The sequence below is a fragment of the Mycobacterium sp. NGS69 genome, assembly GCF_059812165.1.
The window spans coordinates 278,897-334,922 of sequence record NZ_JCALCD010000003.1; the positions used below are offsets into that span (position 1 = coordinate 278,897).

The following is a 56,026-nucleotide window of genomic DNA, read 5'->3' on the forward strand; positions in this document are numbered from 1 at the left end:
CGATCAGGTCGTCGCTGCCGACGATGTCCGCGCCGGCGGCCTGCGCCTGCTCGGCCTTGTCGCCGACGGCGAAGACCGCGACCCGGGCCGTCTTACCGGTGCCGTGCGGCAGGTTGACGGTGCCGCGGACCATCTGGTCGGCCTTGCGCGGGTCGACGCCGAGCCGGATCGCCACCTCGACGGTCGCGTCCTGCTTGGCCGACGACGTTTCCTTGGCGAGCTTGGCCGCCTCGAGCGGGGTGTAGAGGTTGTCGCGGTCGATCTTCTCGGACGCGGCGCGGTATGCCTTGCTGTTCTTGCTCATTGATTCATCCAATCTGGTGTTGGGTCGTGGTTACGCGGGCCGAAGCTGGCCCTCCCACGGCTTGCGTTGCTACTCGACGGTGATCCCCATCGACCGGGCGGTACCGGCGATGATCTTGGCGGCGGCGTCGATGTCGTTGGCGTTGAGGTCCGCCTTCTTGGTCTCGGCGATCTCTTTGACCTGATCCCAGCTGACCTTGGCGACCTTGGTCTTGTGCGGCTCCGCGGAGCCCTTGCCCACACCGGCGGCCTTGAGCAGCAGCTTGGCGGCCGGCGGCGTCTTGAGCGCGAAGGTGAAGCTGCGGTCCTCGTAGACCGTGATCTCCACCGGGATGACGTTGCCGCGCTGGTTTTCCGTCGCGGCGTTGTACGCCTTGCAGAACTCCATGATGTTGACGCCGTGCTGGCCGAGCGCGGGCCCGACGGGCGGGGCGGGGTTGGCCTGCCCGGCCTGGATCTGCAGCTTGATCAGCCCAACGACTTTCTTCTTCGGGGCCATGAGTTGTTGTTCGTTCCTTCCTTGCTAAATCTTCGAGACTTGGCTGAACGTCAGCTCGACGGGGGTTTCGCGGCCAAAGATCGACACCAGCACCTTGAGCTTCTGCTGTTCGCCGTTGACCTCGCTGATGGTGGCCGGCAGCGTCGCGAACGGTCCGTCCATGACCGTCACCGATTCGCCGACCTCGTAGTCGACCTCGACGGTCGGGCGCTCCAGGCCGCCGGCCTCCGCGACGGTGGCGGTGCTGGCGGCGCCCTTGGCGGCCTTCTTCGCCGCCCCGCGCGGCAGCAGGAACTTCACCACGTCGTCGAGCGCCAGGGCCGACGGGCGCGAAGTCGCGCCGACGAACCCGGTGACGCCCGGGGTGTTGCGCACCGCGGCCCACGAGTCGTCGGTCAAGTCCATGCGCACCAGGATGTAGCCCGGCAGCACCTTGCGGTTGACCTGCTTGCGCTGGCCGTTCTTGATCTCGGTGACCTCTTCGGTGGGCACCTCGACCTGGAAGATGTAGTCGCCGACGTCCAGGTTCTGCACGCGGGTTTCCAGGTTGGCTTTCACCTTGTTCTCATATCCCGCGTACGAGTGGATGACGTACCAGTCGCCGGGCTTGCTGCGCAGATCCGCCTTGAGCGCGGCGGCGGGGTCCTCCTCGACCTCCTCGGTCGGCTCGGCCTGAGCCTCGTCGCTTGGGGTCTCGGTGGCCTCGCTGGTCTCGGCGGCCTCGGTGGTCTCGGCGACGTCTTGCACGTCGACCGCTTCGCCCGCGGACGTGTCACCGTCGAAGGTAGTCACGGTTCTCAGTCCTTCCTGTAACTCTCAAAGCTCAGCCGAACACCAGCAGCACCAGCTTGGCCAGGCCGAAATCGGCCAGGCCGACCAGCGCGACCATGAAGGCGAGGAACGCCAGCACCACGGAGGTGTAGGTGAGCATCTGCCGGCGGTTGGGCCAGATCACCTTCCGCATCTCCGCAACGACCTGCTTGAGGTAGTTGTAGACGAACGCGAACGGATTGACCGAACGACCGGCGGGCTTCTTCTTGGGGGCCTTGGCCGTCCGGCCCTTCTTGGCCTTGCCCCCCTTGGCGACCTCGACCTCGTCGGCCGACTCCGCGTCGACCGACGAACTCGCGTCGTCGGCCACGCGCTGCCGCGTCCGCTTGCCGGTGGGCCGCGCGGGCTTGGTCACCACGGCCGTCCGACCGCCGCTGTCGCGGCTTTCCTCAGTCTCGCCGCCGTCGCGTGCGGCGTCGTTGGCTGCGTCGCCCTCGTCGCTCACCGCATGCTCCTTTGTTTGCTAGTTTCCCGCGAGCCGTCCCGATCGTGGGGCACTTCTTCCAGTGTCCACCATCGCACGGCGGTCGCCGTCAGCAGGGGCGACAGGACTTGAACCTGCAACCTGCGGTTTTGGAGACCGCTGCTCTGCCAGTTGAGCTACGCCCCTTCGCGGTTGGCAGGCCAACCTGCGCTTACCTGCCGGGGCTTACATGACACGCGCGCTCCCCGATTACTCGAATCCCGGAAAGCGCGCTGATGCTGGGAAAACCCCGACGATCGAGTGTACTCGATACCCCTTAAGCGCAGGAAATCCGGCGCAAACTACGACGTTCTGACGACCTGGCCGGATTCCTTGTCCCATCTGAGCTGGATGGAGTCGTCACCCTCGTGTCCCATCAGAGTGGTGTAGGCGACCAGGACCACCTCGCCGTCCTGATTGGTGCAGGTGTTCTCGGTGACGACGATGTCGGCACCGAAGCGCTCATTCACCGATCGGATGTCCATCCGGCCGTAGAGCCGGTCGCCGACAAATATCGGTTTGTGGTAAACGAACCTCTGATCGACCTGGACGATCTGCATGGTCTCCATGCCGACGTCGACATTCCGGAAAAAGTCATCCTGGATGATCTTCGCGAAGATCGACACAAAAGTCAGCGGCGCCATGATGGCGTCGTAGCCCAGTTCGGCGGCCGCTTTCTCGTCGAAGCATGCCGGATCGTCGCACTTGATCGCCCGTGCGAATCCGCGAACTTGCTCACGGCCAACTTCGAAATAGTCCGGGTACTTCCAACTCATTCCGCGTACGTCGGTTTTGAGCGCCATGTCTTATGCCAGGTTCGCCGACGCGACGGCCCGGCCGAAGATCTTCTTGCCGCCGGTGGTGGCGGTGAGGGCGATCGTCACCGACTTGGTCTCCGGGTCGACCGACTTCACTCGGCCGTTGAAGACCAGCTCGGCGCCCTTGCCATCGTTGGGGACCGGCACCACAGCGGTGAACCGCACGTTGTACTCGGTGACCGCACCCGGGTCACCGACCCACGAGGTGACGTAGCCGCCGCCCAGCCCCATGGTCAGCATGCCGTGGGCGATCGCGGTGTCCAGCCCGACGACCTTGGCGATCTCGTCGTCCCAGTGGATCGGGTTGAGATCGCCGGAGACACCCGCGTAGTTCACCAGGTCCTGACGGGTCAGCGGGTAGGTCTTCTCCGGCAGCTTGTCGCCCACCTTGACCGAACCGAACTCACGCAGTGGCATCAGAAAATCCCTTTTCTCCATCCTCACCGGCACGGCCCGCCAGGGTCGTGTAGGTCTCCTGCACAATGTCACCGGCTTCGTCGGTGATGATGTTCTTGGTCACGATGATCTGGGTGCCGTGCGCCTCGCGCATCGAGTCCAGCCACACGTCGCAGTACAGCTTGTCGCCGGCGACGATCGGCTTGGCGAACTTGAGCACCTGGTCGACCTGGACGATCTGCGCATCCTCGACCGCGATGTTGGCGTACTGAAAGAACGCCGACTGGGCCTGGTAACCGAACACGCAGATGAACGTCAGCGGGGCCACCAGGGCCTTGTAGCCGAGTTCGGCCGCCGCGTCCTCCTCGCGAAACATCGAATCGTCGTTTTGCACCGCCACCGCGTATTCGCGGATCTTCTCCCGCTCCACCACATAGTGGTCGGGATAGCGGAAGTGCATCCCGACGAGATTTGGACTCAAAGACACAGGTCTAGAACCTACCTAGTCAATCTCGATAGATGTTGCGGCCCTACCGTGTCTCGCGGTGGGGCTGGTGCTTTCCGCAATTGGGGCAGAACTTCTTCAGCTCCATGCGGTCGGGGTCGTTGCGGCGGTTCTTCTTGGTGATGTAGTTGCGGTGCTTGCACACCTCGCATGCCAAGGTGATCTTGGGCCGCACATCGGTACTGGAAGCCATGTCCGTTCTCTCTCAAATCTCTCTCAAGTCGCGCTTTTGCCTTGTAGCGATGGCCGGACTCGAACCGGCGACCTAACGATTATGAGTCGTTCGCTCTAACCGACTGAGCTACATCGCCTCGGGGCCACCCCGGTTGGGGTGTGGGCCGCCTGCCTGCTCGGCGTCCGCCGAGCCCCCTAACGGAATCGAACCGTTGACCTTTTCCTTACCATGGAAACGCTCTACCGACTGAGCTAAGGGGGCCGTTCACCCAAGCGACAGTCCTGCCGCGGGGCCTAAAAGAGGGTACAGCCTGGCGCGCAACGTCACCAAACCACCGACGTGGCCGTGGGCGGCTCCTCAACTGGTCGCGTCGCGATGGGGTTGCCACGCGCTGAGATCGCTGAACTCGTCGTACTCCTGGTCGCCCTGGTCCGCCGCGTCCGACTCGCTGAGCAGGGTCCGCAACGCGAGATGGACGGCCTCGCGCGTGTCGGCCAGATGGAACCGACGTATCGCCTCTTGGACCAGATCGTCGTCGACTTCGATCTCGACCGTCTTCTTCATGGGCCAACAATACCCACTCGGCGTGGGCTGAACCGAGCGGCGAGCCGCGGCCAGGCCCTAGTCTGGTCGGGTGCCAGAGGACCGGCTGTACTTCCGCCAACTGCTCTCGGGTCGCGATTTCGCCGCCGGTGACATGTTCGCGACGCAGATGCGCAACTTCGCCTACCTGATCGGGGACCGTCAGACCGGGGACTGCCTGGTGGTCGACCCCGCGTATGCGGCCGGCGACCTGCTCGACACGCTCGAGGCCGACGGCATGCACCTGTCCGGCGTGCTGGTGACCCACCATCACCCCGACCACGTGGGCGGCTCAATGATGGGCTTCCAAATGGAGGGCCTGGCCGAGCTGCTGGAGCGGGCGGCCGTTCCGGTGCACGTGAATACCCATGAAGCCCTTTGGGTTTCGCGGGTGACCGGGATCGGCCTCGACGACCTCACCACCCACGAGGGCCACGACAAGGTCAGCATCGGCGATATCGAAATCGAGCTGCTGCACACCCCGGGGCACACTCCCGGCAGCCAGTGCTTCCTGCTCGGGGACCGCCTGGTCGCCGGCGACACGCTGTTCCTGGACGGCTGCGGGCGCACCGACTTCCCCGGCGGCGACTCCGACGAGATGTATCGCAGTCTGCAGCGGCTCGCCACGCTGCCGGGCGACCCGACAGTGTTTCCGGGACACTGGTATTCGGCCGAGCCGAGCGCATCGCTGTCGGAGGTCAGGCGCTCCAACTATGTGTACCGCGCCGCCGATCTTGATCAGTGGCGAATGTTGATGGGTGGCTAATTGAGTGGGCCATATTTCGATGCACTGATTGCCGGTCGGCAATATCGGCCGAATACCTCTACGATCGGTCCAGCGAAATTTCCCGCCGAAGATCACTGTGATATAAGCGGAGGGTGGATTCAATGGGGTGGATCCAGGGCGGCTGGCACGGGGTGACAAATATGGGGTCCAGCACCTGGTTGGCGTGGGCGGCGTGGGCTGCCATCTTGCTGGGTGTCGTCGCGCTGATCTTCACAAATCGCCAGCTCAGACTGAACCGGCGGGTGGCCGCGGAACGGACCCGGCCCCACGTCGCGATGTTCATGGAGCCGCATCCCGCCGACTGGCACGTGATCGAACTCGTCGTCCGGAATTTCGGCCAGACGGCGGCCTATGACATCCGTTTTTCATTTCCGAATCCGCCGACGGTGGCCGAATACGAAAATGCCGCCGACGGCTATGCCGACGTCGTACAACTGCAGCTTCCACGCGAGTTGCCGGTGCTGGCCCCCGGCCAGGAATGGCGGATGGTGTGGGACTCGGCGCTCGACCGCGCCGAAATCGGGACCGGCATCGAATCTCGCTTCACCGGGACCGTGACCTATTACGACCGCCTCGACAAGCCGCGTGGTTGGCGATTCTGGCAGGGCGAGCGGCCCGTCCTGCAGACGAACGTGGTGCTGGACTGGGATGCGCTGCCGCCGGTTCAGCGCATCGAGTTGATGACGACCCACGACCTGGCGAAACGGGAAAAGCAGAAGCTGGAGCTGCTGCGCGGCCTGCTCACCTACTTCCACTACGCGAGCAAGGAAACCCGCCCGGAGGTGTTCCGCAGCGAGATCGAGCGGATCAACGGCGCCGTGCAGGAGACCCAGGAGCGGTGGCGCACCCGGCTGCTCGACGAGCCCACCGACGTCAGCCTGCGCTGGGGGAACGCCGAAGCCGACCTGGCCAAACACCGCAGCCAGCACGTCTGACGAGGATCGAAGGAGCAACCATGAGCGGCCCGGTCCTCTACAGCCTGAAGGACTCCATCGCGGTCATCAGGATGGACGACGGCAAGGTCAACGCGCTGGGCCCGACCATGCAGCAGGCGCTGGGCGAGGCGATCGACCGGGCCGAGAGCGACAACGCCGGGGCGCTGGTGATCACCGGCAACGAGCGGGTGTTCAGCGGCGGCTTCGACCTGAAGATCCTGACCTCGGGCCAGGCGCAGCCCGCGATCGACATGCTGCGGGGCGGCTTCGAGCTGGCGTATCGGCTGTTGTCCTACCCCAAGCCGGTGGTGATGGCCTGCACCGGCCATGCGATCGCGATGGGCGCGTTCCTGTTGTCCTCCGGCGACCACCGGGTGGCCGCGCACGCCTACAACATCCAGGCCAACGAGGTGGCGATCGGCATGGTCATCCCGCACGCGGCGCTGGAGATCATGAAGCTGCGGCTGACGCAGTCCGCCTACCAACAGGCCGCGGGGCTGGCCAAGACGTTCTTCGGCGAAACCGCCCTCGCGGCGGGCTTTGTCGACGAAATCGTGCTGCCCGAGATGGTGGTCAGCCGCGCCGAGGAGGCCGCGCGCGAATTCGCCGGCCTACACCAGCACGCCCACGCCGCAACCAAATTGCGCGCCCGCGCCGACGCACTGGCGGCGATCCGCGCCGGAATCGACGGGATAGAGGCCGAGTTCGGGCTCTGAGACGCCGCATGCGCTTGAACTGACAATGCGAACGCGGTGGCAGGTAAAGACCTGGCCACCGCGTTGCTCGCCTCCTCGCGGCCAGTGTGGCACGGATGCCACCGGCCGTCACTTCACCCTTCCGCCGACGTCCATTGGTAGGGCAGAAACTTTCCGTCGAACGTCACCACCACCCGATCGCCGGAGGGGTGCGGCCGCTTCTGCAGGTCGACGCTGAAGTTGATCGCGCTCATGATGCCGTCGCCGAACTGCTCGTGGATCACCTCCTTGATGGCGCCGCCGTACACCTGCAGGGCTTCGTAGAAGCGGTAGATGGTCGGATCGGTCGGCACGGCGGAGGGCAGGCCGCCGCGCATGGGCGGGGCCGCCAGCACCGGCACCGCCGACTCGTCGAGGCCGAGCATCTCGACGAGGACCTTGCCGAGCTCGGGGGGTATCGGGTGCTGGCCGAGCAACGCCGACGTGGTCCACAGCACCGGCCGGCCGATCGCGTCGGCCAGCTCCTGCCAGGTCAGCCCCTTCGTCAACCGCGCGACGACGACCTGTTCGGTGAGTTCGTTTCTCGTCATGCGTATCAGCATTGCACCGGTTTGGTGGCGGTGACGAGGCGCGTCGAAAACCAGGGCCCGCCGTACCACATGCGCCATCCGAGGTTGCGCCGCTTGACGTTTCGCCAGCCCAGCTCGCGGAGCCGGGCCGCGTGGTTGCGGGTCTCCCACAGGTCGGCGATGGCGAGCCGACCGCCCGGGCGCAGCACGCGAACCGCTTCGTCCAGGGCCTTCCACCGGCCGGCGCGACTCGGGATGTTGTGGATCGCCAGGTTGCTGACGATGACGTCCACGCTTTCGTCGGGCAGCGGCAGGGCGATCATGTCGCCGGTGCGCACCTCGACCCGGTCGGCGACCCCTTCGATGGCCGCATTGGCCAGCGCGGCCTGCTGTGAGTTGTCCGTCTGGTCGGCGCGCCACAGGTCCACGCCGATCGCCCGGCCCCGCGGCAGCCGCTTGGCCGCGGCCATCAACACCGCGCCGCGCCCGCATCCCAGGTCGAGCACGGTCTCGTCGCCGCGCAGCCGCAGCTCGTCGAGCACCCGGTCCCAGACGACGAACTTGCCCGAGCGGGTCGCGTAGATGTACCAGAACATCGCCGTGAGCAGGGCCGCGCCCGATCCCCCGGCCAGCGCCGCCCTGGCCCGCCTGCCGCGCGCCCAGCTGACCGCGGCCCACACCCCCAGGGCGGCCGCCTGGGCGCCGACACCTATGCCCTGGGCGCGCGCCGAGATGGTCTTGAATGAGCCGTCGATTCCGTAGTCGCCGCGGTGATCATGCACGGTCCCGACCTTACGACTCGACAAGGCGGCGAAGGTTTTTCAGGCTTTCGTCCAGTGAACGGCCGACCCAGAAAGCCGCGACACGGTCGGCGATCAGGCCGAGCAGGCCACCCTCCGAGCTGTAGGCCAGGCGAAACGTCACGAGAGTTCGGCCCGGCCCGGCGTCGCGCAACCGGAACCGGCCGCGCTGCGTGACGCCGGTGATGTTGATCCAGGCCAGATCACGCGCGGTGTCGAATTCCACGACTTCGGCCACACCGCCCACGGGGATCGAGCCGATCTTCCATAGCACGGTGTAGCGGGCGCCCAACCGGGCCGGACCTTCCGTCAGTGTCTCCCAGCGCTCCAGGTGCGGCAGGAACGACGGGTAGCGATCCGGGTCGCTGAGCACCTTCCACACGCTGTCGCGTTCGGCGCTGATGACGATCGTGCGTTCGACGCGCATCAGCCGATCACCGGGAAGTGGCGTTCGGCGGCAAGGCGATCGACGCCCGCCTGCAGGCTGGCGACCACTTCGTCGTACACGGCCTGGTCGTCGTCGTGCACCTCGACAGGCTCCTGCACCTCGATGACGATCTTGGCGGGCAGCGGGATGTGCCCCAGCAGGTCACTGACATTCAGCCCCCACGGCAACGCCAGCGAAATGGGCACGCTCTTGAGCCGGAACAGCTTATCGAGCAGTAGCAGCCTGGCCAGCCACTGGGCGCGGCCGAGGAACAGGGCCGTCTCCTGACCACCGACGCTGGCCACCGGCACGATCGGCACGCCGGTGTCGCGGGCGAGCCGCACGAAGCCTTTGCGGCCGCCGAAGTCGACGACGTGTCGCTGCCACGAAGGGCGGAAGACCTCGTAGTCACCGCCGGGGTACACCAGCACGGCGGCACCGGATTTCAGTGCCAGACAGGCGTTTTCGGGACTGGCCGCTACGGTGCCGAATTTGCGAAGCCAGCGCAGCGGCGGATACAGGGTGACAAGGTTGTGCGCGAGCTGATAAAACGGGCGCTCCACGCCGAAATAGGAGCAGAACGCGAGGGTGAAGACGAAGGTGTCCGGCGGGACGTTGCCGCCGCTATGGTTGCCGACCAGCAGCACTGGGCCTTCCCGCGGTATGCGGTCGAGTCGGCGGACGTCGGCCCGGAAATACAACGACGCCAGAAGCCACGTGCCGGGCAACTGGTCGCGAATGAAGTCCGGGTCGCGCTGGTCCAGGTCTGCCTTAGGTACCCGGTCGACGATCTGCTTGCTGAGCCAACCGATGGCATCCGCGACGCCGACCATGGTCTTAGCCTGGCACAGCAAGGTGAAAGCAAGGAGAGTCTTTCGTCGCTACCGCGACCGGCGGTGACTCACCATCGCCCGTGATGAACGACCTCGGCGAACGGGCGCCGATTTGGCTTCCGGATCGGGGTGAGCGGACGGTCGGCGGGATGGCCGACGCCGAGCAGGAAGGCGACCTGGTGGTCGTCGGGCACGCCCAGGATGGCCCGCGCCTTGTCGTGATCGCCCACCGACGAGTGGCCCGTCCCGATGCCCAGGTCGGTGGCCGCGATCATCATCGCCATCGTGGCCTGGCCGATGTCGTAGGTGTCGGTGACCAGCCTGCGCTGGTCCGGGGGCTCGGGCACGACGATCGCGATCGCGGCCGGGGCCGTGGCGATGTGACCGGCGCCCTGCCAGACCGTGGACAGCTCCCGCAGCTGATCGCGGTCCGTGACGATGACGAAGTCCCACGGCTGCCGGTTTTTCGCGGACGGCGCCCGCCAGCCGGCCTCGGCGATGCGGTTCAGGTCGTCTTCCGACACCGGTTGTGGCGTGTATTGCCGGACATTGCGTCGCGCGCTGATCGCGTCCCAAGCTTCCATGCCATGTCGAACGGCATGTCGGCGCGGAATCATCCCCGCCCGTCGGTGCGGCGTTCTATGGTGGCAGCGCAATGGCCCTCCATCTCCACCGCGCCGAACGCACCGACTCACTCGCCGACGCTCTCGGCGCCCTGCTGGCCAACCCCCAGGCCGACCCGTTCGCCGAGGAGCTGGTGCTGGTGCCCGCGCGTGGCGTGGAACGCTGGCTTTCTCAGCGGCTGTCGCACGTGCTCGGCTCCGGGCCCGCCGGCGGCGACGGGGTGTGCGCGGGGGTGGCGTTTCGCAGCCCGGCGTCGTTGATCGCCGAAATCACCCGCACGGTCGACGACGACCCCTGGTCGCCGGAGGCGATGACGTGGCCGCTGCTGGAGGTCATCGACTGCAGCCTCGACGAGGCGTGGTGTGCAACGCTGGCAACACATTTGGGCCACTTCCACACCGGCGAGGAGTCGGAGCTGCGCCGCGCCCGGCGGTATGCGACGGCGCGCCGGCTGGCGGGGTTGTTCGCCTCGTACGCCCGGCAGCGCCCGCAACTGCTCACCGACTGGCTGGACGGCAACACCGGAAACCTCGACGAGGACCTGCTCTGGCAGCCGGAACTGTGGCGGGCGCTGGTCGGGCGCGTGCAGGCCGACCCCCCGCACGTGCGCCACCGCAAGGCCGTCGACCGGCTGCGGGACGGGCCGAGCGACCTGCCGGCGCGGCTGTCGCTGTTCGGGCACACCCGCCTGGCGTGCACCGACGTGCAGTTACTCGACGCGCTGGCGACCCACCACGACCTGCACCTGTGGCTGCCACACCCCAGCGACGGACTCTGGACGGCGCTGGCCGGCGCCCGCGGTGCGATTCCCCGCCGCGCGGACGTCAGCCACCGTGACGTGAGGCATCCGCTGCTGGCCACGCTCGGGCGAGACCTGCGCGAACTCCAGCGCGGCCTGCCGGCGGATCCGCCGACCGACGAATACCTGCCCGGCCGGGAGCCCACCGACACGCTGCTCGGCTGGCTGCAGTCCGACATCGCGGCCAATGCCGTTCGGCCCCAAGGGCGCACACTCGCGGCGGGCGATCGCTCCGTTCAGATACACAGCTGCCACGGTGCGGCCCGTCAGGTCGACGTGCTGCGCGAGGTGCTGCTCGGCCTGCTGCAGGACGACCCGACGCTTCAGCCGCGCGACATCCTGGTGATGTGTCCGGACATCGAGACCTACGCGCCGCTGATCGTCGCCGACTTCGGGCTCGGCGACGTGGTGCGCGGCGCGCACCCCGCCCACCGCTTGAGGGTGCGGCTCGCGGACCGCTCGCCGATCCAGACCAATCCGCTGCTCGGCGTGGCCGCGCAGCTGCTGGCGCTGGCGGGCAGCCGGGTGACCGCCAGCGAGGTGCTCGACTTCGCCGAGGCCGCGCCCGTGCGCGCCTGCTTCGGTTTCACCGACGACGACCTCGAGGCCATCACCCGTTGGGTCCGGCAGGCGAACATCCGGTGGGGCTTCGACCAGGAGCACCGGCGGCCGTATCACGTCGACTTCGTGCACAACACTTGGCGTTTCGGAATCGACCGGGTGCTGACCGGCGTCGCGATGTCCGACGACTCGCACGCCTGGATCGACGCGACCCTCCCCCTGGACGATGTCAGCAGCAACCGCGTCCAATTGGCCGGGCAGTTGGCCGAATTCGTCTGTCGGCTGCAACACGTCGTCGACTCGCTCACCGGCGCGCGGCCGTTGCGCGACTGGCTGGCCGCCCTGACCGAGGGCACCACCCTACTGGCGCGCGTCGACGATTCGGACCTGTGGCAGACCAGCCAGCTGCAGCGCGAGTTCGCCCAGGTGCTGGCCGACGCCGGCTCGCGCGCGGAGACCGAGTTGCGGCTGCCCGACGTCCGCGCGCTGCTCGACCGGCACCTCGCCGGGCGCCCGACCCGGGCCAACTTCCGCACCGGCACGCTGACGGTGTGCACGATGGTGCCGATGCGTTCGGTGCCGCACCGGGTGGTGTGCCTGGTCGGACTCGACGACGGCGTGTTCCCGCGCCTCGGCGTCGTCGACGGCGATGACGTGCTGGCCCGCAACCCGATGACCGGTGAACGCGACATCCGTTCGGAAGACCGGCAATTGCTGCTCGACGCCATCGGCGCGGCCACCGAGAAACTGGTGATCACCTACACCGGCGCCAACGAGTACTCCGGCCAGCCGCGCCCGCCGGCGGTGCCGCTGGCCGAACTGCTGGACTCCCTCGACATGACCGTGCCGGGCGGCGTCCGCGACCGCGTCCTCGTCGAGCATCCGTTGCAGCCGTTCGACATTCGCAACGTCACGCCCGGCGAGCTGGTGCCGAAGGTTCCGTTCAGCTTCGACCCGACGGTGCTCCGGGCGGCGCGGGTGGCCGGCGGCGAACGGGGCGAGCGGCCCGACTTCATCTCCGGGCCGTTGCCGCCACCGCCCGCCGACGACGTGATCCTCGCCGACCTCGTGGACTTCTATAAGGATCCGGTGAAGGGCTTCTTCCGCGCCCTGGAATTCACGCTGCCCCGCGACGTCGACGGCGTGCAGGACGCGATGCCCGTCGACCTCAACGCGCTCGAGGAATGGACGGTCGGCGACCGGATGCTGGGCGACATCCTGCGCGGCATGACGCCCGATGACGCGCGGCAGGCCGAATGGCGCCGCGGCACCCTGCCGCCCGGTCAGCTGGGGTGGCGCAAGGCCACCGAGATTCGCGATCAGGCCACCGTTCTCGCGAGGGAGGCGCTGCGGCTGCGGCGGACTGACGCTCGGGCCTACGACGTCGACATCGAGCTCGGCTCCGGGCGACGGCTCACCGGCACGGTGTCGCCGGTGTACGGCGACCGGCTGGTGTCAGTCACCTATTCCCGGCTGGACGGCAAGCACCTGCTCGAGTCGTGGATTCCGTTGCTGGCGTTGACCGCTCGTGACCCGGGCCGCGACTGGTCGGCGGTGTGCATCGGCCGCGCCAAGCGGGGCACCACCCCGCGGGCGGAGGGGCTGGGGCGCCCGCCCGAACCCGCTCACGAGGCCGTCCGGCTGCTGCGCGAGCTGGTGGCGATCTACGACGCCGGGCGCCGGGAGCCGATTCCGTTGCCCGTCAAGACATCCTATGCCTGGGCGGCCGCCCGGCATTGCGGTGACGATCCCGTCCGTGAGGCGGAATTTCGGTGGAAATCCGGCAACTATCCCGGCGAGAACGAGGCCCCCGCCCACGTGCGGGCCTGGGGCAAGAACGCGCGCCTGGCGGACCTGATGGCTGCCCCGCGGCCCGGTGAGGAGTGCGACGGCGAGGACAACCGGCTCGGCGCCTACGCCGCCCGGGTCTGGCTGCCGATGCTGCGTGCCGAGCGGAGGCCGGGCTAGATGGAGCGCTTCGACCTGCTCGGCCCGCTGCCCGCCGATCGCTCGACGACGGTGCTGGAGGCCAGCGCGGGAACCGGCAAGACGTTCGCCCTGGCCGGCCTGGTGACCCGCTACCTCGCCGAGGGCGCGGCGACGCTCGACCAGATGCTGCTCATCACCTTCGGCCGGGCCGCCAGCCAGGAGCTGCGTGAGCGGGTGCGCTGCCAAATCGTCGACGCCGTGGCCGCTTTCGATGACGGCGGTGCCGGTGCCAATGAATTGGTGGCCTACCTGTTGGACGGCACCGACGACGAGCGCGCGCTGCGCCGGGAGCGCCTCCGTGACGCGCTGGCCGGATTCGACGCGGCGACCATCGCGACCACCCATCAGTTCTGCCAGCTGGTGTTGCGCTCGCTCGGGGTGGCCGGCGACACCGCCGCCAGCGTGACCCTGATCGAGAGCCTCGACGAGCTCGTCACCGAGATCGTCGACGATCTGTACCTGGCGCACTTCGGTCAGCAGCGGGAAGATCCGCTGCTGGCCTACCGCGATGCGCTGCGCCTGGCGCGCGAGGTGGCCAACAACCCGTCGGCGCAGCTGCGGCCGCTCGACCCGGCCCCCGGATCGCGGGCGGCGGTGTGCGTCGGGTTCGCGAAACATGTTCTCGCCGAGCTGGATACCCGCAAGCGGCAGCTGGGGGTCCTGAGCTATGACGACCTGCTGAGCCGGCTGGCGGATGCGCTGGCCACCGACGATTCGCCCGCCCGCGTGCGGATGCATCAACGCTGGCCGATCGTGATGGTCGACGAGTTTCAGGACACCGACCCGGTGCAGTGGCAGGTCATCGATCGCGCGTTCAGCGGGCGCTCCACCGTGGTCCTGATCGGCGACCCGAAGCAGGCCATCTACGCGTTCCGCGGCGGCGACATCGATACGTACCTGCGGGCGGCCGAGACCGCGGGCGAGAAGAAGACACTGGGCACCAACTGGCGCAGCGACGCCGCGCTGGTCGAACGGCTGCAGGTGGTGCTGCGCGGCGCCCGGCTCGGCGATCCCGCGATCGTGGTGAACGAGGTCGAAGCGCACCATCGAGGTCACCGCCTTGCCGGCGCCCCCCACAACGATCCGTTCCGGTTGCGGGTGGTGCCGCGAACGGCGTTGGGGCGCAGGGGTTTGGCGAACATGCCGATCGAGGAGTTGCGGCGCCACATCGGCGCCGACCTGGCCGCCGACATCCGCGCGCTGCTGGCCGGCGGCGCGACGTTCGCCGGTGAGCCGCTGCAGGCCCGCGACATCGCCGTGATCGTGGAAAGGCACAAGGACGCCAGCGCTTGCTTTCGGGCGCTGTGCGATGCGGGCATCCCGGCGGTGTACACCGGCGACTCCGACGTTTTCACATCGGATGCCGCCGAGGATTGGCTCTGCCTGCTGGAGGCCTTCGATCAACCGCACCGGCCCGGCGTGGTCCGCGCGGCGGCGGCGACGATGTTCTTCGGCGAGACCGCCGAATCGCTGGCGGCCGGCGGTGACGCGCTGACCGACCGAGTGGCAGAAACCTTGCGGGAGTGGGCGGGCCATGCCCGCGAACGCGGTGTCGCGGCGATCTTCGAGGCCGCGCAATTGCGGGGCATGGGCGATCGGGTGTTGTCCTGGCAGGGCGGCGAGCGCCACCTGACCGATCTGGCACACATCACGCAACTGCTTCAGGACGTCGCGCACCGCGAGCACTACAGCCTGCCCGCGCTGCGCGACTGGCTGCGCCGCCAGCGCGACGAACGCATCGGCTCGACCGAACGCAACCGTCGGCTGGACAGCGACGCGGCCGCCGTCCAGATCATGACGGTCTACGTGAGCAAGGGGCTGCAGTACCCGATCGTGTACCTGCCGTTCGCATTCAACCGCAGCGTGCCCAAACGCGACATCGTGCTGTTTCACGACGACAGGGTGCGCTGCCTGCACGTCGGTGGCAGCGACAGCCCCGACTTCGCGACCGTCGAGACGCTGGGACGCGCGGAGGACGCCGGCGACGCCAGCCGGCTGACCTACGTCGCGATGACCCGCGCGCAGTCGCAGGTGGTGGCGTGGTGGTCGCCCGCCTTCGACGAACCCAACGGCGGCCTGTCACGGCTGCTGCGCGGTCGCCGGCCGGGAGAGGCGTTCGTGCCGGACCGCTGCGAGCCCGCGAAGATCTCCGACGACGACGCGTTGGCCCGGCTGCGCGAATGGGAGGCCGCGGGCGGGCCGGTGATCGAGGAGTCGGTGGTGGTCCCGGCTTTGCCCGCGATGCCTCCCGAGCCGGTCCCACCGAACCTGGCCAACCGCCACTTCCACCGCAGCATCGACACCGGCTGGCGGCGCACGTCCTACTCCGGTCTCATCCGGGTGGCCGAGTCCACCGGGGTGAGCAGCGAGCCCGAGGTCACCGAGCTGGACGACGAATCCGGCGCAGTCCCGTTGGCCCAGAACGCATCCGGGCCGGAGATGCCCTCGCCGATGGCCGACCTGCCGATGGGCGCGAAGTTCGGCACCCTGGTGCACGCGGTGCTGGAGACCGCCGACCCGCTGGCCGCCGATCTGGCGGCCGAGCTTCAGGCGCACATCCGGCGACACTCGGTATGGTGGCCGGTCGACGTGGCGCCCGAGGCGCTGGCCGCGGCGCTGGTGCCGATGCACGACACCCCGCTGGGCCCGCTGGCCGGCGATTTGACGCTGCGGCGGATCGGCCTGCGTGATCGCCTGCGGGAGATGGACTTTGAGTTTCCGCTGGCCGGCGGCGATCTGCGCGGGACGGCACCCGAGATTCTCCTGGCGGACATGGGGGCGGTGTTGCGCGAGCACTTGCCCGCCGACGATGCGCTGGCCTCGTACGCCGATCGGTTGACGGGCCCGGCGCTGGGTGGCCAGTCGTTGCGCGGCTACCTGTCCGGCTCGGTCGACGCCGTGCTACGCATTCCCGACGGCGCGGGGCACCGCTATCTGGTGGTGGATTACAAGACCAACTGGCTCGGCGATCCGGAGCGGCCGCTGACGTCGGCCGATTACGACCGCCCGCGGCTGGTCGAGGCGATGCTGCACTCGGACTATCCGCTGCAGGCGCTGTTGTACAGCGTCGTGCTGCACCGGTTCTTGCGGTGGCGGGTGTCCGGCTACGATCCCGCCCGGCATCTCGGGGGTGTCCTATACCTGTTCGTGCGCGGGATGTGCGGGACGGACACACCCACCGTCGACGGGCATCCGTCCGGGGTGTTCAGCTGGCGCCCGCCGTCGTCGTTGGTTGCGGCGTTGTCGGATCTGCTCGACGCGGGGAGGGCCGTCGCATGACGGTGCAGGCGATCGGCGCCGAGGGATTGCTGCGGGAATTCGGCGACGCCGGCGTCTTCGAGGCGGCGGATGTCCATGTGGCGCAGCGCCTCACCGCGCTCGCCGACGAGCCCGACGAGCGGGTGGCGCTGGCGATCGCGCTCGTGGTGCGCGCGTTGCGGGGCGGTTCGGTGTGCGTGGACCTGCGGGCGGTGGCGGCGCAGCTCGGCATGGCCGGCCTGCCCTGGCCGGCCGCCGACGATTGGCTGGCCGCGGTGCGGGCCAGTCCGTTGCTCGGATCGCCGCCGGCCCTGCGGCTGTTCGGGGACCTGCTCTACCTGGATCGGTACTGGCTCGAGGAGGAGCAGGTGTGCGCCGATCTGTTGGCGCTCTCGGTGTCCGGGACAGCGGGCGACGTGCCCGCCCTGCAGCGGCTCTTCCCCCACCCGGAGTATGACGAGCAACGAGCGGCCGCCGAAATCGCGCTGTCGCAGGCGATTACGGTGCTGACCGGCGGGCCCGGCACCGGCAAGACCACCACGGTGGCGCGGCTGCTGGCGCTGCTGGTCGGCCAGGCCGAACTCGCCGGCGCCCCGCGGCCCCGGATCGCGCTGGCCGCACCGACCGGCAAGGCCGCGGCGCGGCTGGCCGAGGCGGTGGCCGCCGAGGTCGAGAAGCTCGACACGGCGGACCGGGCGCGGCTCGCCGGCCTGCGGGCCACCACGCTGCATCGGCTGCTGGGCTCGCGGCCGGATACGTCGGTGCGGTTCAAGCACAATCGCGGCAACCGGCTGCCGCACGACGTCATCGTCGTCGACGAAACATCGATGGTGTCGTTGACGATGATGGCCCGGCTGCTGGAGGCCGTGCGCCCGGACACGCGGCTGATTGTGGTGGGCGATCCCGACCAGCTCGCCTCGGTGGAAGCCGGCGCGGTGCTCGCGGACCTGGTGGAGGGACTCACCGCCCGTCACGACATCCGGGTTGCCGCCCTGCGCACGCCCCACCGGTTCGGCGAGTCGATCGGGGCGCTCGCCGAGGCGATCCGCACCGGCGACGACGACCGGGCGGTGGGGTTGCTGGCCGCGGGCGGAGAGCACATCGAGTGGATCGACTCCGATCGTCCGGCCGACCGGTTGCGCCGGGTGCTGGTTTCCCATGCGCTGCGCGTGCGGGAGGCCGCGGTGCTCGGGGCCGCCGGGGCGGCGTTGGCGACGCTCGACGAGCACCGGCTGTTGTGCGCGCACCGGCGCGGACCGTACGGGGTGTCGCACTGGAACCGGCAGGTGGAGCGCTGGCTTTCCGAGGAAACGGGCCAGCCGGCGTTCGTCACGTGGTACGCCGGTCGGCCATTGTTGGTGACTGCCAACGACTATGGTCTCAAGGTCTACAACGGCGACACCGGCGTCGTCGTCGCCGGCGAGGATGGGCTGCGGGCCGTTATCGCCGGCGCCACCGGGCCACTCGACTTCTCCCCCAGCCGGCTGGCGGACATCGAGACCATGCACGCGATGACGATCCACAAGAGCCAGGGCAGCCAGGCCGCCGAGGTGACCGTGCTGATGCCGCCGGAGGATTCGCGGCTGCTGACCCGCGAGCTCTTCTATACCGCGGTGACCCGCGCCAAGGCGAAGGTCCGGGTGGTCGGTTCGGAGGCGTCGGTGCGCGCCGCGATCGGACGGCGGGCGGTGCGGGCGAGCGGGCTGCGCCAGCGGCTGCAGGCGGCGCGCTGATCCTGGTGCCGCGCGACGTCAACTCGCCGTGGAAATGAGCACCGCAACGTCACACCTCGTCCTCCAGAGAGCGCACGTCCTCGGAAGTCACGACCGTCCCAAGACTCACCAACGGCAGTCCCGTCCTCGAATCCCTGGTGATCGTGGAAGTGTTGCCGGCTCCGAGGCCGCGCCGGATGAGGTCGGCGACAGTCTCGCTCAGGGTGCGGTGCGTATCCCGTGCAATCGCCAGCGCCAGCTGATGCAGGTCGTCGGGCAGATCAATAATGGTGCGTCAATAGTGGTGCGCACGATCAACCCATCATTGCATCACGATGTCCCGATGCAGCGACCTACGCCGCATGGCCATTTCCATACACGTCGGATGCCTCGGCGAACCGGGTCCACTCGGCCTCGCGCGGTCGGGCTCCGGAGGCGGTGAGCGCATCGTCGCTTACCACGAGGCCGGGTCCGATTCGTGCCAGCAACTTCGATAGTTCGAGCACCTGACCCGCCGGACCATCCGCGAAACTCTGGAAAACCCTGTCGCGGAGCCGCGCCCTGGCCTTGTCGATTCCTGCGGCGAGATCCAATCCGGGAAGGCGCAAGGCGACCCCGCACCGAGCCGCCTGTTCCTCGAATCGGTCCTCCCAGCATTCCGTCCGCCACCCACTCCAAATCTGCGGCAGAGCCTGGAAAATGCCCATGGTGTCGGCGGTGTGCCACGCCCCCACCGTCTTTCGGGGAACGTCGATATGTACGCCGCCTTCCGGGATCTTGCCGAGCCCCAAACCTCGAACGCCGCGGCCCGGCAGCTTTCCCAATAGCGCGGGCCCGTGCCACGCCGTGCTGAGATCCCACCACAGCGGCCACATGCGGACCTGCCCCGTGCCGTCGAGCACAGAAACAAGATGACACAACGCATCTGGATCCTCCGCAAGGCAGAGGCTTGGTTGCTTGTCCCAGCCGTGGGGACGCAATTCGGCCCCCACATATCTAGCCAGCTCGGCTGTTCCGTCGTATGCCCAGCCGATCCAGTAGCCCGGCCATACCGCCGCCAGCACACCCATTAAGGCCCGGCGTGCGCCCATTTCGACCATCAACTCGTCGCCGAAGAACAACACCCGCCGCCGATCGCGATCGACCACCGCGCCGCCATCAGCCCACAGCGGATCGACCCACTCGTGTTTGGGGCAATGCCGTAGCGATTGCGCATACCGCAGCGCCAGTCCCGGCCCGCCGATCAACGCATCGAGTATCCGACAGCCCGCCCAGTGTGAGTAGTACAGTCGCCAATCCCCGTCCTGCACGACGACAAAGTTCGCCCTGTTTCCCATAGCACCCCGTTCGCTGTAACGCGATCTCCGACATCGCGTTGATTGACCCGAGTGTGCAGCGGGAGACCGACAAGAACCGGTCGAGACAGCATCGGGCCCCGGGTTGAGGTGCGGGATATCCACAAGTTGACCGACGGGCCTCGCCAGTCGGCCAGACGCGGCATAGGGTGGTCCCCGTGGCGGAAGCGGTCGACCCGGTGCGGGACCCGGCGAGGATTCTGGCCGAGCACGGCCCCCTGCACGAGGACGACATCGCCCAGCGGCTGCGGGACGGTGGGGTGGCCGAGCCGGACAACGTACTCAAGCAGATTCGATACGAAATCGAATATCCCGCAAGGCAGTTGGTCGACGAACGGTGGATATGGCTGCCGACGCTGCTGGCCGGACGGGTGTTCACGCACCGGGTCAGCGCGGACGAGGTTGCGCACGAGCTGCTCACCGTGAACCCGGATCTGAGCCCGATCACCGCGCTCTGCGACCACACCGAGTACCAACAACTCGTCGACGGGACATCGGTGCAGACGGTGCTCATCGACTACGACGACGAACTGCTCGAACAGCGGGGCATCCCGCCCGAGGTGGTCGACCCACTCGGCGCGTTGCTCCTGGCCCCCGGCACCCTGGCCGCGTTGGGCGTGGACGACGGGGATCTCGTCGGGGTGCGGCTAACCCAGCAGGGCCTCGCGGTCGAGCGGGTAACGGCGGTCGCGGATAGCAAGGTGGGGACCCTGTTGGCGGCGACGCTCGACGCCGATGAGCCGACGTATTTCGACGCGGCGGTATGGACGGTGTGCACCCAGGACCCGACGGCGTTCACCGAGCCGTTGCCGCCCCTTTCGGAGATCGTCGACGACTGCGGCCTGACGCACCATGACGAGTGGCTCGCACCGGGCGGTTTCGATTGGGACCGTTGGGATTTCGAGCGCGGCTGCACGGTTCTGGCCAACAGACATGACATCGACCGCGACGACGCGGTCGCCCTGTACACGCTGGTCAAACTCTACGAACGGGTATCGCTGCTGATCGAATCCGCCGACGTGGGCGATGCGCAGGAAGACGCGTCGACCGAAGACCACGAGCACGAGGGCCAGCACGAAGTCGACGAGTCCGCCGCTCTGTTGGGTGAGTTGGGGGCCGCGCTTGCCGACCCGATGTTGGCGGAGCTGCTGGTGGACGAGACGATCGGAGACGGCCCCGGCGGCGCCGCCACCTTGGGCGCGTTCGCCGACATGATGGAACCGCAGGTGCCGCGGACGGCCCGCGTGGCTTTTCGCTGGCTGCGCGCGGTGGCGCTGGAGCGGATCGGCGACATCGAGGAGGCCGAAAGCGAGTTCCTCGCGGCCGAGTCGATTGATCCGGATTGGCCGTTGCCATTGTTGGACCTGGCCCGCTTCGCCTCCGATCGCGGCGACGCCACGCGGGGACTGGCGCTGCTGCGCCGCGCCGGCGCCGGGCCGGACCACCCGCTGATGGAGCTGTTGGAACACTGCCAGGTCGAGCCGCGCCGCGACCTCGGCCGCAATGAGCAGTGCTGGTGCGGATCCGGCCGCAAGTACAAGAAATGTCACCTGGGCCGAGAACAGCTTCCGCTTGGCGAGCGGGCGGCCTGGTTGTACGCGAAAGCCGTCCAGCACGCGCTGCTCAACGGATGGAACGACCTACTGTTCGAGGTCGGCTACGAACGCTGCCGTCACGTCGGCGATGATCCCGACGCCGTAGACGCGGCGTTAAGCGATCCGCTGGTGTTGGACGCCGTGCTTTTCGAGGGCGGCGCCTTCGAGGAGTTCCTGGAGCTTCGGGGCTCGCTGTTACCCGACGACGAGCGGCTGCTGGCCGCGCAATGGCTGCTCGTGGAACGGTCGGTCTTCGACGTCGAGCAGGTGCAACCCGGCGAGGGCATAACCGTGCGCGACGTGCGGACCGGCGAAACGCACCAGGTGAGGGAGCGGGCCGCCAGTCGCCAGCTACAGCGCGGGCAGCTGGTGTGCGCGCGTGTGCTGCCCGCCGGCGTCACCGCGCAATTCTTCGGTGGCGTGGAACCGGTTGCGCTGCACGAGCGCGACCCGCTGATCCACCTGCTCGACAGCGAACCGGATGCGGTGACACTTGTGGCGCAGCTGAGCCGCCGCTTTGCGCCGCCGGCGCTGACCAACACCGAGGGCGATCCGCTCACGATGTGCGAGGCCACCGTGCGGTTCGGCGACCACACCGGCATCGAGGTCGCGCTCGACGCCCTCTACGACCGGGTCGACGGTGACGAGCCGGCGCGCTGGCACGAGCACGTCAGTACGCGCGGCATGCAGCGCATCCGGGCCACCCTGATCCTCGACGGCGACACCCTGCAAGCGGAGACCAACAGCGAAGAACGGATGGACCGCGTGCTGGCCACTCTGAAGCGTGTCGACCCCACGATGACCGTGATCGACGACTCCCGGACGCCGGTGCACGACGCCCACGAGGCCGTCGAGCTGGCCGAGCAATCACCGTCCTCGAACGGGAGTGTGCTCGATCCCGACGACCCCGAGATCGCCGCGGTCCTAAACGAATTCATCCGCGACTACGAGGCCAACTGGCTCGACACGTCCATCCCCGCGCTTGACGGCCGCACCCCGCGGCAGGCCGCCGACGACCCCACCCGACGTGGCGACCTGATCAAACTTCTGGACTCGTTTCCCGCCGGCGCGGCCGGACGCGGCGGGATGGACGCCGATCGGCTGCGCGCCGCGCTGGGTCTGCGCTAGCCGAGGGCATGGTTTTCATCCGGCTCGGGCGGCTGAACATCCGACGGGTGGCGAACGTCAACGAGGTCGCTGATGATCTGAAAGTCCCCGGTGTTGTGGGTGAGCAGGGGACCCCGTGAACGTTTGCGGTGGCAGCGATTACGAGATCGATTGAACGGCACCGGGGCTGACCACCGCGACTTCGCACGGCGGCTGATAGCCGACCCCATTCTCGAGCGATCTCAGCCGTGATCGGAATCGGGTCAAACGCGGATTCGATTGCGCCCAGCCGCGCCGTGCGAGAGGCCCGTTCGTCATCGTCGCCGGCGACAAGGACTCCAAAGTGGAGCTCGGCAATCGAGGCAACGCTAATCGCAGCGTCTACATGCGTTGGCGGTTCCGCCCCGACAAGCACGGAGGTATCGAGGACGACGCGCATCCGCTACTCGAACGGGTCGGCAATCGAAGCGGGAAACCGCTCAAGGTCCGCCCCAAGGGTTTTCGGGACCGGAGCACGCCAGACTGCGCGCAATGCCGGCCCGCCGACCCATCGCCTTTGCGCGGCGGGGCCACGCTGGGCCACCGGCCGGCCGGCAACCGTTATCGTGATCTCCTCGCCCGCTTCCGCCCGGCGCAGCACCTCGCCGACGTTATTGCGAAGTTCCTTTTGTGGAATCGTCGCCATGCACCCATGTAGCAGAACTGCTACCACCGGTGCCGCCGGTCGCACGCGCCACCGCCGGTGCGGAACAATCGCAGTCACCATGGTCGACAGTTCCCTACCGACATCCCGGCGCCGCCACATCGCGCGGCTCGCGGTGTTCGCCGCTTTCCTGGCCGCGATGTTCTACCTGGTGGCCGTGGCGCGGGTCATCGACATCGACGAGATCCGGCGCGCGGTCGCCGCGACGGGCCCGGCGGCGCCGCTGGCGTATGTCGTGGTGTCGGCGGTCCTTGGCGCGCTGTTCGTGCCGGGCTCGATTCTGGCGGCGGGCAGCGGGATACTGTTCGGCCCGCTGCTGGGGGTCTTCGTGACGCTGGGCGCGGCGGTGGGCACCGCGATGGTCGCGAATCGCGTCGGCCGCCGGGCCGGCCGGGACAGCGCCCGGGCGCTGCTGGGGCGCGATCGCGCCGACCGCATCGACGCGCTGATCGAACGGGGCGGGCTGTGGGCCGTCGTGGGTCAGCGATTCGTCCCGGGCATCTCCGACGCACTTGCCTCCTACGCGTTCGGGGCTTTCGGAGTTCCGTTGTGGCAGATGGCGGTCGGCTCGCTGATCGGTTCGGCGCCACGGGCTTTCGCCTACACCGCGCTGGGCGCCTCCATCAGGAACCTGTCGTCGCCGCTGGCGTACGCGGCGATCGCGGTGTGGTGCGTGAGCGCCATCGTCGGCGCGTTCGCGGCGCGGCACGGCTTCCGGAAATGGCGGGCGCATGCCCGGGGAGGCGCCGACGAAAAGAGATAGTGTTTCAGCCCGCCGGTCCGAGCATCTGCTGCCACCCCTCGTCGCCGATATTGGCCGAATTCGCAACGGAATACACCACACCGTCGGGCCCGACGACCTTGCCGCTTCGCACGTCGTAAAGCGCGCTCGGGGTGTAGAAGCACGGGTTGGGCTGCTGCCCGATGCACTGGACCGTGCCCGAGCCCGGCCGCTGCAGCGGATCGCTGACCGGCGGCGGGGTACCCGGGAGCTGGTCGGCGGGCAGCGGGTTGAGGCCGTTGTCGACCGACGGAGCCGGGATCACCTGACCCGGTTTCACCGGTTGGTCGCAGCGCGCGCCCGGCGCCGGGCAGGTGAGGATCTGGTTGGGGTCCCCGTACCAGGGGTTGGTGCCCAGCGGCACGTACGGCTCGGTGCTGCGGCACTCCCGGGGGGTCGCCGCCCGCTTGCCGGGCACGTCCACGCACGGGTAATTGCGCGCTCCGCGAACCGCATTCGTAGCGTCCATAGGCATCTTGCAGTAGGTGCCGGCCGGTAGCGGCGCGCTGCTGGTGTCGGCCGGCGCGCGCCACTCCGACGCGGACAGGAAGCCGGTCAGGCATGGCGGCGGCTGGTTGAGCGCGATGGCGCCGACGCCGAGCGCCGCCTGGCCGGGCGAGTTCGCGGTCACAGACTGGGCGATGGCACCCGACTGCGGCAAGAACACCAACGCCTGCTCGACACCGTTGTGATAGCGCTTGAGCATGTCGATCACGACCTCGAGATTGGCCAGCGTCTGCGGCAGCGCCTCCCGCACGTCGCCGAACGTGGCGTTCACCTGCTCGGCGGTCGGCGCCGCATTGGCCAGGATGCGTCGCACCGCCTGATCCTGCTGTGCGGCCTGCGCGGTCAGGGTGTTCAGGTTGGCGGCCCACCGCCGGATCGTGTCGGCGGAATCGGCCTGGCTGTCGATGATCGGCGCCGAACGCGCGATGATGTCGTCGACGTCGCCGATGCTGCCCCGGAAGTCGTGGGCGATCGCCTGGGTGGCATCCACCAGCCGCTGCAGCGACGGCCCCAGCCCGCCCAGCGCCTGTGACGCTTCGTAGAGGACCGAGGCGACCTTCTCCTTGGGCAGCACTGCCAACGCGCGGTTGGCGGCATCGAGCGCTGGGCCGATCTGGCTGGGGACGGTGCTTTTGGTGATCGTCTGTCCGTTTCGCAGGTAAGGCCCGCGGTTGGCCGTCGACACCAGGTCGATGTACTGCTCGCCGATCGCGGAGACCGAGTGCACATTGGCCGACGCGTCGGCCGGTATCTGGAAACGGTTGTCGACGCTCATGGTCGCCCGCGCCCCCCGCGCCGTCGGTTCGACGCCGGTGACCTTGCCGATGGTGATGCCTCGATAGGTGACGTTCGCCGTGCGATACAGCCCACCGGACTGCGGCAGCTCGGCGTAGACGGTGTAGCGGTCGAGGCCGGCGAGGCTGGGGATCCGCAGGTAGTACCACCCGAGCACCACGACGGCGGCCACCGCCACTCCCGTCAACACGACCAGTTGGGTTTTGAAGATGCGGGGCAACATCTTTCATTCGCCCCTTTCCACCAGCGGCCCGCCCGGGGCGTCGTTGGGGTTGGGCGTGTAGCGCACGTCCGGGATCATGGTGTTCGGGTCCCGTCCCCACGCCTGCTCGAGCGCGCGCAAGGCCCCGGAAAAGCCGGTTCCGCTGAGCATCGCGTTGTCGAGACTGGACAGCGTCAGGTCGAGCACGGGCGACAGATTGACGTAGTCACCGCGGATCACCTGCGTGATGTGGTCGATGTTGAACGGCGCCGTGAGGCCCAGTTTCAGCGCTCCTACCACGTAGGGCGAAGCCAGGGCGAGCTGGCTGAGCGGTCGCTGCAGCAACTGCAGGCTCCGGTTGAGGTTGGGGCGGGCATCCGCCAGCGCCCGGTTGGCGACGTCGCTGAACCGCCCGAGGGATTCGGTGGCGTCGGCGAACAGATTGCGGGTGTCGGCGAAATGCTGGATCAGCGGCGGGATCTCGGTGAGGACCCGGTCCAGCGTGTCGTCGCGGTTCGCGACGATCGTCAGCAGCTGATTGGTCGAATCGATCGCCCGGACGAGGTCGTCTCGTTGGCGATTCAGCTCGGCGACGAATGCGTCCAGCCGCGTGAGCAATTCGCGAACTTGGCCGGCGTGCCCGTCGAGGATGTTGACCACCTCGGTCTGGATCGCGTCGAGGTTGGCCAGACCGCCGCCATTGAGGATGACCGCGACGCTCGCCAGCGTCCGCTCGACGGTGGGGTAGGCCGAGGAGTTCTTCAGGGCGATGGTGTCACCGCTCCTCAACGGCTGCGCCGACGGGTTTTTCGGCGGGGCGAGCTCGACGTGCTGGGTGCCGAGCAGGCTCGTCTGGCCGATCTTGGCGGTCGCGTTGGCCGGCAGCTTCACGCCCGGATCGAGGTCGAGCGTCAGGGTGGCGATCCAGTTCTTCAGCGCGATGGCGCGCACCGTTCCGACCCATACGTCGGCGACCCGCACCCGGCTGTTGGTGTTGAGCGCCAGCGTATCCGGCATTTGCACGTAGATTGTCAGCCGGTCGGCCCCGGTGCCGCGCCCGACGGGCAACGGCACGTTGGCGATGCCCTGCCAGGTGCACGACGTCAGCACGACGGGGACCAGCAGCAGGGCGAGCAGCAACACCAGCCCGCGGCGAAGCGCGCTCACTGGCCCGGCCCCGACTCGTCGTACGCGTTGGGCGGTCCGGGCAGATTGGTTCCCGGCGGCGGGGGCCCGGCGTCGGGGCCGCCCATCAGCTCGGCCAGCGATTCGGGGGTCAGCATGTCGGCCGTGAACGGCTGCACCCGGGTTCCCTGCATGCCGGGCGCGACGACCCAGCCCGGTTCGTGGTTGCCGTGCGAAAACGGGGTGTCGCGCGAGAAGATCCCCGGGACGGTGGTGTCCTTGTATCCGGGCGGCGGTCGCAGCCGCTCCTCGGAGTACGCCACCTCCTTGGGCAGGGTGGCCGCCGAGTTGAACGGGTTCAGGCCGACCGGCAGGTAGTTGAACTTGATGGCGTCCAACACCGGCGCCAGATACTGCGCGCACAGCTCGGCGGAGTCCTGGTAGCCCAGCCGGCTGCCGGCCTGGATCGCACTGCAGATGAACTGAATCGGGTTGGCGAAGTTGGTGAACTCGAACAAGCCCACCAGCGAGCTGTGCGCGGGGTGGTAGAGGTTGTTGAAGTTACCGGCGAAGGTGGGCAACACGTGCAGCGCGGTCTCCAGGCCGTCCCGCGCCTCGGGTTGCAGGAGCGTGGTCGTGGCGTCCGCGAGGTTGTTGACGTCGTGGCTCAGCGCGGACCTGTTGTCGTTCACGAATTTTCGGGCGGTGGTGAGCACGTCGTCGAGGCGGGTGACCGTGTCGGACACGTCGTGGTCGGATTTGGTGAACCAGCCGGTGAACTCGGCGAGGTCGTCGTTGAGCGCGACGAACTGTTGGTCGTTCTGGTACAGCGCGGTGACGAACTGCGCCAGGCTTCGGGTGATCGCGACGAAGTCGCCTCGGCCCTCGTTGAGCGCGGTCAGCGCCCGCGACAAGCTGTTCAGGGTTTCGTTGACCTGCTTGCCTTTTCCGGACAGGTTGTCCGCGGCCGATTCGATGATGTCGCCGAACGGTCCCCTCGGTTGCTGGGGTGTCGGGCCGAGCTGACGCAGGATGCCGTTGATGGAGTCGCGCAGCTGGTCCCACTCGACGGGCACCCGGGTGTGCTCGATCGGGATGATGTCGCCGTCGCGCAGCGTCGGTCCGTCGGTGTAGGGCGGTGACAGCTGGATGGTGCGCGACGCGACCAGGCTGGGGTTCAGGATCGATGCGGCGGCCTCGGCGGGCACCTTGAATTCGTTGTTGTAGTGCAACGTGACTCGCATCCTGTCGCCGTCCGGCTCGATCTTGTCGATCGAGCCGACGCGCACACCCATGATCTGAACTTTGTCGCCCGGGTACAGCGCGAGGGTCTCGGGGAAGTACGCGACGACGGTCGTGTTGGTCAGCCTGCGGTAGAGCTGCGCCCCGGCGACGGCGGCGATGAACACGAAGACCGCCGCCAGCGCCGCCACCACCGCCGCCCGCCCGGACACTTTCGGCAGGCGCAGGCTGCGGATGTCGAAGATGGTGCTCATCGGTCCCCCGTCCCTTCGGTGCGCGCGCCGGGTGGTGCGTGTGTCGGCAGCGGCGCCGGGGTGCCGGGGACGGTCGGCGGCGCCTGTCCCGGCCGGCCCGCGCTCGGGATACCGGGTGCGGGCGGCGGGCCGTCGGGGTTCGGCGGCGACGCCTGAACGTCCAGCGGCGCCGGGAACCCGCCGACGACCGGACCGAACGGGCCTTGCTCGGAAAGCGCGCACGGCAACGGGTTTCCGGGCCGCGGCGGGCTGTCGGCGGCCGGGGCGTACGAACACGGCGATCCCGGCGGGACGGCCGGTTGCGGATGGTCGGGCGTGCCCTCCAGCACCGGCGGCGCCGGCGGCGGGGCGCCGTTGGGGAACCGGCTGCCGTTGGGGTCGGGCCAGCGGAACTCCGGCAGGCCGGCGCCGCGCCAGAAGTTCTCCGGGTCGATGCCCCGCTTCTTGAATGCGGCGTCCACCCACGGCTGAAGGATTTGGTAGGGCAGCAGGTTCGCCACGATCGCCTTGAAGTACGGCCCGGACGCGACGGCCTCGGTCAGGGATGCGGTGTATCGGCTGAGCAGTACCAGCACATCGGCCAATTCCTTTTTGCGTTTGACCAATTCGTCGCTGACTGTGCCCAATTGCTCCAGCACGCGGTGGGCGTTCGGGTTTTCGTCGATCAGGGCGGACACCTGCGTCGAGACGGCCGACACGTTGCTCAGCAGGATGCTCAGCGCCTGGCTGCGCTGCCGGAACGCACCCAGCAGGGTCTTGGCGTTGACCAACAGCCCGTCGACCTGCTGGCTGCGGTCGCCGAGTACGCGGGTGAGCTTGCTCGCGTTGGCCAGCAGTTGCTTGATCTGATCGTCGCGCCTGCCGACGGTGTCGGAGAACTTGGCCACCCCGTCAAGGGCGGCGCTCAGGTGCGGCGCGGTCTGATCGAACGTCTCGGACAAGACGTTCAGCGACCGTTTGACGGCGTCGATGTCCCAGTCCGTCGCGGCCTTCGTGACGTCGACGAACGCGTCGTAGATCTGGTAGGGCGTGGTCGTCTGCCCCGACGGGATAACGTCGTTGGGCCGCAACGGATCCGCCCCACGGTTTTCGATCGCCATGTTCTTGCGGCCGAGCAGGGTGTCGGTGCGGATCGCGGCGCGGCTCTGCCGCCCGATCGTCCGGCCGGGCATCGAGAAGCCGATCAGGACCCGGTTGCCGTGGATCGCCAGCGAGCGCACCAGTCCGACGTTCACCCCGGCGATCTCGACCTTGTCGCCGGCGCTGATGCCGCCGGTGTCGGCGAATTGGGCGTAGTAGGTGGGCGTGGCGAACAGCATCGGCACGCTGGTGAAGCTCTGGCCCACTCCGACGACCAGCAGCGTGACCAGCGCGCCCATCAGTCCGACGCGGGTGCGGTTGAACTCCGTCAGCGTTCTCATTGCGGCGTGCACCTCCCGGTGGGCTGGCCGAAGAGCTTGATGGTGCGCACCGGACCACCGGGCTGTAAGCCGTTGACCTTGATCGCGATATCGCACAGGTAGAAGTTGTAGAAGTCGCCGTAGATGCCGCCGGCGCGGCCGATGACGCGAAAAGCGTTCGGCAGCTTGGCCAGCACACCGTCGAGGGTGGGCAGGTCGTTGATGAGCGGTTGCTGGATGCCCTCGAGGCGCTCGAGGGTGCCGTGCAGCAGTGGCCGGTCCTCACCCAGCAGGTCGGCCAGGGTTCCGGCGGCGTCGCTGATGTGCGCCGCCGCCGCGGCCAGCGGGTCGGCCCGGTTTTTCAGCCCGGTGATCAGCAGGTCCAAGTTGTCGACCGTTCGGTCGAAGTCCTTCTGATGCTTGACGGTGGTGGCGAGCACGGTGTTGAGGTTGGTGACGACCTCACCGATCGCCTTGTCGCGGTCGGCCAGCGCCGCGGTCAGCGCGGCGGTCTGGTCGAGGATGTCGTTGATGGTGGCGCCCTGGCCCTGGAACACGGTGATGATCGACTGCGCAATGCTGTTGACCTTGTTCGGGTCCAGCGCCTTGAAAAGCGGACGGAACCCGCCAATCAAAGCGTCGAGATCCAACGCCGGTTGGGTGTGCTCGATCGGGATCGTGCCACCGGGTGCCAGCCGCTGTCCGCTGTCGCCGTGTTTGAGCTCCAGGTAGCGGTCGCCGATCAGGTTGAGGTAGCGGATCGACGCGGTCGTGGCCCGATCGAGCGGCAGCGAGCGATCCACGTTGAACTCCACCAACACTCGCGCGTCCCGGTCGATCAACGTCACCTTGGAGACCTTGCCGACCTCGACCCCCGACGCGCGGACGAACTGCCCGGCCCGAAGCCCGCCCGCGTCGCTGAACACCGCGGAGTACCCGGTGGTGTGGCCGAATCGCACCTGGCCGAACACGACGATGATCATCACGGTGAACATCGCCAGCACCAACCAGAAGACGCCGAGTTTGACCGCTGTGCCGGTGGTTCTCATGGGTTGATCGTGTTCTCCCCGTATTGGCGGCCCCAGACGTATTCGGTCGCCAGCGGCTGGCCGAGCTCGAGGTGGTTGTAGGGCACCAGGCTGGCGCCGGTGTCCATCACCAGATACGGGGCCGGCCACAGGTCCCGGGTGATCTTCTGCCAGCAGCCCGGCCTGCCCCCGGGTCCGCCGCGGGCGTTGACCCGCGGCAGGTTGTCCGGATAGACGTAGGGGTTGGGCGCCCCGATGAGCGATCCGGCGGCCGACAGCGAATAGCCGTTGCCGCCGGCCGCTTTGGCGACCTCGGGCGCGGCGTCGTGAAAATTGCGGATCGTGCAGAACATTTCGGGGCTGTAGGTGTCCAGCAGTTCCGCGGTGGGCACGAGGTCGGCGGCCCCGCGCGCCAGGTACGGCCCGCCCTTGGCGAAGACCTCCTCGCCGGTGCCGCCCACTCCCACCGCCGCCAGTAGCGCGGCGTCCAGGTCGCCCTGCTGCCTGGTCAGCGTGCGCGCGATGGTCACCGCGTTACGCAGGAAGTCCCACAGATCGGGTGAGGCGCCGGTGTAGACGTCGGCCAGGTCGGCCAACCGGCGCACGTCGTACCGGATCTGCGGCATCCGCGGATTGAGTTGCGCCAGAATCTCGTTGCCGTTGACGATCGACTGGCCGAACTTGGCCCCGAGGCCGTCCAGCGCCTGCGCCAGCGCGGACAGCGTCGCGTTCAGTTCGATCGGATCCACCTTCTCGGATATCGAGGTGACCGTCTCGAACAGCGTGTTGAATTCGGTGGTGACCGACCGCACGTCGATCACGTCGTGCGGCGAGATTCGCCGCGGCGCGGGGTCCTCCGGTGAGGTCAGCGACACGTACTTGTTGCCGAACAGGGTGGCCGCCTCGATGTTGGCCACCACGTTGGCCGGAATCAGGTTGAGGTAGCGGGGATTCACGTCCAACACCAGCTTGGCCGCCGGCCGGCCGTCGCGCTGGATCTCCGAGATGTGCGACACCCGGCCGACCTCCACCCCGTTGTAGGTGACCTTCGATCCCGTTTCCATCACCAGGCCGGCCCGCGAGGCCACCATCGTCAGCTGGGTCTTGGGGGTGAAGTCGCCCCGAAACTGCAAGTACACCAGCGCAAGTACCAGCCCGCAGGCCGCCACCAGGATCAGACCCTCGACGTACACCCACGCCCGTCGGTTCTTCCGCGTCGCCGGTGCCGTCATGGCCGTCACACCGTGAGGTTGAAGTTGGGGTCGACGCCGTAGAGCGCCAACTGGGCCAGCAGGACGACAACCACCACCGAGACGAGTGAGAATCGCATCGATCGGCCCACGGCCTGGCCGACGCCGACCGGGCCGCCGCTGGCGGTGTAGCCGTAGTAGCAGTGGGTGATCATCACGACGACCGCGATGATGACGACCTCCACCACCGACCAGCCCACGTCCTCGGGTCGCAGGAAGGTGCGGAAGTAGTGCTCGTAGGTGCCGTTCGACTGGCCGTAGAACACCGTCGTGACGACCTGACCCGACGTGAACGCCATGTCCAGCGCGAGGGCGTAGAGCGGCACGATCACCGCCAGCCCGCCCAGAATCCGGGTGGAGACCAGGAATGAGATCGACTTGATGCCCATGACTTCCAGCGCGTCGATCTCCTCACTGATCCGCATGGCGCCCAGCTGGGCGGTGGCGCCGGCGCCGACCGTGGCGGCGAGCGTGACCCCGGCGACGATGGGCGCGGCGATGCGGGTGTTCGCCAGTGCGGCAAAGAATCCGGTGAACGCCTCGACGCCGATGTTGCCCAGCGACGCGAAGCCCTGGATGGCGATCAGCGAACCGCCGGACAGGGTGACGAAGCCGATGATCGCGACCGTGCCGCCGACCACGGCCATCGCGCCGGTGCCCATGCCGATCTCGGCGATGAGCCGCAGCGTCTCCCGCCGATAGTGGCGCAACGCCCACCCGATCTCCCCGACGCTGATCCGGGTGAACCTCGCGAAAACCCCGATTTGCCAGAGCCTTCGGGGCGCGCCGCCGCCGTAGCGGTTGAGGTTGGCGGCGGTCCGCGGGTAGCGGGACCGGAACACCGCTGCGGTCGACACGTCAGCGCCCCGTCCCGAACCGCACGCCGATCGTGGTCAGCACCACGTTGACCGCGAACAGCGCGATCACGCACAACACCAGCGTCTCGTTCACCGCGGTTCCGACGCCCTTGGGCCCGCCCTTCGTGGTCAGGCCGCGATAGCAGCCGACCAGGCCGGCGATGGTTCCGAACGTGGCCGACTTGACCACCGAGATCACCACCTCGGGCAGGCCGGTGATCAGGGTGAGGGTGCCGACGTAGGCGCCGGCCGAAATGTGTTGGATGTAAACGCCGAAAATGAATCCGCCGACCAGGCCGATGGTGATCACGGCGCCGTTGAGCAGGGTGGCGACGATGGTGGCGGCGACGACGCGGGGCACCACCAGCCGGTGGATCGGGTCGATGCCGAGCACCTCCAGCGCGTCGATCTCCTCGCGGATGGTGCGGGCGCCCAGGTCGGCGCAGATCGCGGTGGACCCGGCGCCGGCGATCACCAGGACGGTGGTCAGCGGCCCCAGCTGTGTGACCGCGCCGAGCGCCGCACCCGCGCCGGAGATGTCGGCGGCGCCGAACTCCGCCAGCAGGATGTTGAGAGTGAAGATGATGAGCACGGTCAGCGGGATCGAGACCGCGAGCGTGGGCAGGAGCGAGACGCTGGTGATGAACCAGCCCTGCTCGATCGTCTCGCGCCACTGAAAGGGACGCCGGAACAGGGCCTTTCCGGTCAGGACGCAGGTGCGGAAGAAACCGCCGATCGCGTCGATGCCGGGCTGAACCTGGCCCCGCAGGTAGGCGGTGATCACGGTGTGGGTGCTCATCGACTCTTCCCCCGGCGGTCGAGCGCGGCCGTCATCGAGGTGTTGGCGAGTTCCAGCATGTCCTGGGCGGCCTTCTTCGCCGCGGCCGGATCGCCGGCACGGATCGCATCGGCCAATTTCCGGTAGCCGTCCGGACGTTTGACCTCGCTCGTCATGGCGGCGGCCAGGGCGTCCAGCGCCGGCTCGTACGCGGCGCGAAAAGCGTTGTACATCAACCGGAACACGATCGAGCCGGCGCCGTCGACCACGTGATCCCAGAACGCGAGCGTGGCGCGTTGCCACTCGACCGGGTCTTGGCGGCCCTCGAGGACCCGCAGGGAGTCCTCGAGCGAAGCGGCCAATTCGGGCCCGCGTTGTTCGGCCGCCAACTCGGCGACCTTCGGGCCGATGCGCAGCCGGGCCTCCAGCATGCTGTGGAAGACGGCGAGGTCGAGCTCGCCGTTGCGAAACAGCAAGCGCGGCAGCAGGTCGAGGCCGGCGTGCCGCCGGAAGTCACGCACGGTCGTGACGCCACCCTGGCGCACCTCGACCAGGCTGGCCGCCGAAAGGCGCTTGAGCGCCTCGCGAACGGCCGGCCGAGATACCCCGAAAACCTCGGCCAACCGCCGTTCGCTGGGCAACGCCTCGCCGGGCTGCATCTCGCCGCTGAGCACGTCGGTCGCGATCTGCTCGAACACCTCTTCGGGCACCGATCGGCGGATCACCGGCTGCAGCGCCATGGGTGAAGTGTGATTGGTCGGAGGTCAGACGTCAAGTGGTCAGACCAGTGTGTCGGGCTGTGGCTCAGTGCCCGGCGGAGGTGAGCTGGTAGTCCGCCTCGAGGAGCATCCACCCGCTCAGGTGTACCGAGAGATCGTGGCTCTGGTTCGGCGACGACGCCAGCAACGAGGGCGCGGTGACCGGGCGAGCCCAATGCGCACCGAACAGCGGCAGCCCGTCCACCTCGGCGCGGTTGTCCCAGGCCGCCCGCGCGGAGGCGTGCACGAGCCGGGCGGCGGTGGTGTCGCCCAGGGCCAGCGCGGTCTGGGCGAGATATCTGGCGAGGATGCCCATGAACAGCCCGGAGTCGTTCCCGGCGGCTCCGGTGATCACGCCCGCGTCGGCGAGCCTGTCGGCGGTGGCGGCGACGAGCGCCGCCGCGCGGTCGCGATGGCTCGAATCGTTTGTGCGCAGGGCCAATTCGGTCTCCAGGCCGATGGCCACGCCCTGACAGTAGGTCATCAGGGAGCGGTTCACCGGCCCGCCGGGTTCGTGCACGCCGTCAAAGATGAGGCCGCTTTCGGTGTCGCGCAGCCGGGTGTGCAGGTAATCGGCGAGTCGTTCGGCGCGGGACAGTTCGCCCAGGCGCGCCAGCGCGATGCCGGTCGGACCGATCGCGGAGGTGCTGTAGTAATCGTGGCCGAGCTTCCAGGGCACCGCGCGGACGGCCGGATTCCAGCCGTCAAGCAGGGCGGTCCGCAGCTTGGGAACGGCATTGTCGAACCGGACGCCGAGCAGCCTGTCGGCGCGTTCGAGCGCCAGCACCAGCCAAGACATGTCGTCGTAGTACGCGTTGGTCCAGCCGGTGAGATTGCGGGTGTGAATGCCGCGCGCGATGGCGCCGATCCGGTCGACGCGTTCGGGGGTGCGTGCGCGGTAGGCGGCATCCACCGCGCAGTCCAGCAGGTGGGCCTGCCACCAGTAACACCAGCGCGCCAACAACAATCGGTCGAACAGCGACGACGGCCAGTGCAGCGTGCCAAGTTGCACCCCGGGGTGCCACCAGAGCGGGTGAACGTGCCGCGCCATGACCGCCCGCTCCGCCAGGTCCGCCCGCTCCGCGAGCCCCACCGGGCCGAGGGACGACTTCTCCGTAATCGCCACCGCCTGCGTCGGCTGTATCACCGCGGTGAGCGCGAAGGCGCCCGCGATCGCGAAAAGCACATCGCGCCGGCCGATCCCCTTGTTCGGGCGATCCATCCGCTCGAGTTCCCCTTCGCTGACAACGATCGCCGGGGCCGGAAACCGTGCAGCTGATTTTATCGCCGTGCAGTCACGAACAGATTCCCCGGAACCTGGTCCTCGACCTCTTTCGGGGCTCGGCGACCGTACTCGGCCATCAGCTCGCCGGCCGACTGCACCATCACGGCCCAGCCGTGGCGGCCGAACCAGTCACCGACCTCTGCGCGCTCCTCGAAGTAGAACAACTCCTCGTTGTTGGGGATCTGGCGCTGCGGGTCCAGTTTGGTGACCAGGGCGCGGATCCGCTCCATGCGCGCGCGGCGGTTGGCGCGGAACTCCGGGTCGAGGAACTTCGGGCCCAGCGCTTCCACGGCGACCCGGCTGCCGGGGACGGCAAGCCCGTCGACGCGTTCGAACAACAGGTCCTGGCCCGCGGCGGGCAGATAGGGCATCAGGCCCTCGGCCGACCAGGCGCTGGGCGCCGAGGCGTCAAAACCCGCCTGCCGCAACGCCGTCGGCCAGTCCTGACGCAGGTCCACCGGGACGGCCACCCGGTTGCAGGCGGGCTGCGCCCCGTGGGCGTCCAGTGTCGACGATTTGAACTCCAGCACCCGCGGCTGGTCGAGCTCGTACACCGTGACACCGTCCGGCCAGGGCAGCCGCCACGCCCGCGAGTCCAAACCCGCCGCCAGGATCACCGCCTGGCGGATGCCCGCCTCGCTCGCGTCGACGAAGTACTGGTCGAAAAACGCCGTACGGCAAGCCATGTAGCCGACCATCGCCTTCATCTGCAACCGCAGAGTCGGCTCGGCCGCAAGGACCTCGGCGGGCAGCTGCGACGCGGAGTACCAATTCCACAGCCCGTCACCGGCGGCGTCGAGGAAGACCCGCGCGAACGGGTCGCTGATCAACGGGTTCTCGCTCTCGGTTTCCATGGCGCGCGCCGAGGCCACGCCCAGGGCGGTGGCCCCGACGCTTTCGGTGATCTCCCAGGTGTCGTCGTCGGTTCTGGCCACGCTCAGTTCCCCTCGGTCCGCTGTGCCGACACGAACAAGGCTCGCGGGACGGCGTCCTCGATGCCCTCGGGGGGCCTGCGATCGTAGCGGGCCATCAGCTCCGCGGCCGGCGTCACCGTCACGTCCCAGCCGTGCCGGCGCAGCCAATCGCCGACGTCCTCGCGCTCCTCGAAGTACCACAGGTCCTGGACTTCGGGGATGTCGCGTTCGGGCTGCAGCCTGGCCATCAGCTCGCGCACCCGCTGCATGGTCTGGCGCTGCCTGTCGCGGGCGGCCTGGTCCATGAAGCCCGGGCCGGGCGCCTCCACGGCGATCCGGCTGCCGGGCGTGCCGAGCGCATGGACCCGCTCGAAGAGCAGCTCCTGCGCCACCGCCGGCAGGAACGGCAGCAGCCCCTCGGCCGACCAGGCGCTCGGCGCGGCGGCGTCAAAACCTGCCTCCCGCAACGCGTCCGGCCAATCGTGGCGCAGGTCGATCGGGACGTGCACCAGGTTGCACGTCGGCTGCGCGCCGTGCTCGGCCAACGTCGCGGCCTTGAACTCCAGCACGCGGGGCTGGTCGAGCTCGAACACCGTGGTGCCGTCCGGCCAGGGCAGCCGCCACGCCCGCGAGTCCAAGCCGGCCGCCAGGATCACCACCTGGGGCACGCCGGCCCGGGTGGCGTCCAAGAAGAACTGGTCGAAGAACGCCGTCCGGGCCGCCATGTACCCGACCATTCCGCGCATGCGCGGCAGCAGGTCGGGCTCCGCGTCGGTGATCTCGGCGGGCAGGTCCGGCGCGGCGAACCAGTTCCACATGCCCTCGCCGGCGGCGTCGAGGAAGACGCGCGCGAACGGGTCGCTGATCAGCGGGTTTTCGCTCTCGGTTTCCGCCGCGCGGGCGGCCGCGACGCCCAGCGCGGTGGCGCCCACGCTCTCCGTGATCTCCCAGGTGTCGTTGTCGGTTCTGGCCACGTCCGGTCCCCTCCAATTCGCTAGCACGGCTACGAATCGACCCTACGCGCGCCGCATGTGAACAACCTGTCCGTCAGGTTCCTGCGCCCTGACCGGCAAGTATCCGGTTAAGGTCTCGACATGCGGGTTGACGGGCGCGAGATCAGCGTTTCGGGCAACTTGCTGCAACCGCTGAACCGGCGGACCAACGACATCCTCCGGCTCGGCGCGACGGTGGTGTTCTTCGCGATCGTGATCGCCGGTTCGCTGATCACCCGCCCGCAGTGGGTCGCGCTGGAGAAGTCGATATCGGAGATCGTCGGGGTGCTGACCCCCACCCAGTCCGATCTCGTCTACCTGGTGTACGGCATCGCGATCCTGGCGTTGCCGTTCGCGATCCTGATCGGGTTGATCGCGGGCCGCCAGTGGAAAATGCTCGGCGCCTACGCGGCCGCGGGGCTGCTGGCGGTGCTTCCGCTGTCCATCGGCGGCAACGGCATCTCCGCGCCGCGATGGCATTTCGACCTCACCGATCGACCGCAGACCGTGCTGGCCCAGATCCTGGACGACCCGCGCTGGATCGCTCTGCTCGCGGCCGTCCTGACCGTGTCGGGTCCCTGGCTGCCCGCGCGCTGGCGGCACTGGTGGTGGACGCTGCTGCTGGCCTTCGTGCCGATTCACCTGTTCATCAGCGCCATCGTGCCGGCGCGCACCTTGCTCGGACTTGCGGTCGGGTGGTTCGTCGGCGCGCTGGTGGTGCTGGTCGTCGGCACCCCCGCGCTCGAGGTGCCGCTGGAGGGCACGGTGCGCGCGCTGGCCAAGCGCGGATGCGTCGTCTCCGCGCTTCAGGTGGTTCGGCCCGCCGGGCCTGGGCCGCTCGTGTTGTCGGCCGCGTGCGTGGATTCCGATCCGCCCTCCGACCACGCGTTGATCGAGTTGTACGGCCCGCATCAACGCAGCGGCGGCGCATTGCTTCAGCTGTGGCGCAAACTTCGGCTGCGGGCCCGAGAGACCGCTCCCCTGGTCGCGTCGATGCGCCGCGCCGTCGAACATCGCGCGCTGATGGCCATCGCCGTCGGCGACATCGGCGTCGCCAACACGACGACGGTCGCCGTCGCCCCCCTTGACCGGGGCTGGATGTTGTACGCGCACAGGACCGTTCGGGGAACACCGCTCGAGCGATGCGCCTTGACAACTCCGGTCGGACGCGCGTGGGAGTCGCTGCGAATCCTCAACGACAACCAGATCTCCCACGGCGACCTGCGCGCGACGACGATCACGGTCGACGACGGCCGGGTGCTGTTCGGCGGGTTCGGCAACGCCGAGTACGGCGCCACCGAGACCCAACTCCAGTCCGACATCGCCCAACTGCTGGTGACGACGTCGGCGCTGTACGACGCGGAGTCGGCGGTGGGCGCCGCGATCGATGCGTTCGGCAAGGACACCGTGCTGAGCGCTTCGCGCCGGCTCACGAAATCGGCGATGCCCAAACCACTCCGGCGATCGATCGCCGATGCCGGCGCCGTGATCTCCGGCGCCCGCGCGGAGGTGAAGCGGCAGACCGGTGCCGATCAGATCAAGACCGAAACGATCACCCGGTTCACCCGCAGGCAGGTCATCCAGCTGGTGCTGCTGGTCGCGCTCGTATATGTCGCGTACCCGTTCATCAGCACCGTGCCGACGTTCGTTTCCCAAGTGAGCCGGGCGAACTGGTGGTGGGCGCTGCTGGGCTTGCTGATATCGGCGCTGACGTATGTGGGCGCGGCCGCCGCCCTGTGGGCGAGCGCCGACGAATCGGTGGTCTTCTGGAAGCTGTCGATAGCCCAGGTGGCCAACACTTTCGCCGCGACCACCACGCCCGCCGGGGTCGGCGGGCTCGCGCTCAGCACGCGGTATCTGCAGAAGGGCGGAGGGCTGTCCGCGGTGCGGGCCACGACCGCGGTGGCGCTGCAGCAAGCGGTGCAGGTGATCATGCACCTGGTCTTGCTGATCCTGTTCACCACCGTCGCGGGCGCGCAGATGGACCTGTCGCACTACGTCCCGAGCGCCACGGTGCTGTACCTGATCGCGGGTGTCGCGCTGGGCGGCGTCGGCACCTTACTGTTGGTGCCGAGGCTGCGGCGGTGGCTGGCCACGGACCTGCGCCCAAGGCTGAAAGAGCTCGGCGGCGACCTCGTCGAGGTGGCCCGGGAACCCAAACGACTGGGGTTGATCGTGCTCGGTTGCGCCGGGACGACTCTCGGTGCGGCGCTGGCGCTGTGGACCAGCGTCGAAGCCTTCGGCGGCGGCGCCTCGTTCGTCACCTGCACGGTGGTGACGATGGTCGGCGGGACGCTGGCCTCGGCCGCGCCGACGCCCGGCGGTGTCGGCGCCGTGGAGGCCGCCCTGATCGGTGGGCTGGCCGCGTTCGGGATACCCGCGGCCGTCGGCGTGCCGTCGGTGCTGCTGTATCGCGTGCTCACCTGCTGGCTCCCCGTGTTCGCCGGCTGGCCGGTGATGCGGTGGCTGACCGAGAACGAGATGATCTGAGGCCTCAGGGCTCGTCGGGTCCGCTGCGAACGGCGACGAAAACGATTGAGCCCCGCACGGTTTCGCCGGCCGCGGTGCTCAGGAACAGCGCGTAGTACGCGTCGGGCACCGACTGCGCCACGGTGACCCCGACGTCCACGGTGGCCGCCCCGTCGGCGCCGAACTTCCCGGACGCGGGCGCCACCGTGACCCCTGCGTCGGAGGACGTGCCGGTGATGCGGAAGCCGTCGACGCCGTCGACCATCCGTTGCAGGTCGACCTTCACGGTGCCGGCATGCCCGGGCGCGATCGTGACGATGGGCCGCGTGACGTTGACGGTGACAGCCGAGCTTCCCGCGCCGAATGACGGCGGCGCGGAGTCCTCGGCGGTGCCCCAGGACTTGTCCGGGTAGGCGGCCAGCGAAAACTTCAGATCGCCGCCGGCGCGGACGACCCGTTCCGGGAGCCACGTGCGGTCCGTGGCCTCCCCGTCGACGGACAGGCCGCTGATGTAGCGCAAATGGTGCGGCCCGGATGCGCCGGGGGCGGAGATCCGGATGGATCCGCCTTGGGGAAGGGTGATTACGGCCCGGTCGAACAGCGGTGTGGCAACGGTGAGGATCGGCGTCCCCGGAGTGCTCGGATACAGGCCGAGGGCGGCCCACACGTACCAGCTGGACAGCGCCCCGAGGTCGTCGTTGCCCGGCGCGCCGTCGGGCCTCGGGCCGAACAGCCCGCGGACCCGGTCGACCGTGAGCTGAGTCTTCCAGGGCTGGCCGACGTAGTTGTACAGCCAGGGCACCCCGAAGCCCGGTTCGTTGCCGGCCCAGAGATACGGCTCGTTGGGACCCTCGTTGAGCTTCTCGGTGAACCGGTCGAGACGGGCGACGACCGCGGCGCGGCCGCCGAGAGCCGTCACCAGGCCGGCGATGTTCTGCGGCACCCACCACACGTACTGCTCGGCGTTGCCCTCGTCGTACCCTTCCTGGCCGAAACCCGAAGGGGAATCCACGAATCCGGGGCCATCGCGGAAGTACCCCATCGTGCTGCGGGGGGAGATGTAGCGGGTGCTGGGATTGAACAGGTTCTGCCAGTACTGCGCGCGGATCTGGAATTCGGCGGCGGTCGCCGTGTCGCCCAGCGATTCGGCGAATCGGGAGATGGCGAAGTCGTCGACCGACCACTCCAGGGTGATGGAGGCGTCAGAGATCCAGCCGCCGCCGAACTCGACGGTGTAGGGCGCGTAGCCCAACCCGAGGTAGGTCGCGATGCCCGGCCGCTCCACGTAGCGGCCCAGCCCGGCGCCGCCTTTCGTCGCCGCGTTCACCATGTAGCGCAATGCCGTGTGGACGTCGAAGTCCTTGGCGCCGAAGGCGTACAGGTTCGCGATGAGCGGAACCACGTTGTCCCCGCTCATCTCGCCGGTCGCCGAATTCGCCAGCGCCCAACGCGGAAACGATCCGCTCTGCTCGGCGTCGTTGACCAGCGATTGGGCCATGTCGCTGGCCTGCTTGGGGAAGAGCAGTCCCTGCAGGGCAGCCAGGCTCCGGTAGGTGTCCCAGTCGGAGAAGTTGGCGTACTGGGTATGTCCCTTCTCGACGGTGTGAATGACGCCGTCGAAACCGATGTAGCGCCCGTCGGCGTCGTTGAACGTGTTGGGGTGCAGCAGCGACCGGTACAGCGAGGTGTAGAAGGCGTCCAGGTTGCCCACCTTCCGGCCGGCCACCGCGATGCACGACAGCGTGGCATTCCAGTTCGATACCGCGGCGGCGCGTACGTCGTCGAAGCTCGCGTTGCCCTCGGCCGCCAGGTTCGCGCGCGCGCCGTCGATGCCGACGTAGGAGATCGCGGTCCGCACCTCGAGCACCGCCCCGGGCGGGAATTCCACGTAGCCCCCGCTGTAGGGCGACACCGCGGTGCGGGCGCCGGCGTAGACGGAATAGCCGTCCCAGGCGCCGTAGGAGACGAACGGCCGGCTGAACTTCATGGCGAAATACACCGTGTAGGTGTTCCTCTTGCCGCAGAATCCGCCGCTGGTCGCCCACCCGGTGATCGTGGTGTTGTCCTCGCCGATCTCGATGGCGGCGCGCGAATTGCCCGCCAGCGACGCGCCGGAGCGCACGTGGAACAGCGCGGGCCGGCCGTTGCGCGGATAGCGGAAGCGCCCGACGCCGGTGCGGGTGGTGGCGGTGAGTTCGGCGCTCACGCCGGTCCCGGGAAACCGCACCGTGTAGTAACCCGGCGCGCCTTGCTCGGTGTCGTCGTGGGCGATCCGTTCCCAGGCGTTCCACGGCTGCCCGCCGATCGGGGTCGTGGTCGGCAGCATCGAGATGTCGCCGAACGCGGGGCAGCCCACCGAGGCGTGCGTCATGCTGAACCCGGTGGCGCGCGGGTTGTCGTAGTTGTAGCCGGCGTAATTGCCGACCGTGTCCGGCGAGTACTGCACCATTCCGAACGGCGCGGAGGCGCCGGGAAAGCCGTTGATCTCCCCCACCGTCTCACCGCCGGTGCCTGTGCCGATGAGCGTGTCGACGTGGTCGACGGGATTGGTCACGAGCGGCGGCTCACCGTCGTAGGCGATCGGCGGGGCCGCCGCGACGAACGTCAGGAAGACGGCGCCCGCCGCGACCACCGCGATGAGGGCCCTGCGTGACCGCATAGCTGTTCTCTACTGCATAACCGCCTCTTCGCGCGTTATTTCGGCGATGCCGGGATTTCGGGAAATCCACTAGCAACGTTTGCCACGTTCGTCGGCTAGTCTCATTCCTCGTGGCTGGCGCTGGTGCCGGCCCTAGGTTGGGGAGATTTGATTGATGAAACACTTGACCGCAGCAACGGTTACCGTGGCGCTGAGTCTGGCGCTCGTGGCGTGCGGCTCCAGCAACAAGTCAGCACCGTCGACATCGGCATCCACCTCGACATCCACCTCGACGTCCACGTCCACGTCGACAACCTCCGCAACGCCGAGCGCGCAGGGCGGCCCGACGATCGCCGACTACATTCGGGACAGCCACATCACGGAGACCCCGGTGCACCACGGCGATCCCGGACCCAACGTCGACCTGCCGGTGCCCGCGGGCTGGCAGCTCAACCAGAACGCCGGCACGTCCTATGGCGGCATCGTCATGGCGCAACCGTCCAATCCGTCCGATCCCCCCACCATCTCGGCGCTTTACTCGAAACTGACCGGTGACGTCGACCCGGCGAAGATCATCCAGTACGCCCCCAACGAGCTACTGGGACTGCCCGGCTATCAGGGCACCGGCAACGGCCGGGCCTCGACGCTCGGGGGTTTTCAGGCCTGGCAGATCAAGGGCTCGTACCAGAAGGACGGCAAGACCCGGGCCGTCGCGCAGAAGACGGTGGTGATTCCCAGCCAGGGCGCGGTGTTCGTGCTGCAGCTCAACGCCGATGCGCTGCAGGCCGATGAGGCGCCGCTGATGGAGGCCGCCAACATCATCGACGACCAAACGACCATCACCCCCTGATCGTCGGCTGCCTTTCGGGGCGCCGCGGCGGTGAACCCGCTACGCCGCGGCGCCCGATTGGCCTTACGGTGTTGGCATGCCAGAACAGTCGCATGCGATAGACGCCGGACATCCGCCGTCGGCACTACTGCGTCTCGTCAACCCGGTGCTCGGGTTCCTGCTCCGCACCCCGCTCGCCGGACCGGCACGCAAGCAGCTGATGGTGTTGAGCTTCACCGGGCGGAAGACGGGGCGGCCGTTCACAATTCCCGTGAGCGCCCACGTGATCGACCATGATCTGTACGCGTTGACCGGCGCCCCGTGGAAGCAGAACTTCCGCGGCGGCGCGGCCGCCAGCGTCGTCTACGACGGCAAGACGACGGCCATGCGCGGCGAGCTGATCCGCGACCGCACCATCGTCTCCGACCTTTTCCACCGCTGCGCGGAGTCCTACGGAGTGCAGCGCGCGCAGCGAATGATCGGACTGAAGTTCCGCGACCAGCGGATTCCGAGCCGCGAGGAGTTCGCCGAAGCCGTCGACCGGATGCACCTGGGCGCCGTCAAGTTCACGCCGGCCGGCTAACGGGTCACCGCTGTCGGCGATTGAGCTCGGTCACTCTGCGGTAGGCCTGGTCGAGATCTTCGGCGGGCGCTTGCGAGCCGGCGATGATTTGTTCGGCGGCAAGCGCGGGTTCGATGACCGCCGCCGACCCGCGCCGATAGATCTCCTTCAGCCCTCGCATGGTCATCGGTGCCACGGCGGCGATTTGGGCGGCGAGCTCGAGCGCACGGGGCATCAAGTCGGCGTGGGCGACGACCTCGGTGACCAGGCCGATTTGCTCGGCCCGGCGGGCGTCGACGATTTCACCGGTCATCGACATGCGGCGGGCCATCGCCGCGCCGACGAGTTGCGGCAGTCGGGCGGTCATGCCCCCGCCGGGCAGGATGCCCACGTGCGCGTGGGTGTCGCCGAAGATGGCGCGCTCGGAGGCGATCAGGAAGTCGCAACCGAGCGCTATCTCGAGACCGCCGGTGAACACCGGGCCGTTGACGGCGCCGATCACCGGAGTGCGCATCTGGCCGACACGGGTCACGCAGTTGTGTGACTCGTACACCTCGAAGTAGTCCCGGCCCATGCGCGCGGCTTCCTTCAGATCGACTCCCGCGCAGAAGGCGGGGTCGGCCCCGGTCAGCACCACGACGAGCACGCCGTCGTCGTCGTCGGCGGCGCACAGTGCGTCGAACAGCGACTCAACGAGGCTGCGGCTCAAGGCGTTACGAGCGTCGGGCCGGTTGAGGGTCAGCACCCGAACACCGTCGTGGTCGGCCGACGCCAGAGGCTGGGTCATGGGCCGTCCTCGAGCCCCGCGCCCGCGCCCGCGCGGGTTCGGGTGATGATCGGCCGCGGGTGACCCGCCGCGAGCGCCGTCCGTCGCACCGCATCGGCGACCGCGTCGGCCCGGCGGTCCGGCACCAACGCGATCACGGAGCCGCCGAATCCGCCGCCGGTCATCCGCGCGCCCAAGGCGCCGGCGTCCACCGCGGTATCGGCGATCAGATCGATGTGTTCGGTGGTGATTTGAAAGTCGTCGCGCATGGAGACGTGCGACGACGTCAGGATGTGGCCGGCTTCGACGAAATCCGAATCGCGCAATGCCGCAACGAAATCCAGCACCCTGCCGTTCTCGGTGAGGACGTGGCGGGCGCGGCGGGCATCGATCGGGTTGCCGACCGCGTCCAGCTCCGCGCGCCCCCGGTCCCAGACTTCCCGCAGCGACGACGCCCGCAGGTCGGCGGCCGCGCGCTCGCACGATTTGCGGCGGGCGGCGTATTCGCCGCCGGCGTGAGTGTGCCGGGACCTGGAGTCGATCAGCAGCAGGGTGACCCCGGACGCTTCCGGGTCGAAGGCCACCGGCGTGACGCTGAGGTCGCGAAAGTCGATCAGCAGCGCCGTCGACGGTTCCCCGAACAGCGAGGCCAGCTGGTCGAGCAAACCCGTTGGGGCGCCGACATAATCGTTCTCGGCGCGCTGGGCCAGCCGCGCCTGCTCTTTTTCGTCGATGCGCATACCCGCGGCCGCCGCGAGCGCTCCCAGGACCGCGCATTCCAGTGCCGCCGAGGAGGACAGGCCCGATCCCATCTCCACCTCGCTGGTGATCGACATCGTGCCGCCGGGTATCGGTTGGCCGGTTTGACGCAACGCCCACACCACCCCGGCGACGTAGGCGGCCCAGCCCTCCACCTGGCCGGGAACGGTGTCGAGCGGAAACCGAACCGCGCCCTGCGCGCGCAGGCTGTGCACGGTGATCGCATCGGTGCGGTCGGGCGCGAACGTCACCACGGTGCGCTGCGGCAGCGCGATGGGCAGCGCGAACCCGAGGTTGTAGTCGGTGTGCTCCCCGATCAGGTTGACCCGCCCGGGCGCGGCGTAGCGGACCGTCATCCGAGCTCCCGCAGCCGCGCGGCCACGGCCTCGGGCGTGACGTCGCTGATGAACGCGTCCATCGCCGATTCGGAGGCGGCCAGATACTTGAGCTTGGTCGCGCTGCGCCGGATCGACATCAGCTCGACGTGAAAGTAGCCGTCGGCCTGGGCGTCGGTGCCGGCGAACTGGTGCAGCGCCGAAATGTAGGGCAGTGGGGCCGAATACATCCGGTCGAACCGGCCCAGCACGTCGAGGTAGATGCGTGCGAACGCGTCCAGCTCGTCCTCGCGGAGCTCGACGAGGTTGTGCACGAACCTGTTCGGGTAGATGTGCACCTCGACCGGCCAGCGCGCCGCGAACGGCACGAACGCCGTGAACAGCTCGGTGCGCGCGACGATGCGAGAGCCGTCGGCGACCTCGCGCTCCAGCAGGTCGGCAAAGAGGTTGGAGCCGTGGCGCATTCGATGCTCGCCCGCCTGCGCCAGCATGCCGGCGGTTCGCGGCGCCAGGAACGGGTAGCCGTAGATCTGACCGTGCGGGTGGGTAAGCGTCACGCCGATTTCCTCGCCGCGGTTTTCGAAACAGAACACCTGCTCGATGCCCGGCGCGGCCAGCAGGTCCGCGGTGCGGTGCCGCCACGCCTCGACGACGAGGCGGGCGTGCGCGGGTTCCAGCTCCGCGAACGACCCGGTGTGGTCACTGGAAAAGCAGATCACCTCGCAGCGGCCGCTGCCCGGTGCCGACACGAAGCCGTCCCCGTCGGGCGCACCCACGGGCCGCCCCCCGCCCGACAGGCTCGGGAACCGGTTTTCGAAAACCACGACGTCGTAGTCCGGGGCGGGCACCTCGCTGGTCAGGCCGGTCGGTCCCGGACACAGCGGGCACTGGTCGGCCGGCGGCTTGTAGGTGCGGTCCTGGCGCAACGCCGCGACGATCACCCATTGCCCCGTTGACCGGTCGAACCGCAGCTGCGACTGGTCGGGGGCGCGCGGCGGCAACGGCCTGCGGTCCTCGACCGGCGCCGGGCGGTGGCCGGGCAGCGCGAAGAACAGCAGATCCCGGCCGTCGGCCAGCGTTGCCCGCGTAGGCGCTGTCACGACGTCGAAGACTAGCCTGGGCGGCCCGGCGCGGTTCGGGTAGCCATGTGATGTCGCGCCGGCAAGAGGGGGGACCTCATAACTGTTCTCTACGAAAGGGCCCGGGACTGGTGGATCGGGTCGGATCCCGGCCTGCTGCGGCTCCGAATGGCGACGCGCACCACCGCCGCGCTGGGCTGTTCGCTGCTGATCATGTACGTGGTGACCCGGGCGGCGGGGCAGCCCCTGACGGTGGCCCTGCTCGGCGTCGTCATCACCATGGTCGCGGCGCGGTCCGTCAACGAGCCCGACCCCCGACGACAGCGGGTCACGATGGCGCTGCTGCCGCTGCCCGCCACGGTGTCCATCACCCTGGCGGTACTGCTGGCGCCGCACCCCGTCGCCAGCGACGCCGCGTTCGTGGCCGTCGTCTTCGCCGCCGTGTACGTTCGGCGCTTCGGGCCCCGCGGGCGGGCGTTGGGCATGGTCGCGTTCATGTCCTACTTCTTCACTCTGTATCTGCGAGCGAGCATTTCGGAGCTGCCTTGGTTGATCGGGGCGGTCGTGGTCGGGACGCTGTGCACGTTCGTCATGAGCGCCTGCGTCTTGCCCGACCGGCCCGAAGGCGTGCTGCGCGCCACCGTTCGCGCGTTGCGGGCGCGGATGGCGATCGTGGTCGACACCACCGCCGACGCCGTGCGCACCGGCCGCTTCGACGAACGGCGCCGCCGCCGGATGCGCGCCCGCACCATCCGGCTCAACGAGACGGCCCTGATGGTGCAGGGCCAGATCGAGGACAAGGCCGATCCCGCCGTGCTGTGGCCCGGGGTCACCAGCGAACAACTGGCCCCCTGGCTGTTCGACGCCGAGCTGGCAATCGAATGGGTCGCCACCGCGGGTCGACGGGCGGCCCTCTCCGCCGACATCCCCACCCGCACCCGCCTCGAGTTGGTCGGGGCGCTGGCGCAGCTGGCGCGGGCGATCCGCACGCCACAGGCCGGCGGGCTCGGCCGGTCCGCGAGCCGGGCGCAGCGGATCCTCGACGAGCAGGCCGACGCGGCTGAGTACCCGGCCGTGCGGCGGCTGGCGCTGGCGATCATCAACGCCGCCAGGGCGACGGCGGAGGTCCGGGCCATCGTCGAAGGCGCCGCCGCGGGCAGGGCGCCTGCGCCGCCACCCGCGAGTGCGCCGGCCCCGGCCCCCGACGCCTCCGAGCGGGGCCTGCGGCCGACCACCCGGCAGGCCATCCAGGTGTCGGTCGCCGCGTCGCTGGCGATACTCACCGGTGAGCTGGTGTCACCGGCCCGCTGGTACTGGGCGGTGATCGCAGCGTTCGTGATGTTCGCGGGCACCAACTCCTGGGGCGAAACGCTGACGAAGGGCTGGCAGCGGCTGCTCGGCACTTTGCTGGGCGTGCCCTGCGGCGTGCTGGTCGCCACGCTTTTCGCGGGAGACACGACCGCCTCGCTGGTCGCGATCTTCGTCTGCCTGTTCTGCGCGTTCTATTTCATGACCGTCACGTACAGCCTGATGACCTTCTGGATCACCACGACGCTGGCACTGCTGTATGGCCTGCTGGGCCAATTCTCCTTCGGCGTGCTGATGCTGCGGATCGAAGAGACCGCGATCGGGGCCGTCATCGGCGTGGCCGTGGCGATCCTGGTGCTGCCCACCCACACCCGGACGACCATCCGCACCGACAGCCGCGCCTTCTTGACGGACCTGTCCGCGCTGATCGCGATCTCCACGGCGACGATGTTCGGCGGGGACGAGGCGGTGAGCCCGACCGAGCAGGCGCGCACGCTCGACCGGGCGCTGCAGCAGTTCCGGGTCAGCGCCAAGCCGCTGCTGGCGGGGGTCGCGGGGTTCGCCGGCCGGCGCAGCATCCGGCGCGCCCTGCGGATATTCGCCGCCTGCGATCGTTACGGGCGGAGCCTGGCGCGCAGCGCCGAGCAGTACCAGGATCCGATCGGATCAGAAGGCCTGGCAACGGATTTCATGGCGGCGGCGGCGCGGACCCGAAGCAACATCGATGCACTGCGCGCCGTGATCGACGGCGCCGAGGGCGTGACCGTCAACTCCGCGACCGACGATCTCGACGCCGCCGAGACCGCGGCCCGGCATCACGACGGCGAGGGCGAGCTCGGCGCCGACGCCCGGCGGTTCCTCACCGCGGTGCACGCGCTTCGCCAGATCGATCGGGCGATCATCACCGGGGCCACCAACCTCGGCGCGCGCGACGGCTACAGCCCGGGCAGGCAGAAGGGGAAGTAGCACGGCTGATTGGGGCCCTGAGCTTTTCTGAGGAGATCACCCAGATGGAGAATTGACGGCAATAGTTCCGCTTCCACCCCCGGCTTTTGGTCCTCGGGCAGATTGCGGGTGTCCATGTCCACTTTGGTGACCTGCTGCTGTAGTCCCGCTATCCGCTCGTTTCGCTGCTGCGGGGTGAGGTTCTCCCAGTTGGCGTCTAGGTCGGCGATCTGGCGCCGCAGCTCTTCGGCCTCCGCCCTGGGGTCGGGTGGAGGGGGCGGCTGCAGCGGGTAAACGTGGCCCAGCGCCGGTGGCGGCGTGGCCGCGGCTAGCGCCGGGCTCATGGTCGCCAGCAGCGCTCCGGCCACCAGCACAGCTTCGACGGTCGCCATGATTCTCATTGGAAAACACCACATTTCGTGTTATTACGGCGCGAACGCGCAGATGAATCCGAGCACCCGCTCGCACTCTTCGCGGGTGCGGAAGACGGGCGGCGGCGGGGGCGGCGGAGGCCCCTCGACGATGTTGTCGGGGCAACCGCCGTAATACCCGGGTGGACACTGCTCGTGATAGACGTGGCAGACGTTCAGGTCCCACCCGGTGGCCCGCAACCCGGGCCACACGTAGTCGCCCGGACACCAGCGCATCCCGGGACCGTGATAGCAGCCCGTCCTCGACGAGCAGTGGTCGTCGTCGGCGCGGGCGGTGCCCGCGGACGCCCCCGCTCCGGCCAGCCCCAAGCCCGCCGAGACGAGGACTCCGGCGAGGACTCGCTTCATGCACTTAGGTTGCGGCACAACGCTTGCCGAATTTTCGCAGATTTCTTGCGAAATTCTTGCGTTGGGCCGGCATTCCGGTGTCGCCGCGGGTCGGACAAGATGGGTGCCATGACCGAACCAGCAATGACCCGCGTGGCGGTCTACCTCGACTTCGACAACATCGTGATCTCGCGGTACGACCAGGTGAACGGGCGCAACTCATTCCAGCGGGACAAGGCCGGCGGGCTCGATCCCGAGCGGCTGGCCCGGGCCACGGTCGACGTCGGGGCGATCATCGACTTCGCTTCGTCGTTCGGGACGCTGGTGCTCACCCGGGCGTACGCGGACTGGTCGGCCGACGTCAACGCCGGGTACCGCGGACAGCTGGTAGCCCGTGCAGTCGACCTTGTCCAGCTGTTCCCGGCGGCGGCCTACGGCAAGAACGGCGCCGATATCCGGCTGGCCGTAGACGCGGTCGAGGACATGTTCCGGCTGCCCGATCTGACCCACGTGGTGGTCGTGGCCGGCGACTCCGACTACATCCCGCTGGCGCAGCGCTGCAAGAGGCTCGGCCGGTACGTGGTCGGCATCGGGGTGGCCGGCGCATCGAGCCGGGCGTTGGCGGCCGCCTGCGACGAGTTCGTCATCTACGACGCGCTCCCCGGTGTTCCGGTGTTCGAGCCCGAGCCGGACAAACCGAAGAAGGCGAGCGGCCGCAACAAGGCGGACAAGCGCGAGGAACCGGACGAGGCACCCGACCCGCAGGCCGCCGCCACCGCGCTGCTGACGCGCGCGCTGCAGATCGGGCTGGAGAAAGACGACGTCGACTGGCTGCACAACTCGGCCGTCAAAGCGCAGATGAAGCGGATGGACCCGTCGTTCAGCGAGAAGTCTTTGGGATTCAAGTCATTCAGTGACTTCCTGCGTTCGCGCACCGACGTCGTCGAGTTGGACGAGAGCTCGACGACCCGGATGGTGCGGTTGCGCGGAAAGGATTGAACGCGTCCCCTACGCTGACGACCGTGAGGCAGGAAGCGACCCGACCCATACGCTCGTGGCCGTCCTGGCTCACCCGCAACGTCCGGGTGCTCTCCGGGGTCTCGTTCCTGCAGGACACCGCCAGCGAACTGCTGTATCCGCTGTTGCCGATCTATCTGACGGCCGTGCTCGGCGCGCCGCCGTCCGTGGTGGGAGCCGTCGAGGGGGTGGCCGAGGGGGCGTCGTCGCTGACGAAACTCGCGGCCGGCCCGCTCGGCGACCGCTTCGCGCGGCGGCCCCTGATCGCCGCCGGTTACGGGATGGCGGCGCTCGGCAAGATCATCATCGCGGTGGCCGGGGCGTGGCCTGGAGTGCTCGCGGGTCGCGTCGTCGACCGGCTCGGCAAGGGCATTCGCGGCGCGCCGCGCGACGCGCTGCTGGTCGACGACGTGGACGAGGCCGAGCGCGGCCGGGTCTTCGGCTTCCACCGCGCGATGGACACCCTGGGCGCCGTGGTCGGTCCGCTGCTCGGGCTGGTGGGCTACGAGCTGCTCGACCACCGGATCCCGCCGTTGCTGTACGTCGCCATCGTGCCCGCCGTCCTGAGCGTGGCCCTCGTCTTCCTCGCGCGCGAGCGCAGCCGTTCCGCCGCGCGCCCGCAACGGCAGTCCATGTGGGCCGGTGTGCGCACGCTGCCGCGGCCGTACTGGCGGGTCGCCGCGCTGCTCGTCGGCTTCAGCTTGGTGAATTTCCCGGACGCCTTGTTGTTGTTGCGGCTCAACGAGATCGGCTTCTCGGTGATCGAGGTGATTCTGGCCTATGTCGGATACAACTTGGTGTACGCGCTGGCCAGCTACCCGGCCGGAGCGCTCGCGGACCGCATCGGCAAGCCGGCCTTGTTCGGCCTCGGTCTGGCATTCTTCGCGATCGGCTACACCGGGCTGGGCTTGACCACTGACTTGGTGACGGCCTGGCTGCTGATCGGCGCCTACGGCGTGTTCACCGGGTGCACCGACGGCGTCGGGAAGGCCTGGATCTCGGCCCTCGTCGGCCAGGAGCATCAGGCCAGCGCCCAGGGCGTGTTCCAGGGGGCCACCGGCCTGGCCGTGCTGGTGGCGGGGTTGTGGGCGGGATTCTGGTGGGGTTCGAACGGGCGACTGCCGTTGCTCATTTCGGGAATCACCGGCGGCGTGTTCGCTTTGGTGCTGATCGGCGGCCAGCTGGCCCGCGGCGCGAAACAGGGGTAGGCGCCGGTGGCCATGTTGCGGCGTCCGCTTGCGGACAGCGTGGAGGTGAGAGCGCCCGGCCTGGCCGCGCTCGCCGTCATGGCCGTGGGCCGACTTCCCGTTTCGGTCCGCCGGCGCGTGCTGCGGGGCGCGTTCGAACGGGCCCGCGACGCATTCAATCGCGGTGACCTGGATGCGGTATTCGGGCTGTTCGCCGAGGACGTCGAGTATGGACCGCCGCCGCCGCTGCATTCCGGAGACGTGCTGCGGGGCCGCGATGCCGTGTTCGAATTCTGGCGCGCGGTCTTCGACCGTTACGACGAGAACACCATCGAGAACTTGTCCTTGGACGAGACGGCGCCCGGGTCGTTCGTGCGCCGGGCGCGGCTGCACCACCGAACGAGCGCGACCGGTGCATCTCTCGACTACGTGGTGGTGCAGACCACCTACCTGAGGCGCGGTCGGGTGGTGCGACAGATCAACGTTCTAGAAGAACGCTAGGAATCCCGCGGCATACACATATGCGCCCGTGTATGGCGAGCGGCTATGACGGCGACTATTTGTTACGACAAAGCTGGTGGTGTGCAAGCGATATCGTTGACAGCTGCCCGGCATGGCCATACATTGTGACAAAGTCGTCGCGAGGAGACCGTCATGACCGTCGGTGCCGCTCCCCCAAGCGTTTTCGATGCTGACCTGCCGACGCTGGAGTACGGCGCCGAGGAGACTCCCGCCGACGTGTATCCGCGGCTGCAAGCGGCGCAGCGGCAGGCCCCGGTCGCGCTGGGACCGTTCGGGCCCGAGGTGCTGTCCTACCACCTCGTCCGGTCCCTCCTTCGGGACCCCCGCTTCCAGATCCCGCCCGGCATAAACCTGCTCGCCCAGGGCATCACCTCGGGCCCCTTGTGGGACAAGGTGGTCAACAGCCTGCTGTGCCTGGAAGGCGACGCGCACCAACGGCTGCGCAGCCTGACGTCGAAGGCGTTCACGCCCCGCGCGACGCTGCGCCTGCACGACACCATGGTCGCGGTGATGAACGAGCTGGTCGATCGGGTCATCGACGCGGGCGGCTGCGACGTGGTCGCCGACCTCGCGCGGCCCTATCCCGTCCCGATCATCTGCGCGTTGCTCGGAGCGCCCCGCGAGGATTGGCAACGGTTTTCGTTGTGGGCCGACGACGTGTTCAAGGCCTTCACCTTCACGGGCGATGTCCGCGAGGTCGAACCCGTCGTGATGCGCGCGTGGCGGGAGCTCGACGACTACGTCGACGACATGGTCGCCCGGCGCCGCAACAGCCTCACCAACGACCTGCTGTCCGACCTCATTCGCGCCGAGGATGACGGCGACCGCCTCAACGCCGCCGAACTGCGCATGCTGGCCGGCGGCCTGCTGCTCGCGGGCACGGACACCACCCGCAACCAGGTGGCCGCCTCGGTGCAGGTCCTGTGCGAACACCCGGAGCAGTGGGCGCTGCTCAAGGAGCACCCCGAGCTGGCGATGCCGGCGGTGGAGGAGACGATGCGCCACTCGCCGATCGCGGGCGGCACCCTGCGGCTGGTGGCCCAGGACGCGGAGCTGGACGGCTACCTCTTCCCCGCCGGCACGATGGTCCTGGTGAATACCGCTGCGGCCAACCGTGATCCGGCGGTCTACAACGAGCCGGACCGCGTCGACATCACGCGCGCCGGCGCGCCGCCGATCTTGACGTTCGGCGGCGGCGCGCACTACTGCCTGGGCGCCAACCTGGCCCGCCGCGAGATCGCCGAGGCGCTCAACGTCCTCGCTAGCCGGCTGCCGAACCCGCGCATCGCCGGACCGGTGCCCTGGAAGCCGATGGTCAGCCTGAGCGGCCCGCTGAGCCTGCCCATCGAGTTCGACACCTAGTGACGGCCTCTGCGCGAGCAGACGCAGAATCGCATGATCTCGCCCGCAGGAGTGCGATTCTGCGTCTGCTCGCGGTCATTCATTCAGCCGGGTGCAGCGAAGCCCAGGGGTGGGCCGATTCCAGTTGGGCCGCAACGCGAATGAGCACGTCCTCCCGCCCGTAGGCGGCGGCGAGCTGCACGCCGATGGGTAGGCCTTCGGCGTTGCGGTTCAGGGGCAGGCTGATTGCGGGCTGCCCGCTCATGTTGAACGGCGGCGTGAACACCGCGAACCGGCCGGCGCGGCGCATGGGCGCCGTCGGATGTTCGGGGTTGTTCTCGAACTCGGCCAGCGGCAGCGGCGGCTCGGCCAGCGTCGGGGTGAGCAGCAGGTCCCAGCCGTCGGCCCACCACTGCTGCAGCGCCCGCCGGAACGCGGACACCGCATCCAGCGCCACGGCGTAGTCGACGGCGGTCAATCGCTGCGCCCGCTCGACGTGCACCCAGTTCACCGGCTCGATGTCGTCGGCCGTCACCTCGCGCCCGAGCGTCTCGCCGAACCCGCGCGCCGCCATCGCCAACTGCGTGGCCCACAACGCCATGAACTTTTCCACCAGGGAGGTGTCGGCGAGGCCGGCCGGCCAGGCCCGCTCGACGGTGTGGCCGAGCCCCTCCAGCATCGACGCCGCGGCGCGCACCGCCGCGACGCAGTCGTCGTGCAGGAAGTCGCCGCGCGGATGCACGTCCAGCAGCCCGATGCGCAACCGGCCCGGGTCGGCGCCAACCTCCTCGGCGTACGGGCGCCCTGGGGCCGGGGCGATAACGGCGTCGCCGACACCAGGACCGCGCACCGCGTCGAGCAACCGCGCCGTGTCGCGCACCGTGCGGCTGACGCACAGCTCGACGCCCAGCCCGGACTCGGCGCGGGCGGGGCCCACCGTGATCCGTCCCTGGCTCGGCTTGAGGCCCACCAGCCCGCAGCACGACGCCGGGATCCGGATGCTGCCGCCACCGTCGGAGGCGTTGGCGAACGGCACCATGCCGGCGGCCACCGCCGCCGCGGCGCCGCCACTGGACCCGCCCGGCGTGCGATCGAGCGCCCACGGGTTGCGGGTCGCTCCCCAGGCCAGCGGCTGCGTGGTCGGCAGGCTGCCCATCTCGGGGCTGTTCGTCCGCCCGGCGATCACCAGCCCGGCCGCCTTGAACCGGGCGACCAGCGTCGTGTCGGCGGTGTCGATCTTCGCCGCCTCTTTCAGCACGATGTTGCCGTTCGACATGGTCTGACCGGCGAAGCTCGTGTACAGGTCCTTGAGCAGGAACGGCACGCCGTGAAACGGGCCTTTGGGCAGGTCGGGGGCGCTGGCCACGGATCGGGCGTGATCGAACCACTCGATGACGACCGCGTTCAACGCGGGGTTGGACCGCTCGATGCGCTCGATCGTCGCCTCGAGCAGCTCGGCCGGTGTGACCTCGCCCTTTGCCACCAGTGCCGCCTGGTCGGTGGCGTCCATCCAGCGGGTCTCGTCGGCGAGGCTGTTCATGGTTTTCGGTGTACCACGTGTGACGAAGACGGCCGCACCCAAGTCGCGGTCGCTCCGGGCCGGCTTTACGCTCGTTGGTTACACGGACTTAACGGGGGTTTTGTCGATGCGCGGGATCCGGGGGCGAACTGTGCCCACACGCGGGTTTGCCCTGACCGCGGTGGCAAGCTGCCTGGTCGTCGCGTCCTGTTCGGCAACCGTGGACCCGCCCGCGGCCACGCCGACCACCTCGAGTTCGACCTCGACGACCACGGCCAGTGCGGCGCCCGCGCCGCCCCCGGTCACCGGCCCGTTGGAGCGAGACTGGAAAAGCTACGGGGGGACGGCCTACGTCGGGTGTCCCGAGAAATTCGTGCAGCGCAAGTCGGCGCTCGAGGAGATTCGCCCCAAGGTGTTCGACACGAAGACGGGTCAGTACGCCGTGCCGGGCGTGCCCGCGATCCCGGCCGGTGAGAACCTGACGGGCGGCATCTGCGCGCTGA

The 56,026-nt window shown here is 68.8% G+C and carries 54 protein-coding genes and 3 tRNA genes (2 of these 57 cut by a window edge); 17 read left to right on the plus strand and 40 right to left on the minus strand.

Annotated elements, in window-relative coordinates:
• From rplA to AC5Y2S_RS10655, 12 genes are all read right to left on the minus strand, one after another.
• Nucleotides 1–304: the 5' portion of a 50S ribosomal protein L1 gene (gene rplA, locus AC5Y2S_RS10600; protein WP_499956095.1), read on the minus strand. Its footprint begins 404 nt before the window's first position; the window shows 304 of its 708 coding nt (coding positions 1–304); its start codon is at nt 302–304; the stop codon falls past the left edge of the window.
• A gap of 69 nt (nt 305–373) precedes the next feature.
• The gene (rplK, locus tag AC5Y2S_RS10605) at nt 374–802 is read right to left on the minus strand and encodes a 50S ribosomal protein L11 (RefSeq protein WP_066907205.1); all 429 of its coding nucleotides are present in this window, start codon (nt 800–802) and stop codon (nt 374–376) included.
• Between the two features lie 24 nt (nt 803–826).
• The gene (gene nusG, locus AC5Y2S_RS10610; protein ID WP_499956096.1) at nt 827–1,594 is read right to left on the minus strand and encodes a transcription termination/antitermination protein NusG; all 768 of its coding nucleotides are present in this window, start codon (nt 1,592–1,594) and stop codon (nt 827–829) included.
• Between the two features lie 31 nt (nt 1,595–1,625).
• A complete protein-coding gene (secE, locus tag AC5Y2S_RS10615; protein WP_499956098.1) occupies nt 1,626–2,078 on the minus strand; it encodes a preprotein translocase subunit SecE in 453 nt (150 codons plus the stop codon).
• A gap of 92 nt (nt 2,079–2,170) precedes the next feature.
• A tRNA-Trp gene (locus AC5Y2S_RS10620) sits at nt 2,171–2,243 on the minus strand.
• 155 nt (nt 2,244–2,398) lie between these two features.
• Nucleotides 2,399–2,899 (minus strand): (3R)-hydroxyacyl-ACP dehydratase subunit HadC, encoded by a 501-nt coding sequence (hadC, locus tag AC5Y2S_RS10625; protein ID WP_499956099.1) that lies wholly within the window; start codon nt 2,897–2,899, stop codon nt 2,399–2,401.
• Between the two features lie 3 nt (nt 2,900–2,902).
• Complete coding sequence (gene hadB, locus AC5Y2S_RS10630; protein ID WP_499956100.1) at nt 2,903–3,331, minus strand: (3R)-hydroxyacyl-ACP dehydratase subunit HadB; 429 nt, start codon at nt 3,329–3,331, stop codon at nt 2,903–2,905.
• Complete coding sequence (gene hadA, locus AC5Y2S_RS10635; RefSeq protein WP_499956517.1) at nt 3,318–3,770, minus strand: (3R)-hydroxyacyl-ACP dehydratase subunit HadA; 453 nt, start codon at nt 3,768–3,770, stop codon at nt 3,318–3,320. The genes hadB and hadA overlap by 14 nt, the downstream gene beginning before the upstream one ends.
• 70 nt (nt 3,771–3,840) lie before the next feature.
• The gene (rpmG, locus tag AC5Y2S_RS10640; protein ID WP_066907182.1) at nt 3,841–4,008 is read right to left on the minus strand and encodes a 50S ribosomal protein L33; all 168 of its coding nucleotides are present in this window, start codon (nt 4,006–4,008) and stop codon (nt 3,841–3,843) included.
• Nucleotides 4,009–4,052: 44 nt separating this feature from the next.
• Nucleotides 4,053–4,126: transfer RNA gene (locus AC5Y2S_RS10645), tRNA-Met, on the minus strand.
• A gap of 52 nt (nt 4,127–4,178) precedes the next feature.
• Nucleotides 4,179–4,251, minus strand: a tRNA-Thr gene (locus AC5Y2S_RS10650).
• A 96-nt stretch (nt 4,252–4,347) separates the two neighbouring features.
• Complete coding sequence (locus tag AC5Y2S_RS10655) at nt 4,348–4,554, minus strand: type II toxin-antitoxin system VapB family antitoxin (protein ID WP_499956101.1); 207 nt, start codon at nt 4,552–4,554, stop codon at nt 4,348–4,350.
• A gap of 70 nt (nt 4,555–4,624) precedes the next feature.
• Here AC5Y2S_RS10655 and AC5Y2S_RS10660 point away from each other — a divergent pair, with 70 nt between their 5' ends.
• The 3 genes from AC5Y2S_RS10660 (at nt 4,625) to AC5Y2S_RS10670 (ending at nt 7,010) form a co-directional block, all read left to right on the plus strand.
• A complete protein-coding gene (locus AC5Y2S_RS10660) occupies nt 4,625–5,338 on the plus strand; it encodes an MBL fold metallo-hydrolase (protein ID WP_499956102.1) in 714 nt (237 codons plus the stop codon).
• Nucleotides 5,339–5,460: 122 nt separating this feature from the next.
• On the plus strand, nt 5,461–6,294 hold the full coding sequence (locus AC5Y2S_RS10665) for a DUF8453 domain-containing protein (RefSeq protein ID WP_499956104.1): 834 nt from the start codon (nt 5,461–5,463) through the stop codon (nt 6,292–6,294).
• Between the two features lie 20 nt (nt 6,295–6,314).
• Nucleotides 6,315–7,010 carry a crotonase/enoyl-CoA hydratase family protein gene (locus AC5Y2S_RS10670; RefSeq protein ID WP_499956105.1) on the plus strand — a complete coding sequence of 232 codons (696 nt, stop codon included), beginning with the start codon at nt 6,315–6,317 and terminating at the stop codon, nt 7,008–7,010.
• Between the two features lie 113 nt (nt 7,011–7,123).
• Here AC5Y2S_RS10670 and cynS read toward each other — a convergent pair whose 3' ends face one another.
• From cynS to AC5Y2S_RS10695, 5 genes are all read right to left on the minus strand, one after another.
• Entirely contained in the window at nt 7,124–7,579 is a 456-nt protein-coding gene (gene cynS, locus AC5Y2S_RS10675; RefSeq protein ID WP_499956106.1) for a cyanase, read from the minus strand.
• A 5-nt stretch (nt 7,580–7,584) separates the two neighbouring features.
• Entirely contained in the window at nt 7,585–8,340 is a 756-nt protein-coding gene (locus tag AC5Y2S_RS10680) for a class I SAM-dependent methyltransferase (protein WP_499956108.1), read from the minus strand.
• Between the two features lie 10 nt (nt 8,341–8,350).
• The gene (locus tag AC5Y2S_RS10685; RefSeq protein ID WP_499956110.1) at nt 8,351–8,785 is read right to left on the minus strand and encodes an SRPBCC family protein; all 435 of its coding nucleotides are present in this window, start codon (nt 8,783–8,785) and stop codon (nt 8,351–8,353) included.
• Nucleotides 8,785–9,618 (minus strand): lysophospholipid acyltransferase family protein, encoded by an 834-nt coding sequence (locus AC5Y2S_RS10690; RefSeq protein WP_499956111.1) that lies wholly within the window; start codon nt 9,616–9,618, stop codon nt 8,785–8,787. Before AC5Y2S_RS10690 ends, AC5Y2S_RS10685 begins: the two co-directional genes overlap by 1 nt.
• Nucleotides 9,619–9,686: 68 nt before the next feature.
• Nucleotides 9,687–10,202 (minus strand): nitroreductase family protein, encoded by a 516-nt coding sequence (locus tag AC5Y2S_RS10695; RefSeq protein ID WP_499956113.1) that lies wholly within the window; start codon nt 10,200–10,202, stop codon nt 9,687–9,689.
• Nucleotides 10,203–10,273: 71 nt separating this feature from the next.
• Between AC5Y2S_RS10695 and recC the strand changes: the two genes are divergently transcribed.
• Genes recC through recD form a run of 3 tightly spaced genes read left to right on the plus strand, consistent with a single transcriptional unit; the run spans nt 10,274 to nt 18,582 of the window.
• The gene (gene recC / locus AC5Y2S_RS10700; protein ID WP_499956114.1) at nt 10,274–13,570 is read left to right on the plus strand and encodes an exodeoxyribonuclease V subunit gamma; all 3,297 of its coding nucleotides are present in this window, start codon (nt 10,274–10,276) and stop codon (nt 13,568–13,570) included.
• Complete coding sequence (gene recB, locus AC5Y2S_RS10705) at nt 13,571–16,870, plus strand: exodeoxyribonuclease V subunit beta (RefSeq protein ID WP_499956116.1); 3,300 nt, start codon at nt 13,571–13,573, stop codon at nt 16,868–16,870.
• Entirely contained in the window at nt 16,867–18,582 is a 1,716-nt protein-coding gene (recD, locus tag AC5Y2S_RS10710; RefSeq protein ID WP_499956118.1) for an exodeoxyribonuclease V subunit alpha, read from the plus strand. Before recB ends, recD begins: the two co-directional genes overlap by 4 nt.
• A gap of 49 nt (nt 18,583–18,631) precedes the next feature.
• On the opposite strand, the gene AC5Y2S_RS10715 is transcribed toward recD, so the two are convergent.
• Nucleotides 18,632–18,850: an antitoxin gene (locus AC5Y2S_RS10715; protein WP_499956518.1), complete on the minus strand. Its 219-nt coding sequence runs from the start codon at nt 18,848–18,850 to the stop codon at nt 18,632–18,634.
• 64 nt (nt 18,851–18,914) lie between these two features.
• Nucleotides 18,915–19,898 (minus strand): hypothetical protein, encoded by a 984-nt coding sequence (locus AC5Y2S_RS10720; protein WP_499956119.1) that lies wholly within the window; start codon nt 19,896–19,898, stop codon nt 18,915–18,917.
• Nucleotides 19,899–20,074: 176 nt separating this feature from the next.
• Between AC5Y2S_RS10720 and AC5Y2S_RS10725 the strand changes: the two genes are divergently transcribed.
• A complete protein-coding gene (locus AC5Y2S_RS10725; RefSeq protein WP_499956120.1) occupies nt 20,075–22,639 on the plus strand; it encodes an SEC-C metal-binding domain-containing protein in 2,565 nt (854 codons plus the stop codon).
• On the opposite strand, the gene AC5Y2S_RS10730 is transcribed toward AC5Y2S_RS10725, so the two are convergent.
• Both AC5Y2S_RS10730 and AC5Y2S_RS10735 read right to left on the minus strand, forming a co-directional pair.
• Complete coding sequence (locus tag AC5Y2S_RS10730) at nt 22,551–23,057, minus strand: PIN domain-containing protein (protein ID WP_499956122.1); 507 nt, start codon at nt 23,055–23,057, stop codon at nt 22,551–22,553. The genes AC5Y2S_RS10725 and AC5Y2S_RS10730 overlap by 89 nt on opposite strands.
• 3 nt (nt 23,058–23,060) lie before the next feature.
• Entirely contained in the window at nt 23,061–23,423 is a 363-nt protein-coding gene (locus tag AC5Y2S_RS10735; RefSeq protein WP_499956124.1) for a type II toxin-antitoxin system Phd/YefM family antitoxin, read from the minus strand.
• Here AC5Y2S_RS10735 and AC5Y2S_RS10740 point away from each other — a divergent pair.
• A complete protein-coding gene (locus AC5Y2S_RS10740) occupies nt 23,383–24,084 on the plus strand; it encodes a TVP38/TMEM64 family protein (protein WP_499956126.1) in 702 nt (233 codons plus the stop codon). The two genes, AC5Y2S_RS10735 and AC5Y2S_RS10740, sit on opposite strands and share 41 nt — an antisense overlap.
• 4 nt (nt 24,085–24,088) lie before the next feature.
• On the opposite strand, the gene AC5Y2S_RS10745 is transcribed toward AC5Y2S_RS10740, so the two are convergent.
• The 12 genes from AC5Y2S_RS10745 to AC5Y2S_RS10800 all read right to left on the minus strand — a co-directional run bounded on the left by AC5Y2S_RS10745 (nt 24,089) and on the right by AC5Y2S_RS10800 (nt 37,471).
• On the minus strand, nt 24,089–25,627 hold the full coding sequence (locus tag AC5Y2S_RS10745; protein WP_499956127.1) for an MCE family protein: 1,539 nt from the start codon (nt 25,625–25,627) through the stop codon (nt 24,089–24,091).
• Nucleotides 25,628–25,630: 3 nt separating this feature from the next.
• On the minus strand, nt 25,631–26,773 hold the full coding sequence (locus tag AC5Y2S_RS10750) for a virulence factor Mce family protein (protein ID WP_499956129.1): 1,143 nt from the start codon (nt 26,771–26,773) through the stop codon (nt 25,631–25,633).
• Entirely contained in the window at nt 26,770–28,227 is a 1,458-nt protein-coding gene (locus AC5Y2S_RS10755) for a virulence factor Mce family protein (protein WP_499956131.1), read from the minus strand. Before AC5Y2S_RS10755 ends, AC5Y2S_RS10750 begins: the two co-directional genes overlap by 4 nt.
• Complete coding sequence (locus tag AC5Y2S_RS10760) at nt 28,224–29,648, minus strand: virulence factor Mce family protein (RefSeq protein WP_499956132.1); 1,425 nt, start codon at nt 29,646–29,648, stop codon at nt 28,224–28,226. Before AC5Y2S_RS10760 ends, AC5Y2S_RS10755 begins: the two co-directional genes overlap by 4 nt.
• A complete protein-coding gene (locus AC5Y2S_RS10765; RefSeq protein ID WP_499956134.1) occupies nt 29,645–30,676 on the minus strand; it encodes an MCE family protein in 1,032 nt (343 codons plus the stop codon). Before AC5Y2S_RS10765 ends, AC5Y2S_RS10760 begins: the two co-directional genes overlap by 4 nt.
• Nucleotides 30,673–31,887 (minus strand): MCE family protein, encoded by a 1,215-nt coding sequence (locus tag AC5Y2S_RS10770; protein ID WP_499956519.1) that lies wholly within the window; start codon nt 31,885–31,887, stop codon nt 30,673–30,675. Before AC5Y2S_RS10770 ends, AC5Y2S_RS10765 begins: the two co-directional genes overlap by 4 nt.
• Nucleotides 31,888–31,892: 5 nt before the next feature.
• Nucleotides 31,893–32,762, minus strand: coding sequence for an ABC transporter permease (locus tag AC5Y2S_RS10775; protein WP_499956135.1), 870 nt, complete (start codon nt 32,760–32,762; stop codon nt 31,893–31,895).
• Nucleotide 32,763: 1 nt separating this feature from the next.
• Complete coding sequence (locus tag AC5Y2S_RS10780; RefSeq protein WP_499956137.1) at nt 32,764–33,561, minus strand: MlaE family ABC transporter permease; 798 nt, start codon at nt 33,559–33,561, stop codon at nt 32,764–32,766.
• Nucleotides 33,558–34,280, minus strand: coding sequence for a FadR/GntR family transcriptional regulator (locus tag AC5Y2S_RS10785; RefSeq protein WP_499956139.1), 723 nt, complete (start codon nt 34,278–34,280; stop codon nt 33,558–33,560). Before AC5Y2S_RS10785 ends, AC5Y2S_RS10780 begins: the two co-directional genes overlap by 4 nt.
• 64 nt (nt 34,281–34,344) lie before the next feature.
• Entirely contained in the window at nt 34,345–35,520 is a 1,176-nt protein-coding gene (locus AC5Y2S_RS10790; RefSeq protein WP_499956141.1) for a glycoside hydrolase family 76 protein, read from the minus strand.
• Between the two features lie 59 nt (nt 35,521–35,579).
• Nucleotides 35,580–36,518, minus strand: coding sequence for a class I SAM-dependent methyltransferase (locus AC5Y2S_RS10795; protein WP_499956142.1), 939 nt, complete (start codon nt 36,516–36,518; stop codon nt 35,580–35,582).
• Between the two features lie 2 nt (nt 36,519–36,520).
• The gene (locus AC5Y2S_RS10800) at nt 36,521–37,471 is read right to left on the minus strand and encodes a class I SAM-dependent methyltransferase (RefSeq protein WP_499901788.1); all 951 of its coding nucleotides are present in this window, start codon (nt 37,469–37,471) and stop codon (nt 36,521–36,523) included.
• Nucleotides 37,472–37,591: 120 nt separating this feature from the next.
• Here AC5Y2S_RS10800 and AC5Y2S_RS10805 point away from each other — a divergent pair, with 120 nt between their 5' ends.
• Nucleotides 37,592–39,979, plus strand: a complete 2,388-nt coding sequence (locus AC5Y2S_RS10805) for a flippase-like domain-containing protein (protein WP_499956144.1) — start codon at nt 37,592–37,594, stop codon at nt 39,977–39,979.
• A 4-nt stretch (nt 39,980–39,983) separates the two neighbouring features.
• Here the strand turns inward: AC5Y2S_RS10805 and AC5Y2S_RS10810 are convergent, their stop codons facing one another.
• Nucleotides 39,984–42,617, minus strand: a complete 2,634-nt coding sequence (locus AC5Y2S_RS10810) for a GH92 family glycosyl hydrolase (protein ID WP_499956146.1) — start codon at nt 42,615–42,617, stop codon at nt 39,984–39,986.
• Between the two features lie 154 nt (nt 42,618–42,771).
• Between AC5Y2S_RS10810 and lpqN the strand changes: the two genes are divergently transcribed.
• Together lpqN and AC5Y2S_RS10820 are read left to right on the plus strand one after the other, a co-directional pair.
• Nucleotides 42,772–43,446: an envelope biogenesis lipoprotein LpqN gene (gene lpqN, locus AC5Y2S_RS10815; RefSeq protein ID WP_499956148.1), complete on the plus strand. Its 675-nt coding sequence runs from the start codon at nt 42,772–42,774 to the stop codon at nt 43,444–43,446.
• Between the two features lie 76 nt (nt 43,447–43,522).
• Nucleotides 43,523–44,008, plus strand: coding sequence for a hypothetical protein (locus tag AC5Y2S_RS10820; protein ID WP_499956150.1), 486 nt, complete (start codon nt 43,523–43,525; stop codon nt 44,006–44,008).
• A gap of 4 nt (nt 44,009–44,012) precedes the next feature.
• Here the strand turns inward: AC5Y2S_RS10820 and AC5Y2S_RS10825 are convergent, their stop codons facing one another.
• From AC5Y2S_RS10825 to galT, 3 genes are read right to left on the minus strand one after another with little or no spacing between them, the layout of a single operon-like run.
• A complete protein-coding gene (locus AC5Y2S_RS10825) occupies nt 44,013–44,774 on the minus strand; it encodes an enoyl-CoA hydratase (RefSeq protein ID WP_499956152.1) in 762 nt (253 codons plus the stop codon).
• Entirely contained in the window at nt 44,771–45,868 is a 1,098-nt protein-coding gene (locus tag AC5Y2S_RS10830; protein WP_499956154.1) for a galactokinase, read from the minus strand. The genes AC5Y2S_RS10825 and AC5Y2S_RS10830 overlap by 4 nt, the downstream gene beginning before the upstream one ends.
• Complete coding sequence (galT, locus tag AC5Y2S_RS10835) at nt 45,865–46,947, minus strand: galactose-1-phosphate uridylyltransferase (RefSeq protein ID WP_499956156.1); 1,083 nt, start codon at nt 46,945–46,947, stop codon at nt 45,865–45,867. Before galT ends, AC5Y2S_RS10830 begins: the two co-directional genes overlap by 4 nt.
• A 147-nt stretch (nt 46,948–47,094) precedes the next feature.
• Here galT and AC5Y2S_RS10840 point away from each other — a divergent pair, with 147 nt between their 5' ends.
• Nucleotides 47,095–49,200 carry an FUSC family protein gene (locus AC5Y2S_RS10840; RefSeq protein WP_499956158.1) on the plus strand — a complete coding sequence of 702 codons (2,106 nt, stop codon included), beginning with the start codon at nt 47,095–47,097 and terminating at the stop codon, nt 49,198–49,200.
• On the opposite strand, the gene AC5Y2S_RS10845 is transcribed toward AC5Y2S_RS10840, so the two are convergent.
• Together AC5Y2S_RS10845 and AC5Y2S_RS10850 are read right to left on the minus strand one after the other, a co-directional pair.
• On the minus strand, nt 49,170–49,571 hold the full coding sequence (locus AC5Y2S_RS10845; protein WP_499901797.1) for a hypothetical protein: 402 nt from the start codon (nt 49,569–49,571) through the stop codon (nt 49,170–49,172). The genes AC5Y2S_RS10840 and AC5Y2S_RS10845 overlap by 31 nt on opposite strands.
• A gap of 33 nt (nt 49,572–49,604) precedes the next feature.
• Complete coding sequence (locus AC5Y2S_RS10850) at nt 49,605–49,958, minus strand: hypothetical protein (RefSeq protein WP_499956160.1); 354 nt, start codon at nt 49,956–49,958, stop codon at nt 49,605–49,607.
• A 108-nt stretch (nt 49,959–50,066) separates the two neighbouring features.
• Here AC5Y2S_RS10850 and AC5Y2S_RS10855 point away from each other — a divergent pair, with 108 nt between their 5' ends.
• The 4 genes from AC5Y2S_RS10855 (at nt 50,067) to AC5Y2S_RS10870 (ending at nt 54,025) form a co-directional block, all read left to right on the plus strand.
• Nucleotides 50,067–50,936, plus strand: coding sequence for an NYN domain-containing protein (locus AC5Y2S_RS10855; protein ID WP_499956162.1), 870 nt, complete (start codon nt 50,067–50,069; stop codon nt 50,934–50,936).
• Nucleotides 50,937–50,959: 23 nt separating this feature from the next.
• Complete coding sequence (locus tag AC5Y2S_RS10860) at nt 50,960–52,162, plus strand: MFS transporter (protein ID WP_499956164.1); 1,203 nt, start codon at nt 50,960–50,962, stop codon at nt 52,160–52,162.
• Nucleotides 52,163–52,207: 45 nt separating this feature from the next.
• Nucleotides 52,208–52,642, plus strand: coding sequence for a nuclear transport factor 2 family protein (locus AC5Y2S_RS10865; RefSeq protein ID WP_499956166.1), 435 nt, complete (start codon nt 52,208–52,210; stop codon nt 52,640–52,642).
• Between the two features lie 153 nt (nt 52,643–52,795).
• Nucleotides 52,796–54,025, plus strand: coding sequence for a cytochrome P450 (locus tag AC5Y2S_RS10870; protein ID WP_499956168.1), 1,230 nt, complete (start codon nt 52,796–52,798; stop codon nt 54,023–54,025).
• 79 nt (nt 54,026–54,104) lie between these two features.
• Here AC5Y2S_RS10870 and AC5Y2S_RS10875 read toward each other — a convergent pair whose 3' ends face one another.
• A complete protein-coding gene (locus AC5Y2S_RS10875) occupies nt 54,105–55,544 on the minus strand; it encodes an amidase (RefSeq protein WP_499956170.1) in 1,440 nt (479 codons plus the stop codon).
• A gap of 106 nt (nt 55,545–55,650) precedes the next feature.
• Between AC5Y2S_RS10875 and AC5Y2S_RS10880 the strand changes: the two genes are divergently transcribed.
• On the plus strand, nt 55,651–56,026 hold the 5' portion of the coding sequence (locus AC5Y2S_RS10880; protein WP_499956171.1) for a hypothetical protein. Its footprint extends 977 nt past the window's final position; only the first 376 of its 1,353 coding nucleotides appear in the window; its start codon is at nt 55,651–55,653; its stop codon lies off the right edge, out of view.

Excerpts from the sequence above, each read along its gene's own strand:
- rplK (WP_066907205.1), bottom strand. The coding sequence starts at position 802 with ATGGCCCCGAAGAAGAAAGTCGTTGGGCTGATCAAGCTGCAGATCCAG.
- hadC (WP_499956099.1), bottom strand. The coding sequence starts at position 2,899 with ATGGCGCTCAAAACCGACGTACGCGGAATGAGTTGGAAGTACCCGGAC.
- hadB (WP_499956100.1), bottom strand. The coding sequence starts at position 3,331 with ATGCCACTGCGTGAGTTCGGTTCGGTCAAGGTGGGCGACAAGCTGCCG.
- hadA (WP_499956517.1), bottom strand. The coding sequence starts at position 3,770 with ATGCACTTCCGCTATCCCGACCACTATGTGGTGGAGCGGGAGAAGATC.
- rpmG (WP_066907182.1), bottom strand. The coding sequence starts at position 4,008 with ATGGCTTCCAGTACCGATGTGCGGCCCAAGATCACCTTGGCATGCGAG.
- AC5Y2S_RS10655 (WP_499956101.1), bottom strand. The coding sequence starts at position 4,554 with ATGAAGAAGACGGTCGAGATCGAAGTCGACGACGATCTGGTCCAAGAG.
- AC5Y2S_RS10665 (WP_499956104.1), top strand. The coding sequence starts at position 5,461 with ATGGGGTGGATCCAGGGCGGCTGGCACGGGGTGACAAATATGGGGTCC.
- AC5Y2S_RS10670 (WP_499956105.1), top strand. The coding sequence starts at position 6,315 with ATGAGCGGCCCGGTCCTCTACAGCCTGAAGGACTCCATCGCGGTCATC.
- cynS (WP_499956106.1), bottom strand. The coding sequence starts at position 7,579 with ATGACGAGAAACGAACTCACCGAACAGGTCGTCGTCGCGCGGTTGACG.
- AC5Y2S_RS10685 (WP_499956110.1), bottom strand. The coding sequence starts at position 8,785 with ATGCGCGTCGAACGCACGATCGTCATCAGCGCCGAACGCGACAGCGTG.
- AC5Y2S_RS10690 (WP_499956111.1), bottom strand. The coding sequence starts at position 9,618 with ATGGTCGGCGTCGCGGATGCCATCGGTTGGCTCAGCAAGCAGATCGTC.
- AC5Y2S_RS10695 (WP_499956113.1), bottom strand. The coding sequence starts at position 10,202 with ATGGAAGCTTGGGACGCGATCAGCGCGCGACGCAATGTCCGGCAATAC.
- recC (WP_499956114.1), top strand. The coding sequence starts at position 10,274 with ATGGCCCTCCATCTCCACCGCGCCGAACGCACCGACTCACTCGCCGAC.
- recB (WP_499956116.1), top strand. The coding sequence starts at position 13,571 with ATGGAGCGCTTCGACCTGCTCGGCCCGCTGCCCGCCGATCGCTCGACG.
- recD (WP_499956118.1), top strand. The coding sequence starts at position 16,867 with ATGACGGTGCAGGCGATCGGCGCCGAGGGATTGCTGCGGGAATTCGGC.
- AC5Y2S_RS10720 (WP_499956119.1), bottom strand. The coding sequence starts at position 19,898 with ATGGGAAACAGGGCGAACTTTGTCGTCGTGCAGGACGGGGATTGGCGA.
- AC5Y2S_RS10730 (WP_499956122.1), bottom strand. The coding sequence starts at position 23,057 with ATGCGCGTCGTCCTCGATACCTCCGTGCTTGTCGGGGCGGAACCGCCA.
- AC5Y2S_RS10740 (WP_499956126.1), top strand. The coding sequence starts at position 23,383 with ATGGTCGACAGTTCCCTACCGACATCCCGGCGCCGCCACATCGCGCGG.
- AC5Y2S_RS10735 (WP_499956124.1), bottom strand. The coding sequence starts at position 23,423 with ATGTGGCGGCGCCGGGATGTCGGTAGGGAACTGTCGACCATGGTGACT.
- AC5Y2S_RS10745 (WP_499956127.1), bottom strand. The coding sequence starts at position 25,627 with ATGTTGCCCCGCATCTTCAAAACCCAACTGGTCGTGTTGACGGGAGTG.
- AC5Y2S_RS10755 (WP_499956131.1), bottom strand. The coding sequence starts at position 28,227 with ATGAGCACCATCTTCGACATCCGCAGCCTGCGCCTGCCGAAAGTGTCC.
- AC5Y2S_RS10760 (WP_499956132.1), bottom strand. The coding sequence starts at position 29,648 with ATGAGAACGCTGACGGAGTTCAACCGCACCCGCGTCGGACTGATGGGC.
- AC5Y2S_RS10765 (WP_499956134.1), bottom strand. The coding sequence starts at position 30,676 with ATGAGAACCACCGGCACAGCGGTCAAACTCGGCGTCTTCTGGTTGGTG.
- AC5Y2S_RS10770 (WP_499956519.1), bottom strand. The coding sequence starts at position 31,887 with ATGACGGCACCGGCGACGCGGAAGAACCGACGGGCGTGGGTGTACGTC.
- AC5Y2S_RS10780 (WP_499956137.1), bottom strand. The coding sequence starts at position 33,561 with ATGAGCACCCACACCGTGATCACCGCCTACCTGCGGGGCCAGGTTCAG.
- AC5Y2S_RS10785 (WP_499956139.1), bottom strand. The coding sequence starts at position 34,280 with ATGGCGCTGCAGCCGGTGATCCGCCGATCGGTGCCCGAAGAGGTGTTC.
- AC5Y2S_RS10790 (WP_499956141.1), bottom strand. The coding sequence starts at position 35,520 with ATGGATCGCCCGAACAAGGGGATCGGCCGGCGCGATGTGCTTTTCGCG.
- AC5Y2S_RS10805 (WP_499956144.1), top strand. The coding sequence starts at position 37,592 with ATGCGGGTTGACGGGCGCGAGATCAGCGTTTCGGGCAACTTGCTGCAA.
- AC5Y2S_RS10810 (WP_499956146.1), bottom strand. The coding sequence starts at position 42,617 with ATGCGGTCACGCAGGGCCCTCATCGCGGTGGTCGCGGCGGGCGCCGTC.
- lpqN (WP_499956148.1), top strand. The coding sequence starts at position 42,772 with ATGAAACACTTGACCGCAGCAACGGTTACCGTGGCGCTGAGTCTGGCG.
- AC5Y2S_RS10820 (WP_499956150.1), top strand. The coding sequence starts at position 43,523 with ATGCCAGAACAGTCGCATGCGATAGACGCCGGACATCCGCCGTCGGCA.
- AC5Y2S_RS10825 (WP_499956152.1), bottom strand. The coding sequence starts at position 44,774 with ATGACCCAGCCTCTGGCGTCGGCCGACCACGACGGTGTTCGGGTGCTG.
- AC5Y2S_RS10830 (WP_499956154.1), bottom strand. The coding sequence starts at position 45,868 with ATGACGGTCCGCTACGCCGCGCCCGGGCGGGTCAACCTGATCGGGGAG.
- AC5Y2S_RS10840 (WP_499956158.1), top strand. The coding sequence starts at position 47,095 with ATGGCGACGCGCACCACCGCCGCGCTGGGCTGTTCGCTGCTGATCATG.
- AC5Y2S_RS10845 (WP_499901797.1), bottom strand. The coding sequence starts at position 49,571 with ATGGCGACCGTCGAAGCTGTGCTGGTGGCCGGAGCGCTGCTGGCGACC.
- AC5Y2S_RS10850 (WP_499956160.1), bottom strand. The coding sequence starts at position 49,958 with ATGAAGCGAGTCCTCGCCGGAGTCCTCGTCTCGGCGGGCTTGGGGCTG.
- AC5Y2S_RS10855 (WP_499956162.1), top strand. The coding sequence starts at position 50,067 with ATGACCGAACCAGCAATGACCCGCGTGGCGGTCTACCTCGACTTCGAC.
- AC5Y2S_RS10870 (WP_499956168.1), top strand. The coding sequence starts at position 52,796 with ATGACCGTCGGTGCCGCTCCCCCAAGCGTTTTCGATGCTGACCTGCCG.
- AC5Y2S_RS10875 (WP_499956170.1), bottom strand. The coding sequence starts at position 55,544 with ATGAACAGCCTCGCCGACGAGACCCGCTGGATGGACGCCACCGACCAG.